The sequence below is a fragment of the Mycobacterium sp. 1245801.1 genome (assembly GCF_001673055.1).
GTDB lineage: Bacteria > Actinomycetota > Actinomycetes > Mycobacteriales > Mycobacteriaceae > Mycobacterium > Mycobacterium europaeum_A.
In genome coordinates, this window is the sequence record NZ_LZKY01000101.1 from 1 (window position 1) to 45491 (window position 45491).

The window sequence follows — 45491 nt, forward strand, 5'->3', positions numbered from 1 at the left end:
GTGCACGACCGCCAGCACTACCGGCTGGTCGGCTGGCGCAACGGCGTGTGCGGATACCGTCGTTTCTTCTCGATCACCTCGCTGGCCGGGCTGCGCCAGGAGGACCGCGCGGTCTTCGACGCCACCCACGCCGAGGTCGGCCGGTGGTTCACCGAGGGGCTGGTCGACGGCATCCGCATCGACCACCCCGACGGCCTGTCGGATCCGTGCGGGTACCTGGCGTGGCTGCGCGAACTGACCGGCCCGCAAGCCTGGATCGTGATCGAGAAGAAACGACGGTATCCGCACACGCCGTTGCGCCAGCCGACCAGCCGGTAGTGCTGGCGGTCGTGCACCTCGGGTCCGGTACCCCCCGCGGTGCCGGGCGCGATCGGCAGCGCCAGATCACCCAGCCGCAGCAGGTCCCCGTCGACGGTGAGGTCGGCGGCGTCGTCGTCGGATCCCAGCACCGGCAGCACGATGCGGCCGTCGTCGTCGAGGTCCCAATCGATGTCGAAATACGTTGCGTAGGGCGAGGAACGGCCGTTGCGCAGGACGTCCCACCACCACGGGTTCTGCTGGGGCACGTCGATGCCCACGTGGTTGGGCACGATGTCGACGATCAGGCCCATGCCGCGCTCCCGCGCCGCGGCCGACAACCGCGCCAGGCCGTCGCGGCCGCCGATCTCGGGCGACACCGTCGTCGGGTCGGTGACGTCGTAGCCATGGCTGGACCCAGGCGCCGCGGTCATGATCGGCGACAGATACAGGTGCGACACCCCGAGGTCGTTCAGGTAGTCGAGCAGGTTTTCCGCGTCGGCGAAAGTGAATGCGAACCCACTGGATTCACCACGTAGTTGCAGCCGGTAGGTGGAGATGACGGGTAAGGCCATGCGTCACTGCGTCTTACGCAAGACCAGCAGCGAGCGTGAGGGCAGCGACACCTTCTCCTCGGCGGTCACCACCTGGTCGGCCCCCTCTTTGCGGCCCGTCGGTTCGTTGGTGTCCAGTTCCACGGTCCACTCTTTCGCATAGTCACTGTTTGGCGTCGCGAACTCCACCGGCTCTTCACCGGCGTTGAAACACAACAGAAATGAGTCGTCAACGACCCGTTCACCGCGCGCGTTGGGTGCACTGATGGCCTCGCCGTTGAGGAACACCGCCACGCACTTGTGAATGCTTTCGCCCCAATCCTCGTGCGTCATCTCGCGGCTGCTCGGATTCAGCCAGGCGATGTCGCGCACCTCGTCGCCGCTGCGGATGGGCTCGCCCTCGAAGAACCGGCGCCGCCGAAACACCGGGTGCCGCTTGCGCAGCGTGCTCACCCGGCGGGCGAACTTCAGCAGGTCGGCGTTCTTGTCGACCAAAGACCAATCCATCCAAGACAATTCGGAGTCCTGGCAGTACACGTTGTTGTTGCCGTTCTGGGTGCGGCCGAACTCGTCGCCATGGGCGATCATCGGCGTGCCCTGGCTGAGCATCAGCGTCGCCCAGAAGTTGCGCATCTGGCGGCAGCGCAGCTCGGTGATGTCGGGGTCGTCGGTGGGGCCTTCGACGCCGCAGTTCCACGATCGGTTGTGGCTCTCGCCGTCCCGGTTGTCCTCCCCGTTGGCCATATTGTGCTTCTCGTTGTAGGACACCAGGTCGTTCAGGGTGAACCCGTCGTGCGCGGTGACGAAGTTGATGCTGGCGCTGGGACGCCGGCCGGTCGCCTCATACAGGTCCGACGACCCGGTCAGCCGGGAAGCGAACTCGCCCAGGGTTGCGGGCTCGCCCCGCCAGTAATCGCGCACAGTATCGCGATACTTCCCGTTCCACTCGGTCCACAAACCCGGGAAATTTCCGACTTGATAACCGCCCTCGCCGACATCCCACGGTTCGGCGATCAATTTGACCTGGCTGACGATCGGATCCTGCTGCACCAGATCGAAGAACGCGCTCAACCGGTCGACGTCGTGCAGCTCGCGGGCCAACGTGGCGGCCAGATCGAAGCGGAACCCGTCGACGTGCATCTCGGTCACCCAGTAGCGCAGCGAATCCATGATCAGCTGCAGCACGTGCGGGTGGCGCGGGTTGAGGCTGTTGCCGGTACCGGTGTAGTCCTTGTACCGCCGCAGGTCGGTGTCGACGAGCCGGTAGTAGGCGGCGTTGTCGATGCCGCGGAAGTTGATGGTCGGCCCCAGGTGATTGCCCTCGGCGGTGTGGTTGTACACCACGTCGAGGATCACCTCGATGCCGGCTTCGTGGAAGCTGCGCACCATCGACTTGAACTCCGCGACGGACGACGTGCGGTTGGCCGCGTACTGATTGTGGGGCGCGAAATAGCCGAAAGTGTTGTAGCCCCAGTAGTTTCGCAGACCCAGGTCCAGCAGCCGCTGGTCGTGCATGAACTGGTGCACCGGCATCAGCTCGATGGCGGTGACCCGCAGCGAGTGGAGGTGATCGATGATCGCCGGGTGGGCCAGCCCGGCATAAGTGCCCCGCAGCTCCTCGGGGACGCTGGGATGGGTCTGCGTCATCCCTTTGACGTGGGCCTCGTAGATGACGGTCTCGTGATACGGGGTCAGCGGCGCGCGGTCGGATCCCCAGTCGAAGAACGGATTGCTCACCACGCTGGTCATGGTGTGGCCCAGCGAATCGACCATCGGCGGAATCCCCGGGTCGAGCCCGTCGGCGTTGGGACCGTTCGGGTTGACGGCCTTCAGGTCGTAGGAGAACAGCGCCTGACCGAAGGTGAAGTCGCCGTGAAAAGCCTTGCCGTACGGGTCGAGCAGCAGCTTGCTGGGGTCACACCGGTGACCGGCCGCCGGCTCGAACGGGCCGTAGACGCGAAAGCCGTAGCGCTGTCCGGGTGTGATGTTCGGCAGATAAGCGTGCCAGACGAATCCGTCCACCTCGTCCAAGGGAATCCGCGACTCGCTGCCGCGATGGTCGATCAGGCACAGCTCGACCTTCTCGGCGATTTCGGAGAACAACGAGAAGTTGGTCCCCGCGCCGTCGTAGGAGGCGCCGAGCGGATAAGGGTTTCCCGGCCACACGGTGGCCAGCTTGGGTTGGTGGTTACCGCCTGGTTCTGAAGCGGGACTGTTGGTTGACACCTATCGACCTTATCCGCGCGCGGTTGCCCCCACCCGCGTTAGCGGCCAGGAGTAAGGCGGGTCACCACCAGCCGGTGGCCTCGGCGATCTGGCGGCCCAGTTCGGGCGCCATGGTCCGCACATAGGTGGGCGAGAGGTGGTGGGCGCCGTGATAGATCAGGATGTTTCCCTCGACTGGGCGGCACACGTCGGCGCGGCAGATCGCGTCGGTCATGTCGAGCACCTTGAGCTGCGGGAATTGCGTGACGAAGTCCAGCGTCTGGTTGCGGTCGGAGAGCATGTCGGAACGCTTGATGGCGCAGGACTGCGGGGTGCCGTTGCGTTTGGCGAGGCAGTCCGCCGGGTCGAACGGCTGGCCGTTCTTCACCAGCCACGGCGTGTCCCGCATCCCGAGAATCGGAATGTTGTTGTCGGACAACGTCTGCCAGATGCCGATATAGGTGGCGGGCATCACGTCGCCGGACTTGATGTTCCACGGCCGGGTGGTGGTGGTGAACACGTAATCGGGCCGGTCGGTGACCAGTTTGGTCATCGTTCGCTGCACCCACTCCCGACATTGCGGGTAGGGGGCGTTGTTGCCCATGATCAGCGGGACCTGCTCGGTCGACAGGGGACAGCCCATCTTCAGATACGTCACGACCTTGAAGTGGTGCAACTTGCCCAGGATGTCCAGCGCGGGCAACCAGTGTTCGGCGTGTGACCCGCCCGCCAGCGCGATGGTCCGGTCGGCGGCCACATCGCCGTAGGTGCAGGTGACCACCGCGGGGTTGACGAAGTCGCTGATGCAGCCGTCCCGGGTCGAGGCGGGCAGGTCCTGCTTGACCTCTAAGACGGTGGGCCGCATGGGCAGAGCGGGCACCCGCACGCGTTCGGTGAGGGCGCGGGCGCCGGGATAGTCCTGCGGGTTGAGGACGCTGAGCTCCTTGCCGGCCGACCGCAGGACGGTGACGTGCTGGCGCCAGGTGAACGAGGTCGCCGTCAGGGTCACGCCCAGCAGCACGACCGCCGATCCCAGCGCCATCGTCGGCCGGGCCAGGCGCGTCGCCCACGGAATCGCCGGCGCGGCGGCCGGCTTCGAAGAGGCGCGGTAGCGCAACGGATCCTCGACGAGCCGGTTGGTCAGATAGGCCAGCACCCCCGACACCAGCAGCAGCACCGCGCCTTCGACGAAACTGGCGTGCTTGTGACCGCTGTAGGACAGCCAGAAGATCAGCAGCGGCCAGTGCCACAGGTAGAGCGCGTACGCCATGGCGCCCAGCTCCACCAGGGGCCGCGTCGCCAGCAGCCGGTTGGGCAGCGGCAGCCGGCCACCGGCGCCGCTCTGCAGGTTGGCTCCGACCAGGATCATCAGCATGGCGGCGCCGACCGGCACCAGCGCCCACGGGCCGGGGAACTCCTGCACGCCGTCGATCAGCGCCCCGCAGGACAGCACCGCGCCCAGCGCGACGGTGGCCAGCACCGTCCGCAACCACATGGGCCAGTGGACGCGGGTCACCAGCGCGCCGACCAGCGCGCCCAGCAACAACTCCCAGCCCCGCGCAAAGCTGTTGTAGTAGGCGGCCGCCTGGTCCTGCTGATGGGCGATGATCGCGTAGACGAATGAGGCCACCGTCAACGCGGACAGGACCACCACGAGCGCGATCCGCAGCCGGGCCGCGCGCCGGAACAGCAGGGCCAGCCCGGCGATCAACAGCAGGAAGCTGACGTAGAACTGGCCCTGCACCGACATCGACCAGATGTGCTGCAAGGGGCTGACGGCCTCGCCCGCCCGCAGGTAGTCCGAGGCGGTGTTGGCCAGCTCCCAGTTCTGGTAGTAGCCCAGGCTGGCCAGGCTCTGGTCGGCGAAGGTCTCCCAGCGGGTCTCCGGTTGCACCAGGATGGTCAGCACCGCGCACCCGGCCAGCACCACGACCAGCGCGGGAACCAGCCGCCGGACGAGCCGGACCACCTCGGCCACCGGCGACAGCGGCACGGCCGGGTTCAGCGCGGTGCGGATGATCTTGCCGCCGAAGAAGAATCCGGACAGCGCCAGGAACACGTCCACGCCGCCGGAGACCCGGCCGAACCAGATATGGAAGACGGCGACCAGGGCGATGGCGATGCCACGCAGGCCGTCGAGGTCGTAGCGATAGAACCCCTGGGACCCCGTTTTGCGCGCTCCCGTCGCGACCGGATCGGCGGTGGCGTCCGGTGCAGGAGACGGTGGCGGGGTCGGCATGATCGCCAGTTAATTTACCGAAAACCCGCCACGAGCTCCCGACAGCTCGCGGCGGCGAGGCCGCTCAGCGGGGCGGGGAAGCCAGTGGCGGGTGTCGGACGGCCAACACACGGCCCGGAAATTACCTGCCGATGCCGGCGCCGGTCGGCTGCAACGGCGTCTGCTGGGCCGGCAGCTGCACAGGCGCCTGCTGGAACGGCGACTGCTGCAGCGGCGCCTGCTGCGTCGGGGCTTGTTGCAGCGGGGCCTGCTGGGTGGGCAGCTGTTGCGGGCTCTGCTGGTAGGGCGACTGCTGCAGCGGGGCCTGCTGACCGGGCAGCTGTTGGGGGGCCTGTTGGTAGGGCGACTGCTGCGCCGGGGCCTGCTGCGTCGGGGCCTGTTGGGCGGGGGCCTGCTGGCCGGGCAGCTGCTGCGGTGCCTGTTGCAGCGGCGTCTGCTGCGCCGGCGTGGCGCCGAGCACCCGGACCATGTACGGCGTCATGCCGTTGGCGCGCACCGGGGAGACCTGCACAACGTCGCCGACCTCGAGCATCTGGTTGTTGCCCAGGTACATCGCGACGCTCTGGGTGCCCTCGGGGCCGTAGAAGATCAGGTCACCCTTGCGGGCCTGCTGCGGCAGGATCTTCTGTCCGACCCGGTAGATCGCGCCCGACGACCGGGGCAGCTTGATGCCGGCGCCGGCGTAGGCGTACTGCATCAGCCCGGAGGCGTCGAAACCGACGGTGTTGATGCCGGTGCCGGTGCCGCGGGTGGGGCCGTTGATGCCGCCACCGGCCCAGGAGAACGGCACACCGCGCTGCGACAGACCGCGGGCGATCACCACATCGGTGGCCTGCTGGTAGTCCATCGATCTGGCGCCCGGGTCGGCGGTCGCGATGGTGGGAGCCACCATCGGCGCCCCGAGCAGGGCCAAACCGATCGCGAAGGCGTAGATGCGTTTCATTTTTGTGGCCTTTCCCTGGCCTCTCCAGGCGCTCAATGGGCCTCGACGCGGTGACCTCGCGCGTCCGCCCCCGGTTCATGAACCGAGCGGCGGCCTCCACGCTGGGGCCGACGCCGTCCATGGCACTTGCGAAGTGACTCAGCGGTCGCCCGCTGATTCACATCAGTCACACAAGCCACTTTGACAACAGATGGTGTTAGCCGCCAGGCCCAGGCGGGATTTTTTGTCGTACCGTGACCGGACGGTGACAGGAGCACCGAATTCCGTATGCGCAGTTGTGATTTCGGTCTCAGTCGGCGACGAAGCCGCGCGCCGGGGCCGGCGGGACCAGCCGGGTGATCAGAGCCAGTAGCGTTCGCTGAACATCGTCAGCAGCGACCCGGCCACCGAGCTGACCATGACCAGCGCCAGCGCCAGCACCGGCCAGAAGGACATGTACCAGCCCTTCAGGATCGAGACGACCGGGCCGACGACGGCGGCGGTGATGGCCGCGCCGATGCCCCCCCACACCACCGGGTGGATGTAGAGGTCCAGGCCGTAGGGGACCGGCCCGCAGGTCTCGTCCTCGCAGACGTTCGCCAGAAAGCCGAAAAGCCGCGTCGGCCAGGTGGTCGCCGTGGCCAGCACGGCGAGCAGGACCAGGAGCACGACCGTGCAGATGATGTCCCAGGGCGCCACCCGCACCCGCAACACGCGGGGCCCTGCGGCGGTTTCGGCGTCGTAGTCCACCAGCGGGTAGTGCGTGTCCCTGGACCAGCCCGGCCCGAGCGCGGGGTCGGCCTCGGGTCCCGGCGCTGCGCCCTCGGACTGCTGCGACGTGGCCATGCTGTCCCATGCTTCCCGACGTCGCAGTTTTGCGCGAATCGGCTGCTTTACCCTCGATCACTATGCCGGCGGCGAAGGCCGGGCTGACGCCCGAGCAGATCAGCGCGATCGACGCCGCGCACCTGTGGCACCCGTACAGCACCATCGGCGCCGAGTCCGTCGCGCCCGTGGTCGCGGTCGGTGCCCGCGGCGCCAAGCTCACCCTGATCCGCGACGGCGAGCCGGTCGAGGCGCTCGACGCCATGAGCTCCTGGTGGACCGCCATCCACGGGCACGGCCACCCGGTGCTGGACGCGGCCCTCACGGCCCAGCTCGGCGCGATGAACCACGTCATGTTCGGCGGGCTGACGCATGAACCCGCGGCGCGGCTGGCCCAGTTGCTGGTGGACATCACCCCGGCGGAGCTGCAGACGGTGTTCTTCAGCGACTCCGGCTCGGTGTCGGTGGAGGTGGCGGTGAAGATGGCGCTGCAGTACTGGCGCAGCCGCGATCGGCCCGGCAAGCACCGGCTGATGACCTGGCGCGGCGGCTACCACGGCGACACCTTCACCCCGATGAGCGTCTGCGACCCCGACGGCGGCATGCACTCGCTGTGGACCGACATCCTGGCCCGGCAGGTGTTCGCCCCGCAGGTGCCCCGCGATTACGACCCCGCCTACAGCGCGGCGTTCGAGGAACAGCTGGCCGGCCACGCCGCCGAACTGGCCGCGGTCGTCGTCGAGCCGGTCGTCCAGGGCGCCGGCGGCATGCGCTTCCACGACCCGCAATACCTGCGCGACCTGCGCGACATCTGTCGACGGCACGACGTGCTGCTCATCTTCGACGAGATCGCCACCGGCTTCGGGCGCACCGGCGAACTCTTCGCGGCCGACCACGCGGGGGTGAGCCCGGACATCATGTGCGTCGGCAAGGCGCTGACCGGGGGATACCTCACCCTGGCCGCCACCTTGTGCACCGCCGACATCGCCCACACCATCAGCGCGGGTGAGGCGGGAGCGCTGATGCACGGCCCCACGTTCATGGCCAACGCGCTGGCCTGCGCTGTGTCGGTGGCCAGCGTCGAGATGCTGCTCGGGCAGGACTGGCGGTCGCGGGTCGCCGAGATCGGCGCCGGGCTGGCGGCCGGTCTCGAGCCCGCCCGGGCGCTGCCGGGCGTGCGCGACGTGCGGGTGCGCGGCGCCATCGGCGTCATCGAATGCGAGCGGCCGGTCGACCTGGCCGTCGCCACCCCGGCGGCCCTGGATCACGGCGTCTGGCTGCGCCCGTTTCGCAACCTGGTCTACGCCATGCCGCCCTACATCTGCACGCCCCGCGAGATCGCGCAGATCACCTCGGCGATGGTCGAGGTGGCGACGCGAACGGGCTCTCGTAGGCTCTAGGGCGATGAAGGCACCCATCGAGGTCTCCCCGCTGGCCTGGCTGGAGGCGGTGGAACGGCAGCGCCGCGAGGCCGGGCTGCGCCGCGCGCTGCGGCCGCGTCCGGCCGTCGCCACCGAGCTGGACCTGGCCTCCAACGACTACCTCGGGCTGTCGCAGCATCCCGACGTGATCGACGGCGGCGTCGCCGCGCTGCGCATGTGGGGCGCCGGTGCCACCGGATCCCGGCTGGTCACCGGCGACACCGAACTGCACCAGCAGTTCGAGGCCGAGCTGGCCGATTACGTGGGCGCGGAGTCGGGCCTGCTGTTCTCCTCCGGATACGCGGCCAACCTGGGTGCCGTCGTCGGGTTGTCGGGCCGGGGTTCACTGCTGGTCTCCGATGAGCTCTCGCACGCGTCGCTGGTGGACGCCTGCCGGCTGTCGCGGGCGCGGGTGGCGGTGACGCCGCACCGCGACGTCGGCGCCGTGGCGGCCGCGCTGCAGACGCGCGCCGAGGAGCGCGCGGTCGTCATCACCGAGTCCGTGTTTTCCACCGACGGCGCGCTGGCGCCGCTGCGCGAATTGCACGAGGTGTGCCGCGCGCACGGCGCCCTGCTCATCGTCGACGAGGCGCACGGCCTGGGCGTGCGCGGCGGCGGGCGCGGGCTGCTGCACGAGGCCGGCCTGGCCGGGGCGCCCGACGTGGTGATGACCACCACGCTGTCCAAGGCGCTGGGCAGCCAGGGCGGCGCGGTGCTGGGGCCGGCGTCGGTGCGGGCGCATCTCATCGACGCGGCGCGCACGTTCATCTTCGACACCGGCCTGGCCCCGGCGGCGGTGGGCGCCGCGCGGGCCGCGCTGGGTGTGCTGCGGTCCGAACCCTGGCGCCCGGACGCGGTGTTGCGCCACGCCGCCATGCTCGCCGAGGTCTGCGGGGTGGCCGAGGTGCCGCAATCGGCGGTGGTCTCGGTGATCCTGGGCGACCCGGACGTCGCGGTGGCCGCCGCGACCGCCTGCCTCGACGCCGGCGTGCGGGTGGGATGCTTCCGCCCCCCGACCGTGCCCGCCGGGACGTCGCGGCTGCGGCTGACCGCGCGCGCGTCGCTGGACGACGCCGAGCTCGAGGTCGCGCGCAGGGTGCTCTCCGATGTGCTCGCCGAGCTGGGTTGAGGCACACCGGTGACGGTTCTGGTCGTCACCGGCACCGACACCGGGGTCGGCAAGACGGTCGTCACCGCCGCGCTGGCCTGTCACGCCCGTCAGGCCGGCATCGACGTGGCGGTGTGCAAGCCGGTCCAGACCGGCGTCGACGCCGGCGACGACGACCTCGCCGAGGTGGCCCGGCTATCCGGGGTGACGCAGCTGGCGGGGTTGGGCCGCTATCCGCTGCCGATGGCGCCGGTGGCCGCCGCCGAGGCGGCCGGAATGCCGCTGCCCACCCGCGAGCAGCTGCTGGCGCTCATCGGTGAGCTGGACCGGCCGGGGCGGCTCACATTGGTCGAGGGGGCCGGGGGACTGCTGGTCGAGCTCGGCGAAAACGGTGTCACCGCACGCGATCTCGCCGTCGCGCTGGGCGCCGCGGTGCTGGTCGTGGTCGGGCCGTCGTTGGGTACGCTCAACCACACCGCGCTGACCCTGGAATCGCTTGCCGCGCATCATGTTTCGTGCGCTGGTCTGGTCATCGGCAGCTGGCCCCGGCGGCCCGGCGTGGTGGAGACGACGAATCGGTCCGCGCTGGCCCGGCTGGCCGCGGTGCGCGCCGCGCTGCCCGAAGGGGCCGCAGCGCTGGACGCCGCCGACTTTGCGGCGCTGTGCACCCAGGCTTTCGACCGCGACTGGGTCGCCGCGCTGGTCGGCTGATGGTCGGATCCGTCGAGCTGGTCTTCGACCGCGACACCGAGGCGGCGATCCGCAACATCTGGGAGGCGCTGGCCGCGGCGGGGATACCAAGTCAGGCCCCGGCCAGCCGGCCGCACGTGACCCTGGCCGTGGCCGAAGGCATCGCGCCCGACGTCGACGAGCCGCTGCGCGCGGTGAGCGAACGGCTGCCGCTGCCCTGCGTCATCGGTGCACCGGTGTTATTCGGCCGCGCCAGTGCGGTTTTCGCGCGGCTGGTGGTGCCGACCGAAGAGCTGTTGGCCCTGCACGCCGAGGTGCACCGCTGCTGCGGGCCGCATTTGAGGCCGGGACCGATGCCCAACAGCCTGCCCGGCCAGTGGACCGCGCACGTCACCATGGCACGGCGCGTCGGCGGCGCCCAACTCGGCCGGGCGCTGCGCGTCGCGGGCCGGCCCGCCCAGATCGAGGGCAGCTTCACGGGTTTGCGCCGCTGGGACGGCAACAAGAAGGTCGAGCACCCGATTTAGTGGCGATCGCAAGCGCGGCGGGTCGCCGGGCGCGGCGGGTCGCCACCATCGGATCAGCCGCCCGTCGTCGCGAACTCCGGCGCGATCGCCTGCTGCACCCGGGCGCGCCGCTCGTCGATGGTTCGGCCCAGGTCCTGCAGCAGCAGCGGCTTGCCCGTCACCAGCTGGACCAGGTGATCGCGATTGATCTCCAGCGCGGTCACCTCCCCAATGGCCTGCGCGTCGGCCAGGTTCGGCTGACGGGTCAGCGCGGTCACGCCAAGAAACGAGCCCTCGTCCAGCTCGCCGACCGCGACGGCCGTGCCGTCCGTGGCGGTGGCGGTCAACCGCACGCCGCCCTCGACCAGAAACGTGATCTTGGCGGGCACTCGCCCGGCATGCTCGACGATCTCGTCGGCCCCGTACCGAACGATCCTGGCGTGCGCCACCAACGCCTGCTGGTCCGGTTGGCTGAGCCGCAACGCCGGCGCCACCACCGTGCGCAGCGCCTTCTCGACACGCTCGGTCGTCGAGATGTCATCCTGGGCGCCGTCGAGGTGCAGGCCCTCGCGCCGCGCCGCGTACCACAGCCAGCGCAGAAACGCGGCCTGCGCGGCGGAGTCCTCCGCCGGCGACTTCAGCCCGACGGTCACCCGGTACTCGGCGGCCCCGGCGGGCACCGCCGTCGCCACGGCGTTGGGCCTGCGTTGCGGCAGTGCGTTGGCGACCCGCTCCAGCAGCGCGCACACCCGATCCGGCGGATCGATCTCGGAAAACGTTGTGGTGATGGCTAATTGGTGCGCACCGGCCGGGCGGCTGAGATTGGTGAACGAGGTGGTGGCCAGCACCGAGTTCGGCGTGATCTGCAGGCCGTGGCCGGACTGGATGTGCACGGAACGCCAGTTCGCCTCCACGATGCGGCCCCGGGCCGACGGGGTGTCGAGCCAATCGCCGATCCGGAACGGCTGCTCGAACAGCATGAACAGGCCCGACACGATCTGACCGACGGAATTCTGCAGCATCAGACCGATGACCACCGACGTCACGCCCAGCGCGGTGAAAAGGCCGCCGACGCGCACGCCCCAGACGTAGGAGAAGATGACCGCCAGACCCACCCCGATCAGCACGAACCGGGTCACGTCGAGGAAGATGCCCGGGATTCGCTGGCGCCAGGACCCCTGCGGTGCGCCCTCGAAAACCGTTGCGTTGAGCCCGGACAGCAGCAGCACCAGCACCACGAACCCGAACACCGTGGCGAGCACCCGAACCGACGTGAACTGGGCCGGCATCCTGGCCACGTTCACCAGCAACACCAACAGGGCGCCCAGCGGAATCAGGTAACTGCGCAGCAGCAGGACGGGCCGCGCCAGCGGACTGTTCTTGCGCAGGAGGCTCTGATGCCACTCGGTCAGGGCGATCAGCAGCAGCGGCAGACCGAATACCACCCCGGCGGCCCAGTAAAGCGATGACGAGTCGAAGGTTCTCACTGCCCCTGCCCTTCCGACAGTTTCCAGATCTGCTGCTCGACGCCGCCGACCGTGATGGTGCCCGCCGGCGTGAACTGACGGATGTCGTGCATCACCTCGTAGACCTGGGCGGTGACATAGATTCCGGATTGTGTTGTGCTGCTGCGGGTTTGATGGGCCAGGTTGACCGCTGCGCCCCACATGTCGTAGACCACGCTGGATCGCCCGACCAGCCCGCTGATCACGTTGCCGGTGTTGATGCCCGCCCGCAGGGCCAGGTGGTAGCCCGTCTTGCTGTTGAAGCGCGCGATGATGTCGCGCATCTCGACGGCGAATTCGACGGTGCGGTGCACGCTGTCCAGGCGGGGGAAGTTCAGGCCGCAGCTGGCCAGGTAGCCGTTGTGCAGCGTGCGAATCGGTTCGATGCCCAGGGATTCCGCGGCCGAATCGAGCTCGCGGACCAGCTCGTCGACGATGCCCACCAACTCGCGGCCGGACAGCTTGCCCGAGATGTCATCGAGGCCGACGATGTCGGCGAAGATGACCGTGACGTCCTGGTGCTCCTGGGCGATGGTCTGCTCACCCTCGCGGTAGCGCCGGGCCACCGGTTCGGGCATCAGCGAGGCGAGCAGCCGGTCGTTCTCCTTGCGCTGTTCGTTGAGCAGTTCTTCCTTGATCTGCAGGTTGCGGCTCATCTCGTTGAAAGCGGCCATCAGCTCGCCGATTTCGTCGCGTGAGGTGACCGGGATCGAGACGTCGTAGTTGCCGGCGCCGATCTCCCGGGCGCCGGCCTGCAACCTGCGGATGGGCCGCACGAATATCTGGGCGACCAGCAGCGCGGCCACGCAGATGACGAAAACCATTGCGGTAGTGGTCAATATCAGTGTCTGGGTGAGCGACGCCACCCGGGCGTTGGCCTCGGAGGTTTCCCGGGTGGCCACGATCGACCAGTGCAGGTCGGAATTCGGCAGGGACAGCGGGGCGTAGGACGCGAGCTCACGTTGGCCCAGATAGCCGGTGTCGGTCACCGTTCCGGTCTCACCGCGCTGCGCTGCGCGCACGGCCGTGGTGGCCACGGGCTGGACCAGGGTGGTGCCGCCCCATCTGATCGCGGTGTCGACGGTCTCGCGCCGGGCACCGGCGGCCAGCGCCTCTCGCCGGTATCGCTGCGGGTCCTCGATGAATAGCCGTGAATCGGAACGCATCAGGTTGTCCGGCCCCGCGAGATAGGTCTCGGCGGTCTGGCCCATGCCCGCGGCGCGCCACTGCTTGTCGGCGGTCATGATCCGGTTCACCTTTGCGATCGGCAGCGGCAGCGCCAGCACCCCGGCCGGTCTGCCGGGTGGGCCGATCGGTGCGACCAACCAGGCGATGGGCTGGCCGAGTTGTGGCTGATACGGCTGAAAGTCGGTGATCCACACGAAGTTCACCGAGTTCGCGGCCATCGCCTTCTCGTAGGCGTCGCGCAGATTGGACTGGCGATACGGGCCGGTGAGCACGTTGGTGCCCAGCGAGGCGCTTTTCCGGACGGTGTAGACGACATTGCCGCGGGTGTCCAGCAGCAGCGCGTCGCGGTATTCGAAGCGGGTGGCGATCTCGCGGAAGTAGTCGTTGAAGCGGGCGTTGGCCGCCGACCAGGCGCTGCCGTCGCCGGCGTCGTCGGGCGCGGACCCGTTCGAAGACCCGTGCGCCGCAACGGTGTAGTGCGCCTGCAGATAGCGCTGTGAGTTGTTGCTGGGCAGCACCGCATCCAGGGCGAGCCTGTTTCCGGTGTCGCGCTCCAACGGTTTGATCAGCCGCTCGGTGTAGAAATCCACCAGCGCCCGCTGCTGGCCGGGGTCGACGGGCGCGTTGGCCAGCTGGTCGAAGCCGGCCGTGAAGGCCTGCACCGCCTCCAGCGCGGTGGTGCCCCGGCTGTAGACGACCAGCGAATCCGACAGGTCCGAGAACAGCGTCTCGATCGCGCGTTTCTGCGCCTCGCGCAACTGCGTCATCCGCTCGGACGCCGCGGGCAACAACGCGTTGCGCGCGGCGACGTACTCGACGGTCCCGATCACGCCCAGCGACGCCAGGCTGGACACCAGCAGCATCAGCATCACCTTGGACTGAATGCTGATCCAGGACAGCGCGCGCGGGGGACGCATCTTTTTCCGGCCCGGGTCCTGCTCGGCCGCGGGGATCGACTCGGTGGGCCGCATCAACCGACCCGGCGTGGACTCGGCCCCCGACGCCGCGGCGCGGCTTCTTCCGACGGCGTGAGGTAGCGCACGCCCGGACGCCTACCCCCCGAAGAGCAGATACAAACCGGTGAAGGTGTAGCCGACCATCACCAGCATCATCGTCAGCTGCCCGGTGAGCTGATGGCCGGCGGGCAGCAGCCGCAGCGCCTTGTCGTGGGCCGCGATCACCGCGACGATGTGCCCGGTGACCACGCAGGTCACCTTCACCGCGGCGAGTACCGGCGGGTGCATGGACAACACGTACGCCACATGCAGGTGCGCCAGGCCGAGCAGGTTCCAGCCGTGGCCGAACGGGTCGGCCAGCGCGAACACCGCCTGCTGTCCGCGCTCCACCAGGTAGGACAGGTAGTGCGCGAAGATGTAGCCCACCACGATCGGGATCAGCGAATGCGCCATCTGGCCGGGCAATTCGCGACGCTGCTCTGCGCCGACGCCGCCGGTGGCGCGCGCGGCGAGCGAAAAGGTCACCGCCACAACGCAAATGAAGACGATCAGCCCGACGGTACGCAGCATCGACGACGCCAGTGTGGGGGGCGCGCCGAATTCGCGGGTGAGCTGATCGGAGAAGCCGCGCCACGTCGGCGACGACGAGAAGCTGTCGAACGCCGTCGAGCCCAGCAGCACCGCCAGCAGGACCACCACGCCGGGCCGCACCGGCAGCGACGGCAGATGGTCGAGCGGGTTTCCGACGACGATCCGCCGCGTCTCCGGGTTGCGGCGAAACGGCGAGAGCCGGGAGACGGCCACGCTGTACACGCCGAAGGGATCGGCGCGGGCCAGCCAGCGCTGTCCGCACAGCCACGCGCCGACCAACATCAGCACGGCATAGCAGGCGATCCACGTCCTGACCCAGGGCAGCGACGCCGGGTTCGGGCTGGCCAGCTCCATCCAGACGAAGGCGAACAGGCCGAACGCGGCGGGTCGATAGCCCCAGCCTTCCGGGTAGGACAGCCGCGGTCGGCCGAGCCGTTCCGGGGTGACGCGCCGCAGCAGCAGATACATCGTGCGCATCGGCGAAATCACCCGCCACACCGGCCCGATGATCAGCGACACCGCCACCAGCCCGACCCACAGCAGCACGTAGAACGCGCCGAGCAGCCCGTTGGCCTCCGATTCGGGACCCCATACCCCGGCGGCCACCACCCAGGCCGCGAACGCCAGGGCCAGCCCGGCCGCGAACCCCCGCGCCACCCGGGAGTCGACGAAGGTCGTCAGCGCCGTCGGTAGGGGCCGGCCCGGCTTGAGCGGATCGAACCGCGGCCGGCGCCAGGCGAACGCCACGAGGGCGAAGGTGAACGTCAAGGCCCATGCCGCCCCGACCATCGCGTAGGCATAGGGCACCGGGAGATCACCCGAACCACCGAGCCCGTGCGCGAGCACCACCGCCGCGGCGGCGGAGCTCACGGCTGCACTTGGATGGTCGCGATGGTGCGGTCCAGATGATGCAGCTCCACCGCGACGTTGCCCGGCACGTCGACGGCGAATCCGAACGTCTGGTTGGGGGCGGCCTGGACCGCGAACTTGTGATCGGGCGTCGAATGCACGTGCAGCTCGTCGGTGGCGTCGCTGGTCACGTGCAGGGTGATCTGCTGATGCACCTTGGCCTGCAGCGTGGCGTTGGTCGGGGTGACCTGACCGTGGGCGATGGTCACGTCGACGGTCAGCGGTGCCGCCGGCGACTTGTCAGCCGAACCACCGCAGCCGACCAGGCCGCACACCAGCGCCGCCGCCCATGCCGTGCTGAGGGTGCCGCGAAGCGTCATGGGTTCATGCCGCCCGCGGGATCGGCTGCTTGTCTTCCACCGGTTCCGGCTCGGCCAGGGAGTTGTTGAGCCGGCCGGCGCCCCAGGTCAAGCCGGCGATCACCATGAGCGTCAGGAACAGCACCACGATCCCACCAGCGGTGAACAACCAGGCGGGTGCGCTTTGGTCGCGTTCACGCTGCAGGATGGTGACTTCCAGGACGAACGGCCGCGTGCTCGACGTCAGCGCGGGGACCTCTGGGGCCGGGATGGCGGCGTCCGCCGGTTCCCAAATCGGCACGGCCGTCATCGTGCGGCCGTCCTGGACCCGCAGCAGGGTCTTCCAGTCGCCCCACACCGGAACCGGCTGGGTGGAGCGGTAGTGCCCCGGCCCGACCTTGGCGAGCCGGTCGATGATCAGGCCGCGGTCGTTATTCATGCGGCCCTGCCAGGACAGGATCGTCAGCCAGTCCGGATTGTCGCTGACCATGTCGGCGGGCAGGAGTTGGACGTCGGCCGACACCATGCGCTGCCCCGGGGCGCTGGGCAGGTCGGTCAACGTGATGGTGGCGTTGTTCTTGCTCGGCACCAGGATGTGCAGGCCGTTGGCCACCGCGCCGCCGATCACCAGGACCGTGGCCACCACCACCGAGATCCCGATGGCGCGCCCGGGGAGGCGCTGTCCGGTGAGCACCATGCCGAACATGGCGCCACACATACCCATCAGGACCGCAACCGGCACGGCCATCGCCAGGGCCTCGCCCCACATGCTGATCGGCCAGGGGTAGTGGTAGACCGCCGCGATCCACAGCGACTCCAGCCAGAGCCCGATCGTGCCCACTCCCAGCCCGGCGACCGCGCCGAAGACGACGGGGCGCCTGAACACCGGCGTCAGCGCGATCAACTCGACGGCCAGCGCGGGGCCGAGGTAGAGCGGGAACCAGTTGATCGGGGCGCCGAGTATCGGCCCGACCAGCAGGGCGACGCCGCCGCGCAGGGCGATCGCGAAGACGGCCGCGATGACGGCCGCTCCCCGGCCCATGGTGATGCGGGCGGCGACCGCCGCCAGCGCGGCCGCGCCGGCGATCAGCATCGGTTGGAACACCAGCCGGAATTGCGGGACGCCGAAGTCGAACTCGATCTGATAGACCGACAAGCCGATGAACAAGCCGCCGAAGGACAGGTAGCGCAGGAAGGTGATGAAGGCGCCGTGGTAGACGTCCTCGCCTTCGTCGGTCTCACCCTCGCGCTCCAGCATCAGCACCGCGAACAGCGAAAAACAGGCCCCGCCGATCATCATCAAATGTGTTGGGCCCCAGAGGGTTACATCCTGGCCGAAGATGCGGTGCCAGATGTCGTCGAGCGGGAACCCGATCATCGCGTACAGCCCGCAGCCGGCCATCAGCACGCCGCCCACCGGCGCGTGCCAGTTCCGCGTGATCCGCACCGCGGCCGGGCCGGGCTGGTCGAACGGCAGCACGACCGCCGTCATGCCGCCCAGGAAGATGCCGAACAATCCGATGATGATGAAGTAGTGCGCCGGGTTTGCCAGTGGGCCCGGGTCGCGGCCGTTGCCGATATGCCAGCTGACGTCCCAGATGAACCCGAACAGCGCGCAGATGATCGACGTGGTGAACACCAGGACCGGCAGGGCGACCCAACCGGGGCGGTGGAATTTGTCGCCCACCTTGTCGGCGACCCGGGTCAGCCATTCGATGCGATGGGTGCGGTGGGCGTGGCCCACCCACAGCAACAGCAGCGTGATTACCGCCGCGGCGATGGATAACCCGATCACCTGATTGAGCCCGGCGCCGCGTGCCGGTGCCTCAGCAACAATCGTCAGTTCATTCGACCGCATCGTCGTGCCTCCCAACCGCGCCGGGCTGCCCCGGAGAATCCGACTGAAGTCAACCGCTTATTACTGTCAAGTAGGTTCGTGATTGATTGTTTAATGCCCCGATCCCTGGCTCGTCAATCACGCGTTCTGTCCGGCGTGTCGGCATGGGAGGACTCGGGCTCGGACCCCGTGGTGTTGCGGCCCTCGCGCCGGTCACGCAGTGCGATGTACAGGATCACCCCGACGACGATCACCGCAGGCAGAAACGCCGGCGCCGCCAGCAGCAAGTAGTGGTGCGCCAGGATTTCGACGTGCGGAGTCACCATGGTCGTATACCCATAGGTTGGGCGGGTTCTTCGGCCGTTACCCTACTTTGAACACCTTTTCATTCACCGCTGCCACCACCACGTGGCAGATGTGTCCCCACGCGCGGACACCAGAAAGAGGCAGGGGAGTACCTGGTGACTCAAGCGGCAACTCGACCGACGGCCGATACGGGCAACGACGAGGACATCTTGGCGGTGGCCCGGCAGCAGGTGCTCGAGGACGGCCAGGGACTGCGCCGGGACCAGGTGCTGCGGGTGCTGCAGCTGTCCGACGACCGCCTCGACGAACTGCTGGCGCTGGCCCACGAGGTGCGGATGCGCTGGTGCGGCCCCGAGGTCGAGGTCGAGGGCATCATCAGCCTCAAGACCGGCGGCTGCCCGGAGGACTGTCACTTCTGCTCGCAGTCGGGCCTGTTCGCGTCGCCGGTCCGCAGCGCCCGGCTGGACATCCCCAGCCTGGTCGAGGCCGCCAAGCAGACCGCCAAGTCCGGGGCCACCGAATTCTGCATAGTGGCCGCGGTGCGCGGCCCCGACGAGCGGCTGCTGGCCCAGGTCGCGGCCGGCATCGAAGCGATCCGCAACGAGGTCGAGATCAACATCGCCTGCTCGCTGGGGATGCTGACGGCCGAGCAGGTCGAACAGCTCGCCGAAATGGGCGTGCACCGCTACAACCACAACCTCGAGACCGCCCGCTCGTACTTCACCAACGTCGTGACCACCCACAGCTGGGAGGAGCGTTGGCAGACGCTGTCGATGGTCCGCGACGCCGGCATGGAGGTCTGCTGCGGCGGCATCCTCGGCATGGGCGAGACCCTCGAGCAGCGCGCGGAATTCGCCGCCGAACTGGCCGAACTGGGTCCCGACGAGGTGCCGCTGAACTTCCTCAACCCGCGGCCGGGCACCCCGTTCGGCGACCTGGAGGTGATGCCGGCGAGCGAGGCGCTGAAGTCGGTGGCCGCCTTCCGCCTGGCGCTGCCGCGCACCATGCTGCGGTTCGCCGGTGGCCGCGAGATCACCCTGGGCGACCTGGGCGCCAAGCAGGGCATCCTGGGCGGCATCAACGCCGTCATCGTCGGGAACTACCTGACCACGCTGGGTCGCCCCGCCGAATCCGACCTGGAACTGCTCGACGACCTGCAGATGCCCCTCAAGGGGCTCAACGCCAGCTTGTAGGCCGGCGGCCGCGGCTAGGTTGAAGATTGTGGTTGGCGATCTGGGCGCCCTGGGAGCGGCAGTCAGTGCCGGCGTCTACAACGTCTACACCGGGGAATTAGGGGGCACCGCCGTGCCGACAGCGGCCCAGCTGGGCCTTGAGCCTCCCCGCTTCTGCGCGGCATGCGGGCGCCGGATGGTGGTGCAGGTGCGCCCCGACGGCTGGCGGGCCCGCTGTTCGCGGCACGGCGAGGTCGATTCCGCCGATCTGGAGACGCAACGGTGACCGAGCAGACCAAGGCGGACACCGCCGAACTTTCCGCGCCCACCACCGCGTCGAGCCGCAGGCGCGCGCTCCTGGTGGTGGCGCTTGCGTCGGCGGCGACCGGTCTGGCGATCGGCGGGCTGTGGGCCTTGATCGCCCCGCCGATTCGCGCCGTGGTGGCCCTCACCCGCTCGGGCGAGCGGGTGCACGACTATCTGGGCAACGAGTCCGAGCACTTCTTCGTCGCCCCCGCCCTGATGCTGGGGCTGCTGACCGCGCTGGCCGTGGTGGGCTCGGTCTGGGTGTGGCAGTGGCGCGAGCACCGCGGACCGGGAATGGTCATCGCGCTGTCGGCCGGCATGGTGGGGGCCGACGCGGCGGCCTCGGCGGTGGGGGCCGGCCTGGTGCGGCTGAGCTACGGCGCGCTGGACTTCGATGCGGTACCGCTGTCGAAAACCCCGTCGGTCGCCTACGTCACGCAGGCGCCGCCGGTGTTCTTCTCCGACGGTCCGCTGCAGATCGCGGTCAGCCTGCTGTGGCCGGCCGGAATCGCGGCCCTGGTCTACGCCGTGCGGGTGGCCGCCGACGCGCGCGACGACCTGGGTGCGTTTCCGCCGCAGCCGGGGCCCGCCGGTGGGGTGCCGGCGCGAGGGGGAGGCGCCGAAGCGCCCGTGTCATAGCGGACGGCGGCCGATCTTGCGGCCCGTGATGACCTTGGCCGCGATCTTCATCAGCCGGGCCATGCCGACGTAGGTCATCGGGTTGAACATCGTCGGCCACGTGGTCCGGACCAGGTGATCGGTCAGCGGGCGGCCTCCGAAGCGATCCGTCAGCCAGCGCAGCGCCATCGGCGCCGACAGCGGATGCAGCATCATGTGCTCGTTGAAGGCGTCGCGGTGGTAGGTGACCCGCGCGCCGCCGGCCGAATACGCGTCGGCCAGCACGTCGATGTCGTGGACGTCGATCAGGTAGTCGTGCACGGCCTGCACGATCAGCACCGGTGGCGTCGGAACGGCGGCGCCCAGCTTGATGTGGTCGAAGACGTGCGTGATCTCCGGGGTGGACAGGATCTGCTCGAGCGGCTCGTCGAGGTAGTCGCCCATGTCCTTGCCGGCCATCCGCACGACGGCTTCCACCGTCGTCATCTTCTCCAGCGAGTCCAGCAGCGCGCGCCCCTCCTCGTTGGTGTGCTCGCGGATCACCCGGTCCAGATCGGGGTAGATGTGCGCGAGCGCGGCCACCACGAGCGCGGGCAGCCCCGACAGGAAGCTGCCGTTGAGTCGGCGGAAGGTGTTGCCCAGGTCCCCGACGGGGGAGCCCAGCACCGCCCCGACGATGTCCAGTTCGGGCGCGTACTCGGCGCACATCTCGGCGGCCCAGGCGCTGGCCAGTCCGCCGCCGGAGTACCCCCACAGCCCGATGGGCGCCTCGGCGGACAGACCGAGGCGCTCCGAACTCAGCGCGGCCCGGATGCCGTCCAGGACGCGGTAGCCGGGTTCATACGGTGCGCCCCACAGGCCGCGCAGGCCCTCGTGGTCGGGCACGGAGACGGCCCATCCCTCGGCGACGGCGGCGGCGATCAGGAAAAGCTCGAACTGGCCGATCGCGCCCAGCGCCTTCGCCCGGCGCCGCAGTGCGTAGGACGGGAAACAGCGGGACGAGACGGCGTCGATCGCGCACTGGTAGGACAGCACCGGGCAAGGACGCCCCGGCGCCAGCTCGGCGGGGACGATCACCGTCGTGGCGGTGGCCTCCGGCTCGCCGTTCATGTCCATCGTGCGGTACAGCAGCTGGACGGCCTTGATCGGCTGCGGGATCAAGCCCAGGAACGCCAGCTCGACGTCGCGCGAGCGCAGCACTGTCCCGGGTTCGGCGTGCTGAAAGCCCAGTGGCGGCTGGTAGAACGGGTCGTCCGAGGGCAGCAGTGGACGAATCTTGTGCTGCAGTTCCTCGTGTGGCGGGCGGGCGATCCATTCCGCACCCTGCGTGCCTGCCAGGTTGCCGAGCTCAGCCATTGAGGCTCCCTTCGTGGCCACCCGGCATTCTTGCGTACGAACGGCAGGTAACCAAAACGCAATCGCCGCACTGTGAGCGACTTCTCGTCACACTAGCCAGGTCAGACGCGATTCACCCCCGCGTCGCCCGCCTTTCGCCCAAGCCTAGCCTGGCGACCCGGGCGGCCTGAGTGCGGCGAACTCGTCGGTGACCCGCAGCGCCGCGTCGGTGAACCGGTACAGCGCGGCCGGGCGTCCGCCGCTGCGGCCGGATTGCGCGATGGTGCCGGTCGCCGTGATGACGCCGCGCCGGGCCAGCACCCGCTGCAGGTTCGTCGCGTCGACCTGATAGCCCAACGCGGCGCCGTAGATGTCCCGCAGCGTGGAAAGCGCGAATTCCCTTGGAGCCAAAGCGAATCCGATGTTGGTGTAGGACAGTTTGGCGTTCAGCCTCGTGCGGGCGTTGTCCACCATCTGGCCGTGGTCGAAGGCCATCGGCGGCAGGCAGTTCACCGGGTGCCAGCGGGTGTCCGGCGGTAGTTCGGGGCTGGCGGGGGAGGGCACCAGGCCCAAGAAGGTGGACGCGATCACTCGGGCGCCGGGCACCCGCTGCGGGTCGGAGAACACCGCGAGTTGTTCCAGGTGCGCCAGCTCTTTGAGGTCGACCTTCTCGGCGAGCTGGCGCCGCACCGAGGTGATCATGTCCTCGTCGTTGCGCAGCCGACCGCCCGGCAGCGACCACTTGCCCTGTTGTGGATCCCGGGCGCGCTGCCATAACAGCACGTTCAGCTGCGGTTTCGCCGGGGGGCGTCCCTTCGTAACCTGTTCGCTCGCTTCGCGAACCTGGAACACGACCGCGAGCACTTCGTGGGCGGTGCTACCATGGGCCATGTTTTCGATTATAAGTCGAAAACCTCCTGGGCTGAAAGGAGCCGCCATGACGGTTATCAATCGCATGGACACGCTCGCCGAAAGCATGATCGCCGACATCACCAACTCGCCCACCGGTTACGCCGGCGTGGCCGGGGATGAGCAATGGGCCGCCGAGGTTCGCCGCCTGGCGAAGCTGCGCGGCGCCACCGTGCTGGCGCACAACTATCAGTTGCCCGAGATCCAGGACGTCGCCGACCACGTGGGCGACTCGCTGGCGTTGTCGCGGATCGCCGCCGAGGCGCCCGAGGACACCATCGTGTTCTGCGGGGTGCACTTCATGGCCGAGACGGCCAAGATCCTGAGCCCGGACAAGACCGTGCTCATCCCGGACCAGCGCGCCGGCTGCTCGCTGGCCGATTCCATCACCGCCGACGAACTGCGCGCCTGGAAGGACGAACACCCCGGCGCGGTCGTCGTCTCCTACGTCAACACCACGGCGGCGGTCAAGGCGCTCACCGACATCTGCTGCACCTCGTCCAACGCGGTCGAGGTCGTCGAGTCGATCGACCCCGACCGCGAGGTGCTGTTCTGCCCGGACCAGTTCCTCGGCGCCCATGTCCGTCGCATGACGGGCCGCGAGAACCTGCACGTGTGGGCGGGCGAATGCCACGTGCACGCCGGGATCAACGGCGACGAACTCAATGACCAGGCCCGCGCCAATCCCGACGCCGAGCTCTTCGTGCACCCCGAATGTGGTTGCGCCACTTCGGCCTTGTACCTCGCGGGCGAGGGCGCCTTCCCGCCGGACCGGGTGAAGATCTTGTCCACCGGCGGCATGCTGGAGGCCGCCAACCAGACCGACGCACGCAAGGTGCTGGTCGCCACCGAGGTCGGCATGCTCTACCAATTGCGCAGGGCGGCACCGCAAGTCGACTTCCGCGCCGTCAACGACCGCGCCTCCTGCAAATTCATGAAGATGATCACCCCGGCGGCCCTGCTGCGCTGCCTGGTCGAGGGGGCCGACGAGGTCGATGTCGACCCCGACGTCGCCGCCGCCGGCCGGCGCAGCGTACAGCGAATGATCGAAATCGGGCAGCCGGGCGGTGGCGAATGATCGCCCGTCCCCAGTGGACGCACAGCGCCGACGTCGTCGTGATCGGCACCGGCGTCGCGGGATTGGCCGCCGCGCTGGCCGCACACCGTGCCGGGCGCAGCGTCGTCGTGCTGAGCAAGGCTGACCAGGCGCGGGGGGCGACCGCCACCCATTACGCGCAGGGTGGCATCGCGGTGGTGCTGCCCGACAACGACGACTCGGTGGAGGCCCACGTCGCCGACACTGTGGTCGCCGGCGCCGGCCTGTGCGACCCGCAGTCGGTGTACTCGATCGTCGCCGACGGATATGCGGCGGTCGCCGAATTGGTCGGCGACGGAGCACGATTCGACGAGTCCGCGCCGGGCAAATGGGCGCTGACCCGCGAAGGCGGACACTCCCGGCGCCGCATCGTGCACGCCGGCGGCGACGCCACCGGTGCCGAGGTGCAGCGCGCGCTGGACCATGTGGCCCGCACGCTGGACATCCGCACCGGCCATGTCGCGCTGCGCGTGCTGCACGACGGCGCCGCGGTGACCGGCGTCCTGGCGGGCAACCCGGACGGCTACGGAATCATCAGCGCGCCTTCGGTGATCTTGGCCTCCGGGGGCCTCGGGCACCTGTACGGCGCGACCACCAACCCCGAGGGCTCCACCGGCGACGGCATCGCGCTGGCCCTGTGGGCCGGTGTCGCGGTCAGCGATCTCGAATTCATCCAGTTCCACCCCACGATGCTGTTCACCCCCGACGCCGCGAGCGGACGGCGCCCGCTGATCACCGAGGCCATTCGCGGCGAGGGCGCGAGACTGATTGACTCCCAAGGCAATTCGGTGACCGTCGGCGTCCACCCGATGGGCGATCTGGCGCCCCGCGACGTCGTCGCCGCGGCCATCGACACCCGGCTGAAGGCCACCGGCGATGCCTGCGTCTTCCTCGACGCGCGCCACATCGGTGACTTCGCCAACCGGTTCCCGACGGTGACGGCCGCCTGCCTGGCCGCCGGCATCGATCCGGTGCGTCAACCCATTCCCGTTGTCCCCGGGGCGCATTACAGCTGCGGCGGCATCGTCACCGACGTGTACGGCCAAACCGAACTGCCCGGATTGTTCGCCGCCGGCGAGGTGGCACGCACCGGACTGCACGGCGCCAACCGGCTGGCGTCCAACAGCCTGCTGGAAGGGCTGGTCGTCGGCGGGCGGGCCGGCAGGGCCGCGGCCGCGCACGCCGCGGCGACCGGGCGGGTGCACGCGGTCGCCCCCGAGCCGCTCGTCCACACCGCGCCGGCGCGCGCCGACCTGCAGCACGCGATGAGCCGGGACGCGTCGGTGGTGCGCGACGCCGCCGGCCTCACCCGGCTGTCGACCGTGCTGGCGCAGGCGAAGGTCCGCCCCGTGACCGGCCGCCGCGACTTCGAGGACGTCGCGCTGGCCGTCGCCGCCCGCGCGGTCACGACCGCCGCCCTGGCCCGCACCGAGAGTCGCGGTTGCCACCATCGCGCCGAGTACCCGCGGACCGCCTCGGAGCTGGGACGCAGCAACGTGTTGCGCCTGGCCGACGACCAGAGCGCGGTGCTGGTGGAGGCATTGGCGGCGGTCGTATGACCGCGATGTCCGACTGCGAACTGACCGCCGCGCGCGAAACCATCAAGCGCGGCCTGGTGGAGGATCTGCGCTACGGGCCGGACATCACCACCCTGGCGACGGTGCCCGCCGAGGCGGTGGCGACCGCGTCGATGGTGCCCCGCGAGCCGGGCGTGATCGCCGGGATCGACATCGCGTTGCTGGTCCTCGACGAGGTGCTCGGCGCCCGCGGCTACGAGGTGGTCGATCGCGTCGAGGACGGCGCCCACCTGCAGCCGGGTGAGTCGGTGCTGACGCTGCGAGCCGAGACCCGCGGCCTGCTGACCGCCGAGCGGACCATGCTCAACCTGATCTGCCACCTGTCCGGGATCGCCACCACGACGGCACACTGGGTGGCCGCCGTGCACGGCACCAAGGCCCAGGTGCGCGATACCCGCAAGACGCTGCCCGGCCTGCGCGTGCTGCAGAAATACGCGGTCCGGGTCGGCGGCGGCGTCAACCACCGGCTCGGGCTCGGCGACGCCGCCCTGATCAAGGACAACCACGTGGTGGCCGCGGGATCGGTGGTCGACGCGCTGCGGGCCGTGCGCGACGCGGCACCGGACCTACCCTGCGAGGTGGAAGTGGATTCACTCGAGCAGTTGGACGAGGTGCTGCCCGAGAAGCCCGAGCTGATCCTGCTGGACAATTTCCCGGTGTGGCAGACACAGATGGCCGTGCAGCGCCGCGACGCGCGCGCACCCGCCGTGCTGCTGGAATCGTCGGGCGGGCTCAGCCTCGACAACGCGGCCGCCTACGCCGCGACCGGGGTGGACTATCTGGCCGTCGGCGCCCTGACCCATTCGGTCCGGGTGCTCGACATCGGCCTCGACATGTAGGTGGGGCTTCCGGGCGCGTCGAGTGGGCGCCCGACGCCGGGCCGTCGGCCGCGCGGGGCGCCTCAGGCGATGTCGGCGACGAAAACGCCGATCCGGCGCAGCTGCAGGCGCGCCATCGCCGGCAGACCGGCGCCGTCCGAGCCGGCGGGCAGGATCCGCGGGTTGGTCAGGTGCACGGTCCGGTGGCGGCTGAACTCCACGTCGGCCTCGCCCGCGGCCAGCACGTTCTTCACCCAGTTCGTTTTGCCGTGACCCAGCGCGATCGCCAGCACGTTGCCCTTGCGGTAGGGCGTGACGATGGTCTCGTACGGCTTGCCGGAGGTGCGGCCGCGATGCTTGATCGTCGCCGTCCCGGGCAGAAAGCGGGCGATCGGCTTGACCGCCGGGTTGAAGTACTTGATCTGAAACCGCTCGAACCAGGGCGGAAACACCATCGGGACACCCGGGGCGTTGTTGGGGTGATCCTTGGCGGACATGGCGGCTCCCTGGGTCGGCGCTACGTTTCAGCGCGGGGTATGGCCTCGATACCGGCACTGTACCGGTCGAATATCGACTTGAGTTCCTCTGGGACAATGGACAGCGTGAGCCCGACCCAACCGTCGCCGATGGCCCGTATCGACCTGCGGGGCGCGGAGCTGACGGCTGCGCGATTGCGGTCGGCGCTGCCCCGCGGCGGTGCCGACGTCGAGGCGGTGCTGCCCAAGGTCCGGCCCATCGTGGCCGCCGTCGCCGAGCGCGGCGCCGAGGCCGCCCTGGAATTCGGCGCCACCTTCGACGGGATCCGGCCCCCGGCCGTCCGTGTGCCCGGCGCTGCCCTCGAGAAGGCCCTGACCGAACTGGACCCGCGGGTGGCCGACGCCCTGCGGGTGATGATCGAGCGCACCCGCGCGGTGCACGCCGACCAGCGCCGCACCGACGTGACGACCACTTTGGGCCCGGGCGCGACGGTCACCGAGCGGTGGGTTCCCGTCGACCGGGTGGGTCTCTACGTGCCCGGGGGCAACGCCGTCTACCCGTCCAGCGTGGTGATGAACGTCGTGCCGGCCCAGGCCGCCGGGGTCGCCTCGCTGGTGGTGGCCAGCCCGCCGCAGGCCCAGTTCGACGGTCTGCCGCACCCGACGATCCTCGCCGCCGCCCGGCTGCTGGAGGTCGACGAGGTGTGGGCCGTGGGCGGCGCGCAGGCGGTGGCGCTGCTGGCCTACGGCGGCACCGATCTCGACGGCGCCGAGTTGGCGCCCGTCGACATGATCACCGGGCCCGGCAACATCTACGTCACCGCCGCCAAGCGGCTGTGCCGGTCGCGCGTCGGCATCGACGCCGAGGCCGGCCCCACCGAGATCGCGATCCTGGCCGACCACACCGCCGACCCGGCGCACGTGGCGGCCGACCTGATCAGTCAGGCCGAGCACGACGAGATGGCGGGCAGCGTGCTGGTCACCCCCAGCGCGGAGCTGGCAGCGGCCACCGAGGCCGAGCTGGCCGCCCAGCTGCGCACGACCGTGCACCGCGACCGGGTGACGGCTGCACTCGGTGGCCGCCAGTCGGCCATCATCCTGGTCGACGACCTGGACGCCGGGGTCACCGTCGTCAATGCCTACGCCGCCGAACACCTGGAGATCCAGACCGTCGACGCGGCGGCCGTGGCGGGCCGAATCCGTTCGGCCGGCGCCATTTTCGTCGGCCCGTATGCGCCGGTGAGCCTCGGCGACTACTGCGCCGGATCCAACCACGTGCTGCCGACCGCCGGCAGCGCCCGGCATTCCAGCGGACTGTCCGTGCAGACCTTCCTGCGCGGCATCCACGTCGTCGACTACACCGAGGCGGCCCTGAAGGACGTGTCCGGACACGTGATCGCGCTGGCCGAGGCCGAAGACCTGCCGTCACACGGCGAAGCGGTGCGGCGGAGGTTCGAGCGATGAGCATCGAGAAGCCCACGCGCCAACCGACACTGGACGACCTGCCGCTGCGCGAGGACCTGCGCGGCAAATCACCCTACGGCGCACCGCAATTGGATGTCCCGGTGCGGTTGAACACCAATGAGAACCCGCATCCGCCCAGCACGGCGCTCGTCGACGACGTGGTGCGCTCGGTGGGCCAGGCGGCCGCCGATCTGCACCGCTATCCCGATCGCGACGCGGTGGCCCTGCGCACCGACCTGGCCGCCTACCTGAGCGCCCAGACCGGTGTCGCGCTAGGTGTGGAAAACCTCTGGGCGGCAAACGGTTCCAACGAGATTTTGCAGCAGCTGCTGCAGGCGTTCGGCGGCCCCGGGCGCAGTGCCATCGGGTTCGTCCCGTCCTACTCGATGCACCCGATCATCTCTGACGGCACCCGCACCGAATGGCTGCATGCCGCCCGCGCCGACGACTTCAGCCTGGATGTGGATACCGCCGTGGCCGCGATCACCGACCGCCGGCCCGACGTGGTGTTCGTCGCCAGCCCGAATAACCCGTCCGGACAGAGCGTTTCGCTGCCGGACCTGCGGCGGCTGCTCGACGTGGTGCCCGGCATCCTGATCGTCGACGAGGCCTACGGCGAATTCTCCTCGCAACCCAGCGCGGTCGTGCTGGTGGCGGAGTATCCGACCAAGCTCATCGTCTCGCGCACCATGAGCAAGGCGTTCGCGTTCGCCGGCGGCCGGCTGGGCTACCTGATCGCCACCCCGGCGGTGATCGACGCGATGCTGCTGGTGCGGTTGCCGTATCACCTGTCGGTGCTCACCCAAGCCGCCGCGCGGGCCGCCCTGCGGCACGCCGACGACACGCTGGGCAGCGTGGCGACCCTGATCGCCGAACGCGAACGCGTCTCGACGGCCTTGACCGGCATGGGCTTTCGGGTGATTCCCAGCGACGCCAACTTCGTGCTGTTCGGTGAATTCGCCGACGCGCCGGCCACCTGGCAACGCTATCTGGACGCCGGAGTGCTGATCCGCGACGTCGGAATCCCCGGCTACCTGCGCGCCACCACCGGGCTGGCCGAGGAGAACGACGCCTTCCTGCAAGCCAGCGCCCAGATCGCCGCCACCGAACTGGCCCCAGCCACCTCAGTAGGAGCGATCGCAAGCGCGGCCAAGCCGCGTGCGGCGGGTCGCGACCATGTGTTAGGAGCCCCGTGAGCACCGAAACCCGCCGCGCCCGCATCGAGCGCCGCACCAAGGAATCCGACATCGTCGTCGAACTCGACCTCGACGGCACCGGCCGGGTCGACATCGACACCGGTGTGCCGTTCTACGACCACATGCTGACGGCCCTGGGCAGCCACGCCAGCTTCGACCTGACCGTGCGCACCAAGGGCGACGTCGAGATCGAGGGGCACCACACCATCGAGGACACCGCGATCGCACTCGGCCAGGCGCTCGCCAAGGCCCTGGGTGACAAACGGGGCATCCGCCGGTTCGGTGACGCCTTCATCCCGATGGACGAGACGCTGGCCCACGCGGCGGTCGACGTGTCCGGCCGGCCCTACTGCGTGCACAGCGGGGAACCGGATCACTTGCAGCACACCACCATTGCCGGCAACTCGGTGCCCTATCACACCGTCATCAACCGGCACGTGTTCGAATCGCTGGCCATGAACGCGCGCATCGCGCTGCACGTGCGCGTGCTGTACGGGCGCGACCCGCACCACATCACCGAGGCGCAGTATAAGGCGGTTGCCCGCGCGCTGCGCCAGGCGGTCGAGTCCGACCCCCGCGTCTCGGACGTGCCGTCCACCAAAGGGGTGCTGTGACGGCGCACAAGAAAGTCGTCGTCCTCGACTACGGCTCGGGCAACCTGCGGTCGGCTCAGCGCGCGCTCGAGCGGGTCGGCGCGTCGGTCGAGGTGACCGCCGACGCCGCCGCCGCGGCCGCCGCCGACGGGCTGGTGGTGCCCGGCGTCGGTGCGTACGAGGCCTGCATGACGGGACTGCGCGGCATCGGCGGCGACCGCATCATCGCCGACCGGGTGGCCGCCGGGCGCCCGGTACTGGGCGTCTGTGTTGGGATGCAGATCCTGTTCGCCCACGGCGTCGAATTCAGCGTGGAGACCGCGGGCTGCGGGCAGTGGCCGGGATACGTCACGCGACTGCAAGCTCCCGTCATCCCGCACATGGGCTGGAACGTCGTCGAATCCGGGCCCGGCACAGTGCTGTTCAAGGGACTCGACGCCGACACCCGGTTCTACTTCGTGCACTCCTATGCCGCCCAGCAGTGGGAAGGTTCGCCGGATGCGGTGCTGACGTGGGCCACCCACGAGGGCCCGTTTCTGGCCGCGGTCGAGGACGGGCCGCTGTCGGCCACCCAATTCCACCCGGAGAAGAGCGGGGATGCCGGCGCGGCCTTGTTGAGCAATTGGGTCCGGGGATTGTGACGGACCTCGCGCCGGCGCTTTGTGTCAAGCAACCGCCGCGGACGCACGTCACCCGTCGCGTGCCCGGCACACAGGAGGAAATGTGTTGATCTTGTTGCCCGCGGTCGACGTGGTCGACGGCCGCGCCGTGCGTCTGGTGCAGGGCAAGGCGGGCAGTGAAACCGAATACGGCTCGGCGCTGGACGCCGCGCTGACCTGGCAGCGCGACGGCGCCGAATGGATCCATCTGGTGGATCTGGACGCGGCGTTCGGGCGCGGTTCCAACCGCGAACTGCTGGCCGAGGTGGTCGGCAAGCTCGACGTGCGGGTGGAGCTGTCCGGCGGCATCCGCGACGACGACTCGCTGGCCGCCGCCCTGGCCACCGGCTGCGCTCGGGTCAACCTGGGCACGGCGGCCCTGGAAAACCCGCAGTGGTGCGCCCGCGCGATCAGCGAGCACGGCGACCGGGTGGCCGTGGGCCTGGACGTGCAGATCGTCGACGGCGAGCACCGGCTGCGCGGGCGGGGCTGGGAGACCGACGGCGGTGACCTGTGGGAGGTGCTGGAACGCCTTGACGGGCAAGGCTGTTCGCGGTTCGTGGTCACCGACGTGACCAAGGACGGCACCCTGGGCGGGCCCAATCTGGACCTGCTGGCGTCGGTCGCCGAGCGCACCGACGCCCCGGTGATCGCCTCCGGCGGCGTGTCCAGCCTCGACGACCTGCGCGCGATCGCCACCCTCACCGGCCGCGGTGTCGAGGGCGCCATCGTGGGCAAGGCCCTCTACGCCGGGCGGTTCACCTTGCCGCAGGCGCTGGCCGCGGTGGCGGAGTAGCGCCGCATGGACGTGCACACGTTGGTGGCCCAGGCGTCGGCGATCCTCGACGACGCGGCCGAGCCGTTTCTGTCCGGGCACCGCGCCGATTCCGCGGTCCGCAAGAAGGGCAACGACTTTGCCACCGACGTCGACCTCGCGATCGAGCGTCAGGTGGTCGCCGCGCTCGTCGAGGCCACCGGGATCGGGGTGCACGGCGAGGAGTTCGGCGGTTCGGCCGTCGACTCCCCGTGGGTGTGGGTGTTGGACCCCGTCGACGGCACCTTCAACTACGCGGCCGGATCGCCGATGGCCGGGATCTTGTTGGGCCTGCTGCACCACGGCGACCCGGTGGCCGGGCTGACCTGGCTGCCGTTCTTCGACCAGCGCTACACCGCGGTGACGGGCGGACCGTTGCGCAAGAACGGGGTGCCGCAGCCGCCGCTGACCTCCATCGACCTGGCCGACGCCCTGGTCGGCGCCGGGTCGTTCAGCGCGGACGCGCGGGGCCGGTTCCCGGGACGCTACCGGATCGCGTTGCTGGAGAACCTGAGTCGGGTCTCGTCGCGATTGCGCATGCACGGCTCCACCGGACTCGACCTCGCGTTCGTCGCCGACGGAATATTAGGCGCGGCAGTAAGTTTCGGCGGCCACGTGTGGGATCACGCCGCCGGGGTCGCGCTGGTGCGAGCCGCCGGCGGTGTCGTCACCGACCTGGCCGGGCAGCCGTGGACCCCCTCGTCGGATTCCGCGCTGGCGGCGGGTCCCGACGCCCACGCCGAGATCCTGGAAATCCTGCGCGCCACCGGCCGACCGGAAGATTACTGAGATGCCCCCGAGTCCCAAGGGCCTGGCGGTGCGGGTAATCCCGTGCCTGGACGTCGACGGCGGCCGCGTGGTCAAGGGCGTCAACTTCGAAAACCTCCGGGACGCGGGCGATCCCGTGGAGCTGGCGTCCGCCTATGACGCCGAAGGCGCCGACGAGCTCACCTTCCTCGACGTGACGGCGTCGTCGTCGGGACGGGCGACCATGCTCGACGTGGTGCGCCGCACGGCCGAGCAGGTTTTCATCCCGCTGACCGTCGGCGGCGGCGTGCGCACGGTGGCCGACGTCGACGTCCTGCTGCGTGCGGGCGCCGACAAGGTCTCCATCAACACCGCCGCGATCGCCCGGCCCGAGCTGCTGGCCGAGATGGCACGGCAGTTCGGTTCCCAGTGCATCGTGCTGTCCGTCGATGCCCGCACGGTGCCCCCGGGGGCCATGCCGACGCCGTCGGGCTGGGAGGTAACCACCCACGGCGGGCGCCGGGGCACCGGTCTTGACGCGGTCGAATGGGCTTCGCGCGGAGCCGATTTGGGGGTGGGGGAGATCCTGCTGAACTCGATGGACGCCGACGGCACCAAAGCGGGGTTCGACCTGGAGATGCTGCAGGCGGTGCGTTCGGCGGTCACGGTCCCGGTGATCGCCAGCGGCGGCGCCGGGGCGGCCGAGCACTTCGCGCCGGCGGTCGCGGCCGGCGCCGACGCGGTGTTGGCCGCCAGCGTGTTCCACTTCCGGGAGCTGACCATCGGGCAGGTGAAGGCGGCCATGGCCAAGGCGGGAATCGCGGTAAGGATGGCCCGATGACGCTCGACCCGAAGATCGCGGCCCGGCTGAAGCGCAACGCCGACGGCCTGTTCGCCGCCGTCGTGCAGGAGCGCGGCAGCGGCGACGTGCTGATGGTCGCCTGGATGGACGACGCGGCGCTGGCCCGCACCCTGGAAACCCGTGAGGCGACCTATTATTCGCGGTCCCGCGGCCAGCAGTGGATCAAGGGGGCGACGTCCGGTCACACCCAGTACGTCCACTCGGTGCGGCTGGACTGCGACGGCGACACCGTGCTGCTGACGGTCGACCAGGTCGGTGGGGCGTGTCACACCGGTGACCACAGCTGCTTCGACGCCGACGAGCTGCTGCCCCCGCCGAGCTGACCCGACGGACCAGCCGGCACCGAGCCGTCCAGCATGTCCGGACGTGTCTAGGGTCACCTTCCGCGCGCATGGGGCCATGACATCGACAAGAATGGCAGTCAATGTCGAAATGGCTGTCCTGGAACATCGTTGTGCCGGTGCTTTCCGTCATCGTGCTGGCAGTGATCTGGGGCGAGAAACTGGGACCGGTTCTTGTCGGGGTGGCGGCGCTGTTTCTCATCGGTGCGGTGGTTGCCGCGGTGCACCACGCGGAGGTGGTCGCCCACCGGGTCGGCGAGCCCTTCGGGTCGCTGATACTCGCGGCCGCGGTCACCATCATCGAGGTGGCCCTCATCGTCACCCTGATGACATCCGGCGGCAACGAAGCCGCGACGCTGGCCAGGGACACCGCATTCGCCGCGCTGATGATCACCACCAACGGGATCGCCGGGTTATCGCTGCTGCTCGGCTCCCGACGCTATGGCGTGACCCTGTTCAACGCTGAAGGCGCTGGAGCCGCCCTGGCCTCGGTCACCACGGTGGCCACGTTGAGCCTGGTTTTGCCCGCCTTCACCACCGGGCGCCCGGGCAGGGAGTTCACCCCCAGCCAGCTCGGCTTCGCCGCGATCGCCACGCTCTTGGTGTACCTGCTGTTCGTGTTCACCCAGACCATGCGGCACCGCGATTTCTTTCTGCCGATCGCGCAGAGGGGCCAAAAGCGCGTGTTCGAGGACGAGAGTCACGCGGATCCACCCACCAGGCGGCAGGCGCTGAGCAGCCTGGTGCTGCTGCTCTGCGCGCTGGTGGCGGTGGTCGGCCTGGCCGAGGAGGAATCACCGGCCGTCGAACACGCGGTGGTGATGGCGGGCTTGCCGCAGTCGTTCGTGGGCGTGATCATCGCGGCGCTGGTGCTGCTGCCCGAGACGCTCGCGGCGGCTCGGTCGGCGCGAAAGGGCCGCATCCAGATCAGCCTGAACCTGGCGTACGGCTCGGCGATGGCCAGCATCGGGCTCACCATCCCGACGATCGCGCTGGCGTCGATCTGGCTCAAGGGGCCGCTGGTGCTCGGCCTCGGCGCCATCCAGCTGGTGTTGCTTGCCCTGACGGTCGTGATCAGCATGCTGACGGTGGTGCCCGGGCGGGCGACCCGCCTGCAGGGCGAGGTACATCTGGTGCTGCTGGCCGCCTACGTGTTCTTGGCGATCAACCCCTGACCGCTACGCGCGGCCCCGCAGCGTCGCCAGCGCCTTGTCGGCGTGGCTGTCCATGTTGAATTCGCTGGAGATCACCTCGAGCACCGTGCGGTCGGTGTCGATGACGAACGTCGTGCGCTTGACCGGCATCAGCTTGCCGAGCAGGCCGCGCTTGACGCCGAACTGGGTGGCGACGGCGCCGTCGGTGTCCGACAGCAGCGGGTAGTCGAACTTCTGCAGGTCGGCGAACTTGGCCTGCTTGGGCACGGCGTCGGCGCTGATGCCCACCCGGTTAGCGCCGACCGCGGCGAACTCGGCGGCCAGGTCGCGGAAGTGGCACGCTTCCTTGGTGCAGCCGGGCGTCATCGCGGCCGGGTAGAAGAACAGCACAACGGGCCCGCCGGAGAGCAGTTCGCTGAGCTTGCGCGGCGTCCCGGTCTGATCGGGCAGTTCGAAGTCCGCGACGGTGTCACCAGGTTTCATGGCGGACACGCTACGCCGGACGCTGTCCCGCTCGGGTTTCCACGCGTCTGGAAGGATGGATCGGTGCACGCCCACCCTGCCGCGACGACCTCACGAGAGGCTTTTCGCCAGCTGGCGGCCGAGCACCGTGTGGTCCCGGTGACCCGCAAGGTGCTGGCCGACAGCGAGACCCCGCTGTCGGCCTACCGCAAACTCGCCGCCGACCGCCCGGGCACCTTCCTGCTGGAGTCCGCCGAGCACGGCCGGTCCTGGTCGCGTTGGTCGTTCATCGGCGCGGGATCGCCGTCGGCGCTGACCGTGCGCGACGGTGAAGCCGTCTGGCTGGGCGTGGTGCCACGGGACGCGCCGACCGGGGGCGACCCGCTGCAGGCCCTGCGCACCACCCTGGAGGTGCTGGCCACCGGCCCGCTCGAGGGGCTGCCCCCGCTGTCGGGCGGCATGGTCGGGTTCTTCGCCTACGACATGGTGCGGCGCCTGGAACGGCTGCCCGAGCTGGCCGTCGACGACCTCAAGCTCCCCGACATGTTGCTGCTGCTGGCCACGGATGTGGCGGCGGTCGATCATCACGAGGGGACCATCACGCTGATCGCCAACGCCGTGAACTGGAACGGAACCCAGGACGGCTTCGACGAGGCCTACGACGACGCGATCGCCCGCCTGAACGTGATGACCGCGGCGCTGGGTCAGCCGTTGCCGTCGACGGTCGGCACGTTCGAGCGGCCCGAGCCGCGCTACCGCGCGCAGCGCAGCGTCGAGGAGTACGGCAAGATCGTCGACTACCTCGTCGAACAGATCGCCGCGGGCGAAGCGTTCCAGGTGGTGCCCTCGCAACGGTTCGAGATGGACACCCAGGTGGACCCGATCGACGTGTATCGGATGTTGCGGGTCACCAATCCGAGCCCCTACATGTATCTGCTGCATGTGCCGAATGACGCTGGCGGAACCGACTTTTCGATCGTCGGCTCCAGCCCGGAAGCGCTCGTCACCGTCTGCGAAGGCGTCGCGACCACCCACCCGATCGCGGGAACCAGGTGGCGCGGCGACACCGACGAGGAGGATCACCTGCTGGAAAAGGAGCTGTTGGCCGACGAGAAGGAACGCGCCGAGCACCTGATGCTGGTCGATCTGGGCCGCAACGATCTGGGGCGGGTCTGCGCGCCGGGCACCGTGCGCGTCGAGGACTACAGCCACATCGAGCGCTACAGCCACGTCATGCACCTGGTGTCGACGGTGACCGGCACGCTCGACGAGGGCCGGACCGCGCTGGATGCGGTGACGGCCTGCTTCCCGGCCGGCACCCTGTCCGGCGCGCCGAAGGTCCGGGCCATGGAGCTGATCGAAGAGGTGGAGACGACCCGCCGCGGTCTGTACGGCGGCGTGGTCGGCTACCTGGACTTCGCCGGCAACGCCGACTTCGCGATCGCCATCCGCACCGCCCTGATGCGCGACGGCACCGCGTACGTGCAATCCGGGGGCGGGGTGGTGGCGGACTCCAACGGCCCCTACGAGTACACCGAGGCGACGAACAAGGCCCGCGCGGTGCTCAGCGCGATCGCCGCCGCCGAGACGCTGACCGAACCCGGGTCCGATGAGTGAGGCCGGCGCGGACACCGGTCGGCCGACCGGCCGCTGGCTGATCCGGATTGCCCAGATCGTCCTGGTGGTCGCCGCGGGGGCGTTGTGGGTGGCCTCGCGGCTGCCGTGGGTCGTCATCCGCTCGTTCGACGGGCTGGGGCCGCCCAAACAGGTGACTTTGGCCGGCGGCGCCTGGTCGACGGCGCTGTTGCCGTTGGCGCTGCTGCTGCTGGCCGGGGCCGTCGCCGCCATCGCCGTGCGGGGGTGGCTGCTGCGCGCACTCGCGGGGCTGCTGGCGGTGGTCAGCCTGGCGGTCGGCTACCTCGGGATCAGCCTGTGGGCGCTGCCCGACGTGGCGGTCCGCGGCGCCGAGCTGGCCCACGTGTCGGTGATGACGCTGGTCGGAAGCGAACGGCGGTACTGGGGCGCCGGCGTCACGGTGGCGGCCGCGGCGTGCACGCTGATCGCGGCCGTCCTGCTCATGCGATCCGCGTCGGACTCGCGATCCGCCCGCTCGAGCGCACGAAAGTACGCGACACCGGCGACGCGCCGGTCGATTGTGCAACGCGAAGAGGCCGACGGGGCGATGCTGGAGCAGCCGGAGACGGCGGGAATGTCGGAGCGGACGATCTGGGACGCGCTTGACGAGGGGCGCGACCCGACCGATCGGGCGGGTGGGTCTGACACCGAGGGTCGGTGACGGGCCGCAAGCCGCGGGCCGCTACCCTTCATTCACGTCGTCGCGATCGGCCGGGGACACCAAAGTGGCCGTGGGATGACAGCGGACGAACAGGGCGAAGGGAAACGACAGGCATGAGTCCGGCAACCGTGCTTGACTCCATCCTCGAGGGAGTCCGGGCCGACGTTGCCGCGCGGGAAGCGCTCATCAGCCTGTCCGAGATCAAAGCCGCCGCGGCGGCCGCGCCGCCGCCACGCGATGTGATGGCCGCCCTGCGCGAGCCGGGAATCGGCGTCATCGCCGAAGTCAAGCGCGCCAGCCCGTCGGCGGGCTCCCTGGCGACCATTGCCGATCCCGCCAAGCTGGCCCGCGCCTACGAAGACGGTGGCGCCCGCATCATCAGCGTCTTGACCGAGGAGCGACGTTTTCACGGCTCGCTCGACGACCTCGACGCGGTGCGCGCGGCGGTCTCGATCCCGATTCTGCGCAAAGACTTTGTCGTGCAGCCCTATCAGATTCACGAAGCGCGTGCGCACGGCGCCGACATGCTGCTGCTCATCGTCGCCGCGCTGGAGCAGTCGGCGCTGGTGTCGATGCTGGATCGCACCGAATCGCTGGGCATGACGGCGCTCGTCGAGGTGCACACCGAAGAAGAAGCCGACCGGGCGCTCAAGGCCGGCGCCAAGGTAATCGGCGTCAACGCCCGCGACCTGGCGACGCTGGAGGTGGACCGGGATTGCTTCGCGCGCATCGCACCCGGGCTGCCCAGCAACGTGATCAGGATTGCCGAATCCGGTGTGCGCGGTACCGCAGACCTGCTGGCGTATGCGGGTGCGGGTGCCGACGCCGTGTTGGTCGGCGAAGGTCTGGTCAAAAGCGGTGACCCGCGCGCCGCGGTTGCCGACCTGGTCACCGCGGGCACCCATCCGTCCTGTCCGAAACCGGCTCGCTAGTCGCTTCGTCACTGAAGAGCCCCTGCGCTGATACGTTGAACGCCATGAGCCATCCCCGCGTAGAGCATTGGTGATGGTGGACCTGTCCCGCCCGGACCTTCCGCATCCGAGCGCAGCCATCGCCGAACCCACCCGCCACGAACCGGATGCGGGTGGCCATTTCGGCGTCTACGGCGGCCGCTATGTCGCCGAGGCGTTGATGGCCGTGATCGAAGAGGTCACCGCCGCCTACGAGAAGGAACGGGTCAACCAGGATTTCCTGGACACGCTCGATTACCTGCAGGCGCATTACGCCGGCCGGCCCTCACCGCTGTACGAGGCGCCGCGGCTGTCCGAACAGGCCGGCGCACGGATCTTCCTCAAGCGAGAAGACCTGAACCACACCGGTTCTCACAAGATCAACAACGTGCTCGGTCAGGCGTTGCTGGCGCAGCGCATGGGCAAGAAGCGGGTGATCGCCGAGACCGGGGCCGGGCAGCACGGCGTCGCCACCGCCACCGCGTGTGCCTTGCTGGGCCTGGAATGCGTGATCTACATGGGTGCGGTGGACACCGAGCGCCAGGCGCTCAACGTCGCACGAATGCGCTTGCTGGGAGCGACGGTCGTCGCGGTCGCCAGCGGCTCGAAAACGCTCAAGGACGCCATCAATGAGGCGTTTCGGGATTGGGTTACCAATGCCGACAACACCTTCTACTGCTTCGGCACCGCGGCCGGCCCGCATCCCTTTCCCGCCATGGTGCGCGACTTTCAGCGGATCATCGGCCTCGAGGCGCGCGCCCAGATCCAGGCCCAGGCCGGACGCTTGCCCGACGCCGTGGTGGCCTGTATCGGCGGTGGATCCAACGCCATCGGCATCTTCCACCCTTTCATCGACGATCCGGGCGTGCGGCTGGTCGGTTTCGAGGCGGCCGGCGACGGTGTCGAAACCGGAAGGCACGCCGCGACCTTCAGCGGCGGCTCGCCCGGCGCGTTTCAGGGGTCGTTCTCGTATCTGCTGCAGGACTCCGACGGGCAGACCATCGAATCCCATTCCATCTCAGCGGGTCTCGATTATCCGGGTGTGGGTCCCGAACACGCGTACCTGCGCGAGATCGGGCGCGCCGAGTACCGTCCGATCACCGACTCGGAGGCGATGGACGCGTTCCGCGTGCTGTGCCGCACGGAAGGGATCATCCCGGCGATCGAATCGGCGCACGCCGTCGCCGGCGCGCTGAAATTGGGACCCGAATTGGGGCAGGGGGCGATCATCGTGGTGAACCTGTCCGGGCGCGGTGATAAGGACGTCGAGACGGCCGCGAAGTGGTTCGGGCTGTTGGGGTCCAGCGATCGATGACCGTCAAGCAGAGCGAAGCGAGCAGACTTCAGTCGATCTTCGACGGCTGCCGCAACGACAATCGGGCGGCGCTGATCGGTTATCTGCCCACCGGTTATCCCGACGTGCCGACGTCCGTGAACGCAATGACCGCACTGGTCGAATCGGGTTGCGACATCATCGAAGTCGGGGTGCCCTATTCCGATCCCGGCATGGACGGCCCCACCATCGCGAAGGCGACGGAGGCCGCGCTGCACGCCGGCGTGCGCGTGCGCGACACCCTTGCCGCGGTCGAGGCGATCAGCGCCGCCGGTGGGCATGCGGTGGTGATGACCTACTGGAACCCCGTGTTGCGCTACGGCGTTGACGCGTTCGCCCGGGATCTGGCAGCGGCCGGAGGGTACGGCCTGATCACCCCCGATCTCATTCCCGACGAAGCCGCGCAGTGGCTGGCGGCATCCGAGGGGCGCGGCCTGGACCGGATCTTTCTGGTGGCGCCGTCCTCGACGCCGCAGCGGTTGGCGATGACGGTCGAGGCGTCGCGCGGATTCGTCTATGCCGCTTCGACGATGGGCGTGACGGGGGCGCGTGACGTCGTGTCCAACGCCGCCCCCGAGTTGGTGGGCAGGGTCAAAGAGATATCGGACATACCCGTCGGTGTCGGCCTGGGGGTCCGGTCGGGAGAGCAAGCCGCCCAGATCGGCAGCTACGCCGACGGTGTCATCGTGGGGTCGGCGCTGGTGACGGCGTTGGGGGACGGGGGATTGACTGCATTGCGCACGCTGACTGAGGAACTCGCGGCCGGTGTCCGTCGGGGGGCGTCCGCCTCGTGACAAAGCTGCTGGCCTACTTCCCGAGCCCGCCGCAGGGTGTCTGGCACCTGGGGCCGTTGCCCATCCGGGCCTACGCGCTGTTCATCATCGCCGGCATCGTGGCGGCGCTGCTGATCGGTGATCGGCGCTGGGAGGCGCGCGGTGGCGAGCGCGGCGTGATCTACGACATCGCGCTGTGGACGGTGCCGTTCGGCTTGATCGGTGGTCGGCTCTACCACCTGGCCACCGACTGGCGAACCTATTGGGGCCCCGGCGGCGCGGGACTCGGGGCGGCCGTGCGGATCTGGGACGGCGGCCTGGGCATCTGGGGCGCGGTGGCGCTGGGCGGCGTCGGCGCCTGGATCGGCTGCCGCCGGCGCGGGATTCCGCTTCCGGCCTTCGCCGACGCGCTGGCTCCGGGAATCATTCTGGCGCAAGCGATCGGCCGGCTCGGTAATTACTTCAACCAGGAGCTCTACGGCCGCGAAACGACGCTGCCCTGGGGTCTGGAGGTGTTCTACCGCCGCGACCCCACCGGGTACATCGACCCGCATTCGCTGGACGGCATCTCGACGGGCCAGATCGCTTTCGTGGTGCAGCCGACATTCCTCTACGAATTGATCTGGAACCTGCTCATTTTCGTGGTCCTGATCTATGCCGACCGGCGCTTCACGCTGGGCCACGGCCGCTTGTTCGCGCTGTATGTGGCGGGCTATTGCGTCGGGCGGTTCTGCGTCGAGCTGCTGCGCGACGACACCGCCACCCACATCGCGGGCATCCGGATCAACTCGTTCACATCGACTTTCGTGTTCATCGGTGCCGTGGTGTATCTGATGGCGGCGCCCAAGGGGCGCGAAGATCCCGAGAGCCTGCGCGGCAACGAATACCTCGAGGAGGAAGAGGCGCAGGCCGAGTCGGACGCCGAGCCCGCGACGGTGGCGGCGACGACGGCTGCCGCCGGTGCCGGCGCCGTTGCCGCGGCCGATGCGCCGGCAGGCCGCGAAGAGGCGGCGGACTCCGACGAGATCCCCGCCGCCGAGCCGGAAGTCGAAGAACCGGTGGCGGACTCACCGGAGGCCGTCACCGAGCAGCAACCCGCCGAGGTCGAGGCCGAAGAGCCCGAGCCCGAGGAGGAATCCGAGGAACCGGAGGTTGAGGCGGCGGCTGACGAGGCCGCGACCGAGACCGTGGCCGCGGATTCCGGTGCGGAGGAAGCCGACGCAGCCGAGCTCGAGGCAGCGGAGCTCGAGGCCGACGACGAGGAACCGGAAGAGCTCGAAGCCGAGGAACCCGAAGCGAAAGCCGAAGAGCCCGAAGCTGAAGAGGCCGAGGTCGAAGAGCCCGAAGGCGAAGCCGAGGAGCCCGAGCCCGAAGAGCCGGAATCCGAAGAGCCGGAAGCCGAGAAGCCACAGCCCGAACCCGCCACCGAAACGGCCCCGGCTAAACCGGAAACGCGCCGGCGCTGGGGCTCGCGCCTGCGCAACCGCCTGGGCCGCTGACCGCCGAGTGCCGCCCCATTTCATCGGCCCGGGCGCACCGGATCTGGCATCCTGAAAGCGTGACCACCGCCGGGTCAGCTGCTCGATGACCCAACCCCACTCGCCCGCGCACGCCCCGGGACACTCCCATCCGGATGGGATGGGGCGTCATCGCCTCGCCATCTCGGCCGGAACCGGCCTGGCGCTGGGCGGCGCGCTCACCTATGTCGCCCTGGCCGACCCGCACAGCCCCGGTTCGATCTACCCGCCGTGCCCGTTCAGGATGCTCACCGGCTGGAACTGCCCGTTTTGCGGTGGGCTGCGGATGACGTATGACCTATTGCACGGTGACCTGCTGGCCGCCGTCCACGACAACGTCTTCCTGCTGGTAGGAATCCCGCTGCTGGCAGTGTGGGCGCTGGTCCGCCGCGCCCGCGGCAGGGCTTTGCCGTCGCGCGCGGCGTTGCTGGCGGTCGTTGCCGCGACGATCGCGTGGACGGCGCTGCGTAACCTGCCCGCCTTCCCGCTGTTTCCCACCGTTCTTGGTGGGTAAGAGCACACTGCCCGGCGTCGGCCATCTGCGGGCCGTGGGGGTTGCACACGACTATGCTGGGTCGGCGTGAGTAGACGCGGAAAGATCGTCTGCACCCTTGGCCCTGCGACCAATTCGGATGAGTCGATCCAGGCCCTGGTTGAAGCCGGAATGGACGTTGCCCGGCTGAACTTCAGCCACGGCGACTACTCGGATCACAAGGCCGCTTACGAGCGCGTCCGTTCGGCTTCCGATGCCACCGGCCGCGCCGTCGGCGTACTCGCCGACTTGCAGGGCCCCAAGATCCGGTTGGGGCGTTTCGCCACCGGTCCCACCTACTGGGCCGACGGCGAAACCGTCCGGATCACCGTGGCGGACTGCGAGGGCGACCACGACCGGGTGTCGACCACCTACAAGAAGCTGGCCACCGACGCCGCCGTCGGCGACCGGATTCTGGTCGACGACGGCAAGGTCGGCCTGGTGATCGAAGGCATCGAGGGCGACGACGTCATCTGCACCGTCGTCGAGGGCGGGCCGGTCAGCAACAATAAGGGCATTTCGCTACCCGGCATGAACGTGTCCGCACCGGCCTTGTCGGAGAAGGACATCGAGGACCTCACCTTCGCGCTGGAACTCGGCGTCGACCTGGTCGCGCTCTCCTTCGTGCGTTCGCCATCCGACGTCGAGTTGGTGCACGAGGTGATGGACCGGGTGGGCCGGCGGGTGCCGGTGATCGCGAAGCTGGAGAAGCCGGAGGCCGTCGACAACCTGGAAGCCATCGTGCTGGCCTTCGACGCCATCATGGTGGCCCGCGGCGACCTCGGTGTCGAGCTGCCCCTGGAAGAGGTTCCGCTGGTGCAGAAGCGGGCCATCCAGATGGCCCGGGAGAACGCGAAACCCGTCATCGTCGCCACCCAGATGCTGGATTCGATGATCGAGAGCTCACGACCCACTCGCGCCGAGGCCTCCGACGTCGCCAACGCCGTCCTCGACGGCGCCGACGCGGTGATGCTGTCCGGGGAAACCTCGGTGGGCAAGTACCCGATGGCGGCCGTGCGGACGATGGCGCGCATCATCTGCGCCGTCGAGGACAATTCGACGGCCGCCCCGCCGTTGACGCACGTGCCCCGCACCAAACGCGGGGTGATCTCGTATGCGGCCCGCGACATCGGCGAGCGGCTGGACGCCAAGGCGCTCGTCGCGTTCACCCAGTCCGGCGACACGGTCAAGCGCCTCGCGCGCCTGCACACCCCGCTGCCGCTGCTGGCCTTCACCGCGTGGCCCGAGGTGCGCAGCCAACTCGCCATGACCTGGGGCACCGAGACGTTCATCGTCCCGATGATGACCTCGACCGACGGCATGATCCGCCAGGTCGACAAGTCGCTGCTGGAACTAGGTCGCTACAAGCGTGGCGACCTGGTGGTCATCGTCGCCGGTGCGCCACCTGGCACAGTAGGGTCAACCAACCTCATCCATGTGCACCGGATCGGGGAGGACGACGTCTAGCGCGAGGAGAGCGTGTGCCGGCCGGCTGTGAGCCCCAGGAGCCGAACGCGGCGGAACAAGCCGCAATACCGACCCATTCGGACTTCACCGAACTGCTGGCGACACTCGACCTCGAGCGCGTCGAGGACGACCTGTTCATCGGCTCGCATCCGAGCAAGAACCCCATGCGAACATTCGGTGGTCAGCTCATGTCGCAGTCGTTCGTCGCGAGTAGCCGCAGCCTGGTTCGTGACGACCTGCCGCCGAGCGCGCTGTCGGTGCACTTCATCAACGGGGGCGACACCGCCAAGGACATCGAATTCCGCGTGACCAGGCTGCGCGACGAGCGCCGCTTCGCCAACCGGCGCGTCGATGCGGTGCAGGACGGCACGCTGTTGAGCTCGGCGCTGATCTCCTACATGGCCGGGGGCCGCGGCCTCGAACACGGCGTCCAGCCGCCGGAGGTGGCCGAACCGCACACGCAGCCCACCATCGGCGAACTGTTGCGCGGTTACGAGGAGACCGTTCCGCACTTCGTCAACGCCCTGCAGCCCATCGAATGGCGGTACACCAACGACCCCGCCTGGGTGATGCGCACGAAGGGCGAGCGGCTGCCGCACAATCGGGTCTGGGTGAAGGCGTTGGGAGAGATTCCCGACGACCCCGTATTGCACACGGCAACAATGGTGTATTCGTCGGACACCACCGTTTTGGACTCGGTTATCACCACGCACGGTCTTTCCTGGGGATTCGACCGCATATTCGCGGCGTCGGCCAATCATTCCATTTGGTTTCATCGGCAGGTCGACTTCAACGACTGGGTGTTGTACTCCACATCGTCACCGGTCGCGGCCGATTCGCGCGGGCTGGGCACCGGGCACTTCTTCGACCGGTCCGGCCTGCCGCTGGCCACGGTGGTGCAAGAAGGCGTGCTGAAATACTTCCCTTCTTCCCGTCGTTAAAACGTGACCCGATAGCCGCGAAATCTCCGCGCTAATTCCGCCTTGTAATGGCCGTGATGCGGCGTAGCTTTAACGTAGCCGGGTATTCGGTGCAGAGGCGGCAACCAAGCCGCCCAGCTGTTGTCAGCGCATCGGGAGGTGGGTGTGAACGGGCCGGTGGTGGGCGTCACGGTAGCGAGGCCCCGCGCGCGCGAACGCGTTGTCGTTTCGGTCGATTCACTCGCGGCCCGCTTGCTCGGCGCCCTGGCGCTGTTCGGCGCGGCGTGCTGGCTCATCGAGATCCTCGCCCGCCACCACAGCCAACCCAGTTGGCAGTACACCGACCGGTTGGCGTGGTCGTTGACGGTGCTGGTGGCGGTGGCCTGGATGGCCCGCGGCATCTTTTTGGGCCGGCCCGTGACCACGATGCACGCGGCCGCCGCGGCCTTCTTCGTGCTGGCGGGACTGGGTTTGCATGTGTTGTCCTTCGATCTGCTCGGCGACGTGGTGATCGCCAGCTCGGGCATGGTGTTGATGTGGCCGACGACCTCCCATCCGCGGCCGGGTGACCTGCCGCGGTTGTGGAAGTTGATCGACGCGACCGCCGGCGATGCGTTGGCGCCGTTCACCATGCAGACCGGCAAGAGCTACCACTTCACCGCCGACGGGACCGCGGCGCTGGCCTACCGGACGCGGCTGGGGATCGCCGTGGTCGGCAGTGACCCGATCGGTGACGAGGCGCACTT

Annotated in this window: 41 protein-coding genes and 3 pseudogenes; 29 read left to right on the top strand and 15 right to left on the bottom strand. The window is 69.3% G+C overall.

The window, feature by feature from the left end; all coding sequences use genetic code 11:
* Positions 1–257: 257 nt before the first annotated feature.
* The 5 genes and pseudogenes from A5622_RS06055 to A5622_RS06075 all read right to left on the bottom strand — a co-directional run.
* Positions 258–872, bottom strand: a pseudogene (locus A5622_RS06055) (alpha-amylase family glycosyl hydrolase); the annotation flags it as partial.
* Positions 873–875: 3 nt separating this feature from the next.
* The gene (gene glgX, locus A5622_RS06060) at positions 876–3077 is read right to left on the bottom strand and encodes a glycogen debranching protein GlgX (protein ID WP_066877308.1); all 2202 of its coding nucleotides are present in this window, start codon (positions 3075–3077) and stop codon (positions 876–878) included.
* 61 nt (positions 3078–3138) lie between these two features.
* Positions 3139–5295, bottom strand: coding sequence for an acyltransferase family protein (locus tag A5622_RS06065; RefSeq protein ID WP_066877310.1), 2157 nt, complete (start codon positions 5293–5295; stop codon positions 3139–3141).
* A gap of 280 nt (positions 5296–5575) precedes the next feature.
* Positions 5576–6238 (bottom strand): annotated as a pseudogene (gene ripD, locus A5622_RS06070) (NlpC/P60 family peptidoglycan-binding protein RipD); the annotation flags it as partial.
* Positions 6239–6577: 339 nt separating this feature from the next.
* On the bottom strand, positions 6578–7063 hold the full coding sequence (locus tag A5622_RS06075; protein ID WP_082972110.1) for a hypothetical protein: 486 nt from the start codon (positions 7061–7063) through the stop codon (positions 6578–6580).
* A gap of 62 nt (positions 7064–7125) precedes the next feature.
* On the opposite strand from A5622_RS06075, the gene A5622_RS06080 reads away from it, so the two are divergent.
* From A5622_RS06080 to A5622_RS06095, 4 genes are read left to right on the top strand one after another with little or no spacing between them, the layout of a single operon-like run.
* Complete coding sequence (locus A5622_RS06080; RefSeq protein ID WP_066877314.1) at positions 7126–8442, top strand: adenosylmethionine--8-amino-7-oxononanoate transaminase; 1317 nt, start codon at positions 7126–7128, stop codon at positions 8440–8442.
* A 4-nt stretch (positions 8443–8446) separates the two neighbouring features.
* Positions 8447–9592: an 8-amino-7-oxononanoate synthase gene (locus tag A5622_RS06085; RefSeq protein WP_066864171.1), complete on the top strand. Its 1146-nt coding sequence runs from the start codon at positions 8447–8449 to the stop codon at positions 9590–9592.
* Positions 9593–9601: 9 nt separating this feature from the next.
* Positions 9602–10282, top strand: coding sequence for a dethiobiotin synthase (gene bioD, locus A5622_RS06090; RefSeq protein WP_066864168.1), 681 nt, complete (start codon positions 9602–9604; stop codon positions 10280–10282).
* Entirely contained in the window at positions 10282–10788 is a 507-nt protein-coding gene (locus A5622_RS06095; protein ID WP_066864163.1) for a 2'-5' RNA ligase family protein, read from the top strand. Before bioD ends, A5622_RS06095 begins: the two co-directional genes overlap by 1 nt.
* Before the next feature lie 53 nt (positions 10789–10841).
* On the opposite strand, the gene A5622_RS06100 is transcribed toward A5622_RS06095, so the two are convergent.
* The 6 genes from A5622_RS06100 to A5622_RS06125 form a co-directional block, all read right to left on the bottom strand.
* Positions 10842–12254 carry a mechanosensitive ion channel domain-containing protein gene (locus tag A5622_RS06100; protein ID WP_066864160.1) on the bottom strand — a complete coding sequence of 471 codons (1413 nt, stop codon included), beginning with the start codon at positions 12252–12254 and terminating at the stop codon, positions 10842–10844.
* Positions 12251–14431, bottom strand: coding sequence for an adenylate/guanylate cyclase domain-containing protein (locus A5622_RS06105; protein ID WP_066864157.1), 2181 nt, complete (start codon positions 14429–14431; stop codon positions 12251–12253). The genes A5622_RS06100 and A5622_RS06105 overlap by 4 nt, the downstream gene beginning before the upstream one ends.
* An 81-nt stretch (positions 14432–14512) precedes the next feature.
* Positions 14513–15877, bottom strand: coding sequence for a hypothetical protein (locus A5622_RS06110; protein WP_066864153.1), 1365 nt, complete (start codon positions 15875–15877; stop codon positions 14513–14515).
* Complete coding sequence (locus A5622_RS06115; protein WP_066864150.1) at positions 15874–16236, bottom strand: hypothetical protein; 363 nt, start codon at positions 16234–16236, stop codon at positions 15874–15876. Before A5622_RS06115 ends, A5622_RS06110 begins: the two co-directional genes overlap by 4 nt.
* Before the next feature lie 4 nt (positions 16237–16240).
* The gene (locus A5622_RS06120; protein WP_066864220.1) at positions 16241–18073 is read right to left on the bottom strand and encodes a hypothetical protein; all 1833 of its coding nucleotides are present in this window, start codon (positions 18071–18073) and stop codon (positions 16241–16243) included.
* A 113-nt stretch (positions 18074–18186) separates the two neighbouring features.
* On the bottom strand, positions 18187–18378 hold the full coding sequence (locus tag A5622_RS06125) for a hypothetical protein (RefSeq protein ID WP_066864147.1): 192 nt from the start codon (positions 18376–18378) through the stop codon (positions 18187–18189).
* Between the two features lie 135 nt (positions 18379–18513).
* On the opposite strand from A5622_RS06125, the gene bioB reads away from it, so the two are divergent.
* From bioB to A5622_RS06140, 3 genes are read left to right on the top strand one after another with little or no spacing between them, the layout of a single operon-like run.
* Positions 18514–19551, top strand: a complete 1038-nt coding sequence (gene bioB / locus A5622_RS06130) for a biotin synthase BioB (protein ID WP_066864144.1) — start codon at positions 18514–18516, stop codon at positions 19549–19551.
* A 28-nt stretch (positions 19552–19579) separates the two neighbouring features.
* Positions 19580–19816, top strand: coding sequence for a hypothetical protein (locus A5622_RS06135; protein WP_066864141.1), 237 nt, complete (start codon positions 19580–19582; stop codon positions 19814–19816).
* Complete coding sequence (locus A5622_RS06140; protein WP_066877316.1) at positions 19813–20475, top strand: DUF2567 domain-containing protein; 663 nt, start codon at positions 19813–19815, stop codon at positions 20473–20475. The genes A5622_RS06135 and A5622_RS06140 overlap by 4 nt, the downstream gene beginning before the upstream one ends.
* Here the strand turns inward: A5622_RS06140 and A5622_RS06145 are convergent.
* Entirely contained in the window at positions 20470–21810 is a 1341-nt protein-coding gene (locus tag A5622_RS06145) for a lipase family protein (protein ID WP_066877318.1), read from the bottom strand. The genes A5622_RS06140 and A5622_RS06145 overlap by 6 nt on opposite strands.
* A gap of 144 nt (positions 21811–21954) precedes the next feature.
* On the bottom strand, positions 21955–22680 hold the full coding sequence (locus A5622_RS06150; RefSeq protein ID WP_066864132.1) for an NUDIX domain-containing protein: 726 nt from the start codon (positions 22678–22680) through the stop codon (positions 21955–21957).
* Positions 22681–22726: 46 nt separating this feature from the next.
* Here A5622_RS06150 and nadA point away from each other — a divergent pair, with 46 nt between their 5' ends.
* From nadA to nadC, 3 genes are read left to right on the top strand one after another with little or no spacing between them, the layout of a single operon-like run.
* Positions 22727–23776: a quinolinate synthase NadA gene (nadA, locus tag A5622_RS06155; RefSeq protein ID WP_066864129.1), complete on the top strand. Its 1050-nt coding sequence runs from the start codon at positions 22727–22729 to the stop codon at positions 23774–23776.
* On the top strand, positions 23773–25353 hold the full coding sequence (locus tag A5622_RS06160) for an L-aspartate oxidase (RefSeq protein WP_066877320.1): 1581 nt from the start codon (positions 23773–23775) through the stop codon (positions 25351–25353). Before nadA ends, A5622_RS06160 begins: the two co-directional genes overlap by 4 nt.
* Positions 25350–26210: a carboxylating nicotinate-nucleotide diphosphorylase gene (gene nadC, locus A5622_RS06165; protein ID WP_066864123.1), complete on the top strand. Its 861-nt coding sequence runs from the start codon at positions 25350–25352 to the stop codon at positions 26208–26210. Before A5622_RS06160 ends, nadC begins: the two co-directional genes overlap by 4 nt.
* 62 nt (positions 26211–26272) lie before the next feature.
* Here the strand turns inward: nadC and A5622_RS06170 are convergent, their stop codons facing one another.
* Positions 26273–26686, bottom strand: coding sequence for a nitroreductase family deazaflavin-dependent oxidoreductase (locus tag A5622_RS06170; RefSeq protein ID WP_066877322.1), 414 nt, complete (start codon positions 26684–26686; stop codon positions 26273–26275).
* 96 nt (positions 26687–26782) lie between these two features.
* Here A5622_RS06170 and hisD point away from each other — a divergent pair, with 96 nt between their 5' ends.
* From hisD to A5622_RS06215, 9 genes are all read left to right on the top strand, one after another.
* The gene (hisD, locus tag A5622_RS06175; protein ID WP_066864114.1) at positions 26783–28129 is read left to right on the top strand and encodes a histidinol dehydrogenase; all 1347 of its coding nucleotides are present in this window, start codon (positions 26783–26785) and stop codon (positions 28127–28129) included.
* Positions 28126–29325 carry a histidinol-phosphate transaminase gene (locus tag A5622_RS06180; protein ID WP_066877324.1) on the top strand — a complete coding sequence of 400 codons (1200 nt, stop codon included), beginning with the start codon at positions 28126–28128 and terminating at the stop codon, positions 29323–29325. Before hisD ends, A5622_RS06180 begins: the two co-directional genes overlap by 4 nt.
* Complete coding sequence (gene hisB / locus A5622_RS06185; protein WP_066864107.1) at positions 29322–29939, top strand: imidazoleglycerol-phosphate dehydratase HisB; 618 nt, start codon at positions 29322–29324, stop codon at positions 29937–29939. Before A5622_RS06180 ends, hisB begins: the two co-directional genes overlap by 4 nt.
* Positions 29936–30559, top strand: coding sequence for an imidazole glycerol phosphate synthase subunit HisH (gene hisH / locus A5622_RS06190; protein ID WP_066864106.1), 624 nt, complete (start codon positions 29936–29938; stop codon positions 30557–30559). Before hisB ends, hisH begins: the two co-directional genes overlap by 4 nt.
* Before the next feature lie 82 nt (positions 30560–30641).
* Positions 30642–31373 (top strand): bifunctional 1-(5-phosphoribosyl)-5-((5-phosphoribosylamino)methylideneamino)imidazole-4-carboxamide isomerase/phosphoribosylanthranilate isomerase PriA, encoded by a 732-nt coding sequence (gene priA, locus A5622_RS06195; RefSeq protein WP_066877325.1) that lies wholly within the window; start codon positions 30642–30644, stop codon positions 31371–31373.
* 6 nt (positions 31374–31379) lie between these two features.
* Positions 31380–32180: an inositol monophosphatase gene (locus A5622_RS06200; RefSeq protein ID WP_066877327.1), complete on the top strand. Its 801-nt coding sequence runs from the start codon at positions 31380–31382 to the stop codon at positions 32178–32180.
* A gap of 1 nt (position 32181) precedes the next feature.
* Positions 32182–32979, top strand: coding sequence for an imidazole glycerol phosphate synthase subunit HisF (gene hisF, locus A5622_RS06205; protein WP_066877329.1), 798 nt, complete (start codon positions 32182–32184; stop codon positions 32977–32979).
* A complete protein-coding gene (gene hisI, locus A5622_RS06210; RefSeq protein WP_066864097.1) occupies positions 32976–33323 on the top strand; it encodes a phosphoribosyl-AMP cyclohydrolase in 348 nt (115 codons plus the stop codon). Before hisF ends, hisI begins: the two co-directional genes overlap by 4 nt.
* Positions 33324–33424: 101 nt before the next feature.
* Positions 33425–34516 carry a calcium:proton antiporter gene (locus A5622_RS06215; protein ID WP_066864094.1) on the top strand — a complete coding sequence of 364 codons (1092 nt, stop codon included), beginning with the start codon at positions 33425–33427 and terminating at the stop codon, positions 34514–34516.
* 3 nt (positions 34517–34519) lie between these two features.
* On the opposite strand, the gene A5622_RS06220 is transcribed toward A5622_RS06215, so the two are convergent.
* Complete coding sequence (locus tag A5622_RS06220; protein WP_066877331.1) at positions 34520–34978, bottom strand: peroxiredoxin; 459 nt, start codon at positions 34976–34978, stop codon at positions 34520–34522.
* A gap of 63 nt (positions 34979–35041) precedes the next feature.
* Here A5622_RS06220 and A5622_RS06225 point away from each other — a divergent pair, with 63 nt between their 5' ends.
* The 10 genes and pseudogenes from A5622_RS06225 to A5622_RS06270 form a co-directional block, all read left to right on the top strand.
* Positions 35042–36574, top strand: a complete 1533-nt coding sequence (locus tag A5622_RS06225) for an anthranilate synthase component I (protein ID WP_066877335.1) — start codon at positions 35042–35044, stop codon at positions 36572–36574.
* Positions 36567–37253 (top strand): TIGR02234 family membrane protein, encoded by a 687-nt coding sequence (locus A5622_RS06230; RefSeq protein ID WP_066877337.1) that lies wholly within the window; start codon positions 36567–36569, stop codon positions 37251–37253. The genes A5622_RS06225 and A5622_RS06230 overlap by 8 nt, the downstream gene beginning before the upstream one ends.
* A 113-nt stretch (positions 37254–37366) precedes the next feature.
* Entirely contained in the window at positions 37367–38185 is an 819-nt protein-coding gene (gene trpC, locus A5622_RS06235) for an indole-3-glycerol phosphate synthase TrpC (RefSeq protein WP_066864082.1), read from the top strand.
* Positions 38186–38255: 70 nt separating this feature from the next.
* Entirely contained in the window at positions 38256–39518 is a 1263-nt protein-coding gene (gene trpB / locus A5622_RS06240; protein WP_197499380.1) for a tryptophan synthase subunit beta, read from the top strand.
* Positions 39515–40330, top strand: coding sequence for a tryptophan synthase subunit alpha (gene trpA / locus A5622_RS06245; RefSeq protein WP_066877339.1), 816 nt, complete (start codon positions 39515–39517; stop codon positions 40328–40330). The genes trpB and trpA overlap by 4 nt, the downstream gene beginning before the upstream one ends.
* A complete protein-coding gene (locus A5622_RS06250; protein WP_066877341.1) occupies positions 40327–41808 on the top strand; it encodes a prolipoprotein diacylglyceryl transferase in 1482 nt (493 codons plus the stop codon). Before trpA ends, A5622_RS06250 begins: the two co-directional genes overlap by 4 nt.
* Before the next feature lie 139 nt (positions 41809–41947).
* Complete coding sequence (locus tag A5622_RS06255) at positions 41948–42340, top strand: DUF2752 domain-containing protein (RefSeq protein WP_231999570.1); 393 nt, start codon at positions 41948–41950, stop codon at positions 42338–42340.
* Positions 42341–42406: 66 nt separating this feature from the next.
* On the top strand, positions 42407–43825 hold the full coding sequence (gene pyk, locus A5622_RS06260) for a pyruvate kinase (protein ID WP_066864067.1): 1419 nt from the start codon (positions 42407–42409) through the stop codon (positions 43823–43825).
* A 65-nt stretch (positions 43826–43890) separates the two neighbouring features.
* Positions 43891–44766, top strand: coding sequence for an acyl-CoA thioesterase II (locus A5622_RS06265; RefSeq protein ID WP_156748861.1), 876 nt, complete (start codon positions 43891–43893; stop codon positions 44764–44766).
* Between the two features lie 144 nt (positions 44767–44910).
* Positions 44911–45491, top strand: a pseudogene (locus A5622_RS06270) (phosphatidylglycerol lysyltransferase domain-containing protein); the annotation flags it as partial.

Coding starts and splice junctions, on each gene's coding strand:
- A5622_RS06065 (WP_066877310.1), bottom strand. CDS start 5,295: ATGCCGACCCCGCCACCGTCTCCTGCACCGGACGCCACCGCCGATCCG.
- A5622_RS06075 (WP_082972110.1), bottom strand. CDS start 7,063: ATGGCCACGTCGCAGCAGTCCGAGGGCGCAGCGCCGGGACCCGAGGCC.
- A5622_RS06080 (WP_066877314.1), top strand. CDS start 7,126: ATGCCGGCGGCGAAGGCCGGGCTGACGCCCGAGCAGATCAGCGCGATC.
- A5622_RS06085 (WP_066864171.1), top strand. CDS start 8,447: ATGAAGGCACCCATCGAGGTCTCCCCGCTGGCCTGGCTGGAGGCGGTG.
- A5622_RS06095 (WP_066864163.1), top strand. CDS start 10,282: ATGGTCGGATCCGTCGAGCTGGTCTTCGACCGCGACACCGAGGCGGCG.
- A5622_RS06105 (WP_066864157.1), bottom strand. CDS start 14,431: ATGCGGCCCACCGAGTCGATCCCCGCGGCCGAGCAGGACCCGGGCCGG.
- A5622_RS06115 (WP_066864150.1), bottom strand. CDS start 16,236: ATGACGCTTCGCGGCACCCTCAGCACGGCATGGGCGGCGGCGCTGGTG.
- A5622_RS06120 (WP_066864220.1), bottom strand. CDS start 18,073: ATGCGGTCGAATGAACTGACGATTGTTGCTGAGGCACCGGCACGCGGC.
- A5622_RS06125 (WP_066864147.1), bottom strand. CDS start 18,378: ATGGTGACTCCGCACGTCGAAATCCTGGCGCACCACTACTTGCTGCTG.
- A5622_RS06145 (WP_066877318.1), bottom strand. CDS start 21,810: ATGGCTGAGCTCGGCAACCTGGCAGGCACGCAGGGTGCGGAATGGATC.
- A5622_RS06150 (WP_066864132.1), bottom strand. CDS start 22,680: ATGGCCCATGGTAGCACCGCCCACGAAGTGCTCGCGGTCGTGTTCCAG.
- nadA (WP_066864129.1), top strand. CDS start 22,727: ATGACGGTTATCAATCGCATGGACACGCTCGCCGAAAGCATGATCGCC.
- A5622_RS06160 (WP_066877320.1), top strand. CDS start 23,773: ATGATCGCCCGTCCCCAGTGGACGCACAGCGCCGACGTCGTCGTGATC.
- nadC (WP_066864123.1), top strand. CDS start 25,350: ATGACCGCGATGTCCGACTGCGAACTGACCGCCGCGCGCGAAACCATC.
- A5622_RS06170 (WP_066877322.1), bottom strand. CDS start 26,686: ATGTCCGCCAAGGATCACCCCAACAACGCCCCGGGTGTCCCGATGGTG.
- hisD (WP_066864114.1), top strand. CDS start 26,783: ATGGACAGCGTGAGCCCGACCCAACCGTCGCCGATGGCCCGTATCGAC.
- A5622_RS06180 (WP_066877324.1), top strand. CDS start 28,126: ATGAGCATCGAGAAGCCCACGCGCCAACCGACACTGGACGACCTGCCG.
- A5622_RS06200 (WP_066877327.1), top strand. CDS start 31,380: ATGGACGTGCACACGTTGGTGGCCCAGGCGTCGGCGATCCTCGACGAC.
- hisF (WP_066877329.1), top strand. CDS start 32,182: ATGCCCCCGAGTCCCAAGGGCCTGGCGGTGCGGGTAATCCCGTGCCTG.
- hisI (WP_066864097.1), top strand. CDS start 32,976: ATGACGCTCGACCCGAAGATCGCGGCCCGGCTGAAGCGCAACGCCGAC.
- A5622_RS06215 (WP_066864094.1), top strand. CDS start 33,425: ATGTCGAAATGGCTGTCCTGGAACATCGTTGTGCCGGTGCTTTCCGTC.
- A5622_RS06220 (WP_066877331.1), bottom strand. CDS start 34,978: ATGAAACCTGGTGACACCGTCGCGGACTTCGAACTGCCCGATCAGACC.
- A5622_RS06230 (WP_066877337.1), top strand. CDS start 36,567: ATGAGTGAGGCCGGCGCGGACACCGGTCGGCCGACCGGCCGCTGGCTG.
- trpC (WP_066864082.1), top strand. CDS start 37,367: ATGAGTCCGGCAACCGTGCTTGACTCCATCCTCGAGGGAGTCCGGGCC.
- trpA (WP_066877339.1), top strand. CDS start 39,515: ATGACCGTCAAGCAGAGCGAAGCGAGCAGACTTCAGTCGATCTTCGAC.
- A5622_RS06255 (WP_231999570.1), top strand. CDS start 41,948: ATGGGGCGTCATCGCCTCGCCATCTCGGCCGGAACCGGCCTGGCGCTG.